This is a genomic window from Roseovarius sp., from assembly GCF_040223625.1.
In the GTDB taxonomy this organism is placed as follows: Bacteria; Pseudomonadota; Alphaproteobacteria; order Rhodobacterales; family Rhodobacteraceae; genus Roseovarius.
The window spans coordinates 55,998-100,034 of record NZ_JAVKFX010000050.1 but is presented as its reverse complement, the minus strand read 5'-3'; the positions used below and the strand labels follow the sequence as shown (position 1 = coordinate 100,034).

Genomic DNA, 44,037 nt, shown 5'->3' with positions numbered 1-44,037 from the left:
GTCCAGCGCCCCAAGCGCGGGATGCTCGAAAAGCTCATGGGAGGCGAAAAGGGCGGGTTGGGTTGTGAAGCTCTGTCTCATGGCCAATCATACCACTTCGACGGAAACAGAAGAATCCTCAAAGTTTCGCTGAGGTCTCTTCGAAGAAAACGAGCCGGAAAATTGCAATTTTCCGGCCCGAAATGTTCCAAAATTCCGATCCCGCCGCGCGCATGACACGCATAAAAAAAGCGCCACCCCTCGGCAGCGCCCTTTCATTCTCTCGACTGGCAGACAGACGGTCTACTCGGCCGCTTCCTTCGAATCCGGGCCCTTGTCGCCGCCGTCACCGCCCCCGTCGGAGGCTTTCGGCTTGGGCGTGCGCGGCTTGCGGGTGCGCTTGGGTTTCTCCTGCGGCGCGTCCTGCTGGCCACCGGTGTCGCCCGACTTGCTTTCCGGCGTTTCCACCAGCCCGCTGTCGGGCTCGTCACCCGTGGTTTCCAGCACGTCCGAGCGGGGCTGCTTCTTCTTGCCCTCGCCCTGCGGCTGATGGTTCTGCTGCGGCTGCTGGTCGTCCTCGACCATGTCGCCACCGTTCATCTCGCGTTCCTGCCGCTTGGCGCGCTCGCGGTCGCGCTCGGCCTGCCGTTCGCGGTTCTGGCGCTCCTGCTCCTCGCGCTTGGCGTCCTGCTCCTTCTGGGCCGAGCCCAGAAGCCGCAGGTAATGCTCGGCATGCTGCTGGAAATTCTCCGCGGCGACGCGGTCGCCGGACAGCTGGGCATCGCGCGCCAGCTGGTTGTACTTGTCGATGACCTGCTGGGGCGTGCCACGCACCTTGCCCTCGGGCCCCGAGCTATCGAAAACCCGGTTGACCACATTGCCCATCGATCTATTGCGGTTCGACTTGTTCCGCGAACGTGACTTGGATGATCTCATTGTTAAGTTGTCAGCCCTATGCTCAAAGCGTCTTTTCGATCCGTCTGGCGCCCCTTGCGCCGAAAATTGACCCGGATCCGACATGTTCTGGCTTGATGTCAAGCGGGACCGCCTGTTTCAGGCATCCACCGGCTAGACCCCTTCAGTAAACATGCCTGACGGCCCGAGACAAGGGGAAAGGCTGAAATTCCGTTCAAATTGCGCGTTTTTTGACATTCACGTGTCGGCAAGTCACGCCGCCGTGAGGGGGCGCGCGGCGCCGACCACCCTGTCGCGCCCGTCGAGATCGGTGAGCAGGCGCAGGTTTTCGAAGCCGCGATCGCGCAGGAGGGCCGAGACATCGGGCCCCTGCCGCCAGCCGATTTCCAGCAGCAGGCGGCCGCCGGGGCGCAGATGATCCATCGCCCCTTGGGCGATGGCGCGATAGGCGGTGAGGCCGTCGCCCTCGTCCGTCAGCGCGCCGCGCGGCTCGTAGCGCAGCTCGGGCTCCAGCGTATCCATCTCCCACGCGGCGATATAGGGCGGGTTCGAGACGATGAGGTCATATTGCCCCTCGACGGCGGTGAACCAGTCGGAGTGGCGCAGCTCGCAGCGGTCGGCCACGCCGAGCGTCTGGGCATTCTCGCGCGCCACCGCCAGCGCCTCGTCGGAGATGTCGGTGCCGGTGCCGCTGGCCCCGGGCCGCGCGGCCAGCAGCGACAGCAGGATGCAGCCCGTGCCGGTGCCGAGGTCGAGCACCCGCTCGAACGGCGCGCCCAGCCCGGCCTCGACCAGCATTTCCGTCTCCGGGCGCGGGTCGAGCACGTGGCGGGTGACGCGGAACTCGTGGCGGTAGAAGGCGCGCAGGCCAAGGATATGCGACAGCGGCTCGCGCGCGCAGCGGCGGGCGGCCATGCCGGTGAGGCGGTCCTCGGCGGCGGGGGGCAGCGGGTCGGTCTGCATCAGGCTGACCCGGTCGGGCGCCACGCCCAAGGCCGCCGCCATGATCCGCCGCGCCTCGCGCGCCGCGCCCTCGATGCCGGCGGCGGCCAGCCGGCCCCGCAGGTCGGAGAGCCCGTCGCCGACGGTCCGGCTCACCCCTCCATCTCCGCCAGCAGGGTGGCCTGGGCATCGGCGGTCAGCGCGTCGGTGATCTCGTCGAGGTCGCCGTTCATGATCTGGTCGAGCTTGTAGAGCGTCAGGCCGATGCGGTGGTCGGTCATCCGGCCCTGCGGGAAGTTGTAGGTGCGGATGCGTTCCGAGCGGTCGCCCGAGCCCACCATCGCCGCCCGGGCGGAGGAGCGTTCGTCATGCGCCTTCTGGCGCTCCATGTCGTAGAGCCGCGTCTTCAGCACCTGCATGGCGATCTCGCGGTTGCGGTGCTGGGATTTCTCGGAGGAGGTCACCACGATGCCGGTCGGCAGGTGGGTGATGCGCACGGCGGAATCGGTGGTGTTGACGTGCTGGCCGCCTGCCCCGCTGGCGCGCATCGTGTCGATGCGCAGGGCGTTGGGGTCGATCTCGATGTCCACATCCTCGGCCTCGGGCAGCACGGCGACGGTGGCGGCGGAGGTGTGGATGCGCCCGCCGCTCTCGGTTTCGGGCACGCGTTGCACCCGGTGTACGCCGCTTTCGAATTTCATCCGGGCAAAGACCCCGTCGCCCTTCACATGCGCCACCAGTTCCTTGATCCCGCCAAGCTCGGTCTGGCTCATCTCGATGATCTCGAACGTCCAGCCCTTCTCCTCGGCGTGGCGCTGGTACATGCGCAAGAGGTCGCCGGCAAAAAGCGCCGCCTCCTCGCCGCCGGTGCCGGGGCGGATCTCGAGGATGACCGAGCGGTTGTCGGCCTCGTCCTTCGGCAGCAGGGCCAGTTGCAGCTTGTCCTCGAGCCCGGGCTTGTGGGCCTCCAGCGTCTCCAGCTCCTCGCGCGCCAGTTCCCGCATCTCGGGGTCGTCGAGCATCGCCTGCGCGCCCTCGAGATCGTCGAGCAACTGCCGGTAGGCGCGGATTTCCTCGACCACCGGGCGCAGCTCGGCATACTCGCGCCCCAGCCGCGCGATATCGCCGCCGCCCTCGGCCATCCGCGCCTCGAGATACTCGAAGCGCTGCGTGATCTCGTTCAGTTTGTCCAAGGGCACCATGGCGCCGGTCTCTCCCATTCCTTTCATTTGGTCAAGCGGGTTGACGGTGCTATAGTTTTCCCCATGAAACGGCTTGCCATCCTCCTCACGATCCTTGCCGCGCCGGCGCTGGCCGACGGGATGTACAATGGCAAGACGGTGGATTGCTACTGCACCGACAAGACGGGCGGTCGGGTCGAGATCGGCGAGATGACCTGCCTGCATGTCGACGGCCGCAGCTTCATGGCGCAGTGCCAGATGTCGCTCAACAACCCGATGTGGCGCGAGGTGAGCGAGGGATGCCTGTCATCCTCCCTTTCGGAACCGGTCGAGCCACCCGTCGACGCGTTTGGCGTTCACCCCAAGATCTGACGAACCGAAGCGCTGGCGGGCATGGATGCGGATTTCGCCGCCCGCCTGCTGAACCGTGGTGTAATCAGGAAAGCCCATGAGCTTCGTTCGGCTGACATAGGTGATCATCCCCTCTTCGACCGAACCGGCCAGCACCGTCGTGCGCGGGCTGCCGGCGATGATCCCGTGCAGCCGGGCCAGATCGCCCTCGCCCGCCGCGATCACCCGCATGGCGCCGCTGCTGAAATCGCGGTCGGCCACGTCATCCGGCATCTTGTGCCAGCGCTTCGGGTCCGAGGGCGCCAGCCGCACATAGGCCGCAAGCCCCAAGGCCAGCACCAGCACCACCAGCACGACGATCACCGCGATACGCATGCCCCGCCTTTCATTGTTCCGAAAATACTCACTCCCGACCTTTCCGATGGCGCCAGCCCCAGAGGCTGATCAGATCGGTCGCCACATGCGCCCCCGCGACGGCCGTCGCCCCCGAGGTATCATAGGGCGGCGACACTTCCACAACGTCGCCGCCGACCATGTTGATCCCGGCCATGTCGCGCAGGATGATCGCCGCCTGCACCGAGGTCAGCCCGCCCCAGACCGGCGTACCGGTGCCCGGCGCGAAGGCCGGGTCGAGCCCGTCGATGTCGAAGGAGACATAGGTCGGGTGATCGCCGACGATCCCCTTGATCTTCTGCGCCGTGGCCGCCGGCCCCGCCTCGTAAACCTCGCGCGCGTCGATGATGTTGACGCCCAGCGGGTCGGAATTCGAGGTGCGGATGCCCACCTGGACCGAGCGCGCCGGCTCGATCAGGCCCAGTTTCACCGCCTTGTAGAACATGGTGCCGTGGTCGATCCGCTCCATGTCGTCATCGGGCCAGGTGTCGGTATGGGCGTCGAACTGCACCAGCGAGAGGGGCCCGTATTTCTCGGCATAGGCCTTTAGGATCGGGAAGGTGATGTAGTGGTCGCCGCCCAGAGCGATGCTGGGGACGCCGGCGGCCAGGATGGTTCGGATGTGGTCGGTCACCGCGTCGGGAAAATCCTGGATCTTCGCATAGTCGAAGGCCACGTCGCCATAGTCGACGATGGCCAGCTCGCTCATCGCGTCGTAGCCCCAGCCATAGGGCGCATCGAAGGCCTGCAGCGTGCTCGCCTCGCGGATGGCGCGGGGGCCGAGGCGGGTGCCGGGGCGGTTGGTGACAGCCTGGTCGAAGGGAATGCCGGTGACCGCCACGTCGACGCCCTGCAGGTTCTTGGTATAGGCCCGCCGCAGGAAGGACAGCGCGCCGCCGAAGGTGTTCTCGTGCGAGAGGCCCTTCAGGTCCTCCTGAATGAGCGCGTTGTCGACTTCCTTCTTCGCATCTTCCAGTGCCATGCCGGTCTTGCCTCCAGATCTGCCGGGATAATTTGATCAAATTGTGCAGCTTCGCGGCCGGGCGTCAAGCCCCGTGGTTCAGGCCGCGGGCTGGGCGCGCTCCACCAGCCGGGCGAAGAAGGAGGCTCCGACCGGCGCCACCGCATCGTTGAAATCGAATTTCGGGTGGTGCAACCCCGCGGCCTCCCCCTGCCCGAGGAAGAGATAGGCGCCGGGGCGCTGGGCCAGCAGGTAGGAGAAATCCTCGGCCCCCATCTCCTTGCGCCGGTCGTCCACCACGGCGCCGCCGGTGGCGACCTCGCGGGCGATGCCGGCGGCAAACCCCGTCTGGTCGGGGTGGTTGATCGTGGCCGGGTAGCCCACGTCGATGCGCAGCGCCGCCGTGACCCCGTAGGAGGCCGCCTGCCCCGCCACGATCTCCTCCAGCCGGCGGTGGACCATGGCCTGCACTTTCGGGTCGAAGCTGCGGATCGTGCCGTTGATATAGGCGGTTTCGGGGACGATGTTCTCGGCGCTGCCGGTGTGGATCTGGGTCACCGAGACGACCAGTTCGTCAAGCGCATAGTGGTTGCGGCTGACGATGGTCTGGATCGCCTGCACCATGCCCGCCGCGGCGACGACCGGGTCGCGCGTCTCGTGCGGCATGGCGCCGTGGCCGCCAAGGCCGGTCACGTCGATATGGAAGGTATCGACCCCCGCCATGATCGGGCCGGGGCAGGTTTCGAAACTGCCCTCGGCCGCGCCCGGCAGGGTGTGGAGCGCATAGACCTCGGAGATGCCGTAGCGCTCGAGGATACCCTCCTCGACCATCACCCGGCCGCCGCCCGGCCCTTCCTCGGCGGGCTGGAATATCAGCGCCACGCGGCCGGCGAAGTTCCGCGTCTCGGCCAGGTAGCGGGCGGCGCCCAGCAGCATCGTGGTGTGCCCGTCATGGCCGCAGGCATGCATCCGGCCGGGCACCGCACTGGCATAGTCGAGCCCCGTCGCCTCCATGATCGGCAGCGCGTCCATGTCGGCGCGCAGCCCGATGGTCGGCCCCTCGCCGCGCCCCTCGATCACCGCGACGACGCCCGAGGTGGCGATGCCGGTCTCGATCTCGGTGATCCCGAACTCCCGCAGCCGGTCGACCACGAAGGCCGCCGTCTCGTGGCAGTCGAAGCCCAGCTCGGGGTGGGTGTGCAGGTGCCGCCGCCATGCCGTCATGTCGTCGGCGAACCCCGCGATGCGGTTTATCACGGCCATGTCTGGACTCCTCGCGCCTCATTGGTCACGCTGCATTCAACTGCAAGATTTGAGGGGGTGCAATGCCTGACGATCCGCTGATTTTCGACCCCTCCGGGGGCATGCCGCGCCTGATCGAGATCATGCGGCGGCTGCGCGACCCCGAGAGCGGCTGTCCGTGGGATATCGAGCAGGATTTCGGCACGATTGCCCCATACACGATCGAGGAGGCCTACGAGGTCGCCGACGCCATCGAGCGCGAGGCGTGGGGCGAATTGAAGGACGAGCTGGGCGATCTGCTGTTGCAGGTGGTGTTCCATGCGCAGATCGCCCGCGACAAGGGCATGTTCGGGTTCGACGAGGTGGCCGATGCCATCGCCGACAAGATGGTCGCCCGGCATCCGCATGTCTTCGGCGACGAGAGCCGCGACAAGTCGGCCGAGCAGCAGACCCGCGACTGGGAGACGGTGAAGGCCGCCGAGCGGGCGGCCAAGGCGCAGACCGGCGTGCTGGACGGCGTGGCGCTGGGGCTGCCGGCGCTTCTGCGGGCGGTGAAGCTGCAGAAACGGGCGGCCCGGGTTGGGTTCGACTGGCCGGATGCGAGCCACGTGCTCGACAAGATCACCGAGGAGGCGGAGGAGCTGCGGGAGGCCGCCGAGAGCCTGCCGCAGGAGAAGGTGGAGGAGGAGTTCGGCGACCTGCTCTTCGTCATGGCCAACCTTGCGCGCCACATGGGGGTGGAACCCGAAGCGGCCCTGCGCGGGGCCAATGCCAAGTTCACCCGGCGGTTCGAGCGGATCGAGGCATGGCTGGCCGAGGACGGGCGGGAGGCGTCGGAGTCGGACCTTCAGGAGATGGACGCGCTGTGGGATCGGGCGAAGGCGGAGGAGCGGGGGTGAGCTGCCTCTTAATTCGGTCGAAGCTTCAGTCAGAAGCTGCAAATGGCTCCAGCGTGTCCAGAATAAAATTCGACAACTCTAAGCGCGAAGCTGTTTCGGTCGTATTTGTTCTACTCGAATAAGTTTCCCAACCAATCGAGCCACTCTCGTTTCCGATTACCATCTTTGCGTGGTAGTTACTCTGTTTTCCGGTTTGAACCCTATCGTATTCATATTGGAGTTTGGCCAACGGAACTCGAAAGCGATTGAGACGATCTCTAACGGGACGCAATGCCTTGCACCTCACACACGCATTGTCATGGCAGTAGCTTTTTGATTGTGTTTGGCCTGCGCAGGGCGTTTCACAGGTTTGCCTAACTATTTCGTAAACCGAAAATAACCACATCTTCGATAGACTGATCTGGGCGAACATTACCCCTCCCTCGATCTTTTTGCCGTAGCAACCTAAAGCCCGCGATTGTTCTTGCTCCAACATACGGAGAACTAGATCGAAATTGGCATCGAGATGCTCAAAAGAATGTCCTAGTTCATCGTGTCTAATGCTCGCAAAAAGTGAACCTAAACGACACCAGCGTTGATACAAATCCGGAAGTCTATTTCGAGCATCGTCCAACATCACCTGAAAGTTGAATGCCGTGGGAAACTCAGGTTCCATTCCTAGGCCCTCTTTAAAACGTGCCGATAAACCAAATCTGGCAAATGGAAAAAACATATTGAGAAATTCTCCTATGCCCGGAATCAAGCCACGCCAAGGGCGTGGCGCCGGGCAGCGCCCGACCGCCCCCCGGGCGGGCGCTTCTGCACGGCCCCATGCAGAACAGTCGTCGGAGGTGGGCCGCACCATAAATCAACCAACTCAATCGTTTGTGCGCCCACCCGCGGTCGGGCGCTGCCCGGCGGACTCAATCTGACGTCCCGCCTCCACCATCTGCCGATAAAGATGCCACGTCCCGTGCCCCAGCAGCGGCAGCACCAGGAACAGCCCCAGGAACCCCGGCAGCATCGCCACGAAGGTCAGCCCCGCCACGACCACCGCCCAGCCCAGCATCGGCCCCGGCGCGCGCAGGACCGACTGGAAGGAGGTGATCATGGCGGTCACGAAATCGACCTCGCGGTCCAGCAGCAGCGGCAACGCGATCACCGTGATCATGTAGAGCAGCAGCGCGAAGGCGGCCCCCACAGCCGTGCCGAAGCCCTGCATCATCAGCCCCTCGCGCGTCAGGTAGATCTCGTAGCTGCTCGACACGTTGGTCATCGCCGACAGGCCGAGGAAGAGGGCAAAGATCATGTGGGCGAGGAAGAACCAGAACAGGAACATGATGACGATCACCGCGCAGATCGAGGGCAGTTGCCGCCGCCTCTGGTGGGCGATCACGCCGAAGATCTCGCGTGCCACCAGTGGCTCGCCTTCGCTCAGCCGGTGGCTGACCTCGTAGAGCCCCACCGCCGCGAAGGGCCCGATCAGCGGAAAGCCCACGGCCGCGAAGATCAGCCAGTAGCTTTGCCCGGTGACCCACGTGACCCACGCCATGACCCAGCCGATGGCCACGTAGACGCCCGCGAAAACGATGGCATAGCCCGGCGCCCGCCCCATGTCGCGCCAACCCCGGCGCAGCGCTTCGCCCAGCATGGCCCACTGCGCCGCGCCCAGCGGCGGCACCCCGAGCGGTTTTTCCTGCATGGCCGTCCTCCCCTCGTCCCCGGCGCAGGTTAGCCAAGGGATCGGCGGGGGCAAAGATGTAACTCGGGTTCAGCTTAGCAGCGGCGGCCGCGCCTCGGGCCAGTCGGTCGCCCGATGATAGGTCTCGGCCACCTCCAGCAGCATCGCGTCCGTGCCCGGCGCGCCGATCAGTTGCAGCCCCATCGGCAGCCCCGCCGCGCCGAACCCCGCCGGCACCGCTACCACGGGCAGGCCCAGCAGGCTGGCGGGGATCACCACCTCCATCCAGCGGTGATAGCTGTCCATCGCCACCCCCGCCACCTCGTTAGGCCAGTCGATATCGGCCGGGAAGGGCCAGGCCTGCGCGGTGGGGAGGGCCAGCACGTCATGGGTCTCGAAAAGCGCCATCGCCTGCCGGTACCAGTCGGACCGGCGCAGGCTGGCCCGGTGCACGTCAAGCGCCGAGAGTGCGCGGCCCTGTTCGACCTCCCACACCGCCTCGGGCTTCAGTTGCCCCGCGGTGGCCGGATCGTCGAGCAGCGGGCCGAGATCGGCGGCATTGCCCCAAGCGCGCAGGGTGACCCAGGATTGCCAGAGCGCATCGCGATCGAAGGGCGCGCCCACGGCATCGACCCGGGCACCGGCGGCATCGAGCACCCCCAGCGCGCTTTCGCACAGCGCGAGGATACCCTCCTCCATTGGCCACGCGCCGCCCCAGTCGCCCAGCCAGGCCACTCGGCGGCCTTCCGCGCGGGGCTGTGGCACCCCACAGGGCGGCGCATCCCGCACCATCGGCTGGCCCGGCACGGCGCCCGCCATCACGTCGAGCTGCAAGGCCAGGTCGGCCGGGCAGCGCGCCATCGGTCCGCGCGTCGACAGCCGGTGCAGGTAAAGCTCCCCGCCGCCGCCCGAGGGCACCGTGCCCCAGCTTGGCCGCATCCCGTAGACATTGCACCACCCCGCCGGGTTGCGCAGGCTGCCCATCATGTCGGACCCGTCGGCCAGCGTCAGCATCCCCGCCGCCAGCGCCACCGCCGCCCCGCCCGACGAGCCCCCACAGCTCCGGTCGAGCGCGTAGGGGTTGCGGGTGACGCCATGCACCGGGTTGTAGGTGTGGCTGCCCAGCCCGAATTCGGGCGTGTTGGTCTTGCCGATGACGATGGCCCCGGCCGCGCGCAGGCGGGCCACGTGCGGGTCGTCAGCCTCGGCCATCTGGCCCGCGAAGGCGGGCGAGCCCATGCTGGTGGGCAGGCCCTTCGCGTTGGCGAGGTCCTTGATCGCGATGGGCAGGCCGTGCAGCGGGCCACCCGGCCCGGCCTTGTCCGCGCCCTGCGCCTCGGCCAGCAACTCGTCGGCGGCGCGCAGCGAGACGATGGCGTTCACCGCCCCGTTCACCGCGCCGATCCGGTCGAGCGTCGCCTCCATCAGCGCCTCGGCCGTCAGCCGGCCTTCGGCGATGGCCGCGGCCTGCGCGGCGGCGGTCTGGGTCAGATCATCTTCCATGCGGCCAATCTGGCGGGCCGCCCGGGGCGGCGCAAGGCCGATTTCGGCGCCGGGTGGCGCGGTCGGGTCCGCGCGCGTGCGCAATGAAATTGCCATCCTCCTGCGCACGGCTTAGGATTCGCTCCATAACCTGAATGTTTTGACACCAGACCCCTTGCGAAGAGGATTTTGACATGAAGCCCCCTTTCCTGACCTCCCTGCTTGCGACCTGCGCCCTGTCCGGGGCCGCCATGGCCGACGAACTGGTCACGGATGACTTGATCGTGTTGGACGACCTGCTCTGCGTCGGCGCGAAATGTTCCGACAACGAACCGGAAATCCCCGACCGGCAGGGTATCAAGATCAAGGACGTCGCCCCTGTTCTCATGTTCGACTCGGAGTTTCCGAAAGGGGACTGGTCGATCCGGACCGGCGAGACCACGTCCAGCGGCGCCGAAGAATTCGCCGTGCATGACGAAGACGCGGGCACAAGGCCGTTTCGCATCCTGGGCGGCGCGGCCGAGAACACCCTCGTGATCAGCGAAGACGGCCAGGTCGGCATCAACACGATGCTGCCCTCCAAGGACCTGCACATCACGGCGCCAAGCGGCGCGGCCATCCTGGGCCTGGATTCGGCCACGGCCTTCTGGGAATTGCGGGCGAACGCGCATTATTTCCAGGTCCGGAACGCCAACGAGCACAGGCCGATCCTGTTTCTGCAAAAGGAAGCGCCGAGCTACAGCGTCTACGTCCAGGCAACCGGCAATGTCGGCATGGGCACGAACACCCCGGACGCGCCACTCGAGCTGTTCGGCGACGACTCGTACAACTTCTTCCGCATCACCGCCGACGCGGCGGCGGTCAACAATTCGGTCGACGTCGTCTTCACCGAAGGCCCGCTCGGCACGGGCGAGCTGCGCTACAACATCGTCGATGGCGACATGTTGCTCGACGGCACGCTCACCACCGGAGGCCCCACCTGCGACAGCGGCTGCGACGCGGTGTTCGATGCCGAGTTCGAGCGGCTGTCGGTGAGCGACCACGCCGCGCTGATGTGGGACAAGGGCCACCTCCCCGCCGTGGGCCCGACCCTGCCGGGCGCCCCGATGAACGTGTCGGAGAAGACGGGCGGCATCCTCAACGAGCTGGAGCACGCGCATATCTATATCGAGGAACTGCACGACCGGCTCGAGGAACAGGAGGCGCTGCGGCAGGAGCAGGCGGCGGTCAACGCCGCCCTCCTTGCCCGGCTCGAGGCGCTGGAAGCGCTGGTCCTGCGCTGAGCGTCCGGGCCGCGCTTGACGCGGCGCGGCGCGCCCTGACCCGACCGGTGCAATGCGCTTGAACGCGCCGACCGGGGCGGGCGCCAACGGCATCCTATGACAACGGCCCCGGCGCGGTTATCCTGCGCCTTATTGCCCGCCCGGATCGCCCGGGCTTTTCTTCATTCCGGAGCCCATCCCATGAAACAAGTCCTTTCCGCCGCCGCCCTTGCCCTCCTGCCCGCCGCTGCCTGGGCGGACGACCTTTTCGTCGACGACGTCATCGTGCAAAGCAACCTGCTTTGCGTCGGGTCCCAATGCAGCGACGGCGAGGCGCTGATCGACGGCTCTCACGGGCTGAAGGTCAAGTATATCAACACCGCCATCCAGTTCGACGACACCACCACCAGCACCGCCTTCCCGACGCATGACTGGCAACTGATGGCCAACGAGACCGCGCAGAACGGTCGCGACGCCTTCATCATCAGCGACCTCACCGCCGGAACCCGTCCGTTCTGGCTTCTGGGCGACGCGCCGGACAATTCGCTCTATGTCGACCATCGCGGCTACCTGGGCCTCGGCACCTCCATGCCGCAGGCCGACCTGCACATCACCAACAAGATACTGGGCCAGGCCTTCATCCGGCTCGAGGAAAGTTTCGGCCCGCCGCACAGCTGGGACGTGATCGCCAGCAGTTCGGGGTTCCTCGTCTCCGATGTCACCGGCGGAACCACCCCCGTCATCGTCATCGCGGGCGCGCCGGACCAGTCGCTCTACATCGCCGCCGACGGCAACGTGGGGCTGGGCACCTCGGCGCCCGACGCCCCGCTGGAAGTCAGCAACGACGGCACGTTCAGCTATTTCCGCATCACCGCGCAGCAGGCGGCCACCAACCAGTCGGTCGATGTCACATTCACCCAAGGCCCCCTCGGCAACGGCGAAATGCGCTACAACATCGTCGACGGCGACGGGCCGGAGATGCGGCTCAACGCCGATGGCGACATGCGCATTGACGGCACGCTGACCACCGGGGGCCCGAGCTGCGACAGCGGCTGCGACGCGGTGTTCGATGCGGCATTCGAGCGTCTTTCGGTGACCGACCACGCCGCCCTGATGTGGGAGAACGGCCACCTTCCGGCGGTCGGTCCAACCCTGCCGGGCGCGCTGATGAACGTCTCGGAAAAGATGGGCGGCATGCTCAACGAGCTGGAGCACGCCCATATCTACATCGAGACGCTGCACCGCGAGAACGCCGCGCAGGAGGCCCGGATCGACGCGCAGGCCGCGCAGATCGCGGCGCTCATCGCCCGGCTCGACGCGCTCGAAAGCGCCGACTGAGCAGCCGACACACAGCGGATGCGCAACAATCTATGCGGAAGGGCGCCGGCGCGCTATCCTCCATGGTATTTCCCCCCGGCCCGCCCGGGTCATTTCCCCATCCGGAGACAGTCACATGCAAAAAGCCCTTTCCGCCGCCGCGGTCCTTGCCCTTTATCCCGCCACCACATTTGCCGACCAGGTCTTCACCGACGACGTTATCGTCTCCGATGATCTGCTCTGCGTCGGCTTGAACTGCGCGGATGGCGAGCCCAACATCAACAACCGATCCGCCCTCAAGCTGAAGGGCATCAACACCGCGATCCTGTTCGACGACCAATCTGAAACCGGCAGCTTTCCGACCCACGACTGGCAGCTCAACGCCAATGAAACCATGCAGTCCGGCCGCAATGCCTTCTTCCTCTCCAACTTGACCGCCGGCACCGACCCGTTCTGGGTCGAGGGCGGCGCCCCGGACAACGCGCTCTATGTCGACGATGACGGGGATGTCGGGCTCGGCACCGCCGCCCCCCTCTCCCCGCTGCACATCGTAAGCGCTTCCGGTCCCACGATCAGGCTCGAGGATGCGAGCGGCACGCCCTACGCCTGGGAGGTCGGCGCAAACGCGGATTTCTGGTACATCCGCGATGTGACGGCGCTCGCCGCGCCCGTGGGCGTGGAGGCCGGCACGCCGGGCAATACCTTCGTCATCCGCAACACTGGCCGGGTCGGCATCGGCACCTCGCTCCCCGAGGCCCCGCTCGAACTCGAAAGCGACGAAACCTTCAACTATTTCCGCATCACCGCCGACGGCGCGGAAGTGAACCAGTCGGTCGATATCACCTTCACCGAGGGCCCCCTTCGTACGGGCGAGCTGCGCTACAACATCGTCGACGGCGACGGGCCCGAGATGCGGCTCAATGCCGATGGCGACTTGCGGATCGACGGCACGCTGACCACCGCCGGCTCCTGCTCGGTCGGCTGCGACGCGGTGTTCGACGCCGGTTATCCCCTGCCCTCGATCTCCGATCACCTCGCCGAAACCCTCGCCCTCGGCCACCTGCCCAATGTCGGGCCCACCCGTGACGGCGAGGCATGGGACGTGACCGACAAGATGGGCCGGATGCTCAACGAGCTCGAGCATGCCCATCTCTATATCGGCCAGCTTCATGCCACCACCACGGCCCAGGAGGCCCGGATCGAGGCGCTCTCGGCACAAGTCGCCGCCCTGACCGCCCGGCTCGACGCGCAACAGGACTGAGGCCGCAACGGGCGGGGGCGTTCGAACTTGACAGGTCCCGCCCCCGCCCTGCTACCGTGCCCCCACCTGCCGGCCGGGGCGGCGGGATTTGAGACCTGTTCATTTGCGCCCGCCCCCCGGCCCGTTCGCAGGCGCCCTCCATCGGGAAAGCCTGTTTCATGTCACATCGTTTCGCCCCGCTCCTCGCCCTGCCGCTTCTCGTCACCGCCCCCGCCCTGCACGCGCAGGAGGCCGCCTTCTTCGAAGGCGTCGACATCTCCGACCTCGACTTCACCCAGGCCGACCTCTTCGTCTCCGGCGACACGGTGCTCGACGACAGCGTCTGCATCGGCAACGCCTGTGTCGAGACCGAGGTCTTTCCCGACGACACGCTGCTGCGCCTGACCAACCCCGATATCCGCGTGGAATTCGTCGACAACAGTTCCGCCGCGGGCAGCTTTCCGAGCAATGACTGGGAAATCCAGATCAACGACACCGCGAATTTCGGGCAGGAGCGCTTTTCCATCGCCGATGCGACCGCCGGCACCGTGCCCTTCACCATCGAGGCGGGCGCGCCGAGCAGCGCGCTCTGGATCGCCCCCGGCGGCGAGGTCGGGATGGGCACTGCGCTCCCCCAGACCGACCTGCATGTCGCCGCCTCGACGTTGCCGACGCTACGGCTGGACCAGGTCGGATTCGGGGCCTTTCCGCCCTTTTACTGGACCCTCGCGGGCAATCACAACGTGTTCTACATTGGCAATTCAAACGGCACCGGCTTTCCGTTCAGCATCAATGACGAAGCCCCGAATGCCAGCCTGGCGCTTGCCGCGAACGGCAATGTCGGCCTCGGCACCGACAGCCCCGACGCCCCGCTCGAGGTGAGCGACGACGACACGTTCAGCTTCTTCCGCATCACCGCCACGGAAGCCCCCACCAACCAGTCGGTCGACGTGGTCTTCACCCAGGGCCCCCTCGGGACGGGCGAGTTCCGCTACAACATCGTCGATGGCGACGGGCCCGAGATGCGGCTGAATGCCGATGGCGACATGGTGATCGACGGCACGCTGACCACCGGCGGGCCGACCTGCGACAGCGGCTGCGACGCGGTGTTCGATGCCGATTTCAAACGCCTCTCCGTCACCGAGCACGCGGCGCTCATGTGGGAAAACGGCCACCTTCCGGCGGTCGGCCCGACGCTGCCCGGCCAGCCCATGAATGTCAGCGAGAAGATGGGCGCCATGCTCAACGAGCTGGAACACGCCCATATCTATATCGAGTAGCTGAACGAGCGTCTCGCCGCACAGGAGGCGCTGAACGCCCGGCTCATCGCCCGGCTCGACGCGCTGGAAGCGGCCGACTGACGCCGCCCGGCTTCTTCTGGCCGAAATATCCTGGGGGGCCGTTGAATTTCCTTCGGAAATTCAACGCTGGGCGCAACGCCCCCTGCCCCGCCCTACTCCTCGCCCTGCGCCTCCGCCCGGCTCTTGCCCGAGACGTTCATCGCCAGCGTCGCTGCCATGAACTGATCCAGATCGCCGTCCAGCACGCCCTTGGTATCCGAGGTCTCGACGCTCGTGCGCAGGTCCTTCACCATCTGGTAGGGCTGCAGCACGTATGACCGGATCTGGTTGCCCCAGCCCGCGTCGCCCTTGGCCTCGTGCGCCTCGGCAATCGCCTCGTTCCGCTTGTCCAGCTCCATCTGGTACAGCCGCGATTTCAGCGCCTTCATGGCGATCTCGCGGTTCTGGTGCTGCGACTTTTCGGAAGATGTCACCACGATCCCCGTCGGAATATGCGTCATCCGCACGGCCGAGTCGGTCTTGTTGACGTGCTGCCCGCCCGCGCCGGACGAGCGGAACGTATCCACCCGCACGTCGGAGGGGTTCACCTCGATCTCGATATTGTCGTCGACCACCGGGTAGACCCAGACCGAGCTGAACGAGGTGTGCCGCTTGGCCGCTGAATCGAAGGGCGAGATCCGCACCAGCCGGTGCACGCCCGATTCCGATTTCAGCCAGCCATAGGCGTTGTGCCCGGAAATCTTGTAGGCGGCCGACTTGATCCCCGCCTCCTCGCCCGGGCTTTCCGACTGCAGCTCGACCGTGTAGCCCCGCTTCTCGGCCCAGCGGACATACATCCGCGCCAGCATGTTGGCCCAGTCGCAGCTTTCCGTGCCGCCCGCGCCCGCGTTGATCTCGAGGAAGGTGTCGTTGCCATCCGCCTCGCCGTCCAGCAGCGCCTCCAGCTCCTTGGCGGCTGCCTTCTGCTGCAGCGCCTTGATGGCGCTCTCGGCCTCGCCCACGACCTCGGCATCGTCCTCCATCTCGCCCAGTTCAATCAGCTCGATATTGTCCGAGAGGTCCTGCTTGATCGTGTCGTGCGTCTCGATCGCGTCGACCAGCGCCTGCCGGTCGCGCATCAGCTTCTGCGCCTTGGCGGGATCGTCCCACAGGGTCGGGTCCTCGACGCGGGCGTTGAATTCCTCCAGCCGGTGCTTGGCGGTCTCCCACCCCATCCGCTGGCGCAGAAGCTCCAGCGAATTCTCGATCTCGGAGACGGCGGTTTCAATCTCGGCACGCATGCGGCAGGGTCCTCGCTTGGCTCAGATGCGGGTGATACCAAGGGCCAAGGGGTTGGACAAGACGGGTCGAAAGGGCCACCGCGCGGAATCAAGGCGCGCCAAAGGCGCGCCGCCGCGATGCTACGAAACCGCCAGCTCCGCGTAAGACACCATCACGTGCTCGCGATACGCCTCCCGCGCCTGCAGCCTTTCGTAATACCCTGCCAGGTTCGGAAACTCCGCCCGCTCGATCCCGATCTCGTAATACCGATACAGCACGTGCCCGAACTGCACATCCGCCAGCGTGAAATCCTCCCCCGCCAGGTACGGAACCTGCGCCAGCCGCGCCTCCGCGATCGCCAGCTTTCCCTCCAGCGCCACTACCGCTTCCCGGATCGCCGGCCAGTCGCGTTTCGCCTCGGGCGTGCGCACAACGCGCCAGAAGATCGGCACGGTAAAGGCCCCGCCCACGTTGATCTTCGCCCATTCCGCCCACTTGTCCACCTGCGCCCGCGCCGACACGTCCTCCGGCCAGAACGGGTCAGCCCCGTAGCGATTGGCGAGGTACCGCAGGATCGCCGCCGATTCCCACAAGGGCGCGTCGTCGCCATCCCGCAGCACCGGCACCGTCCGGTTGGGGTTCATCGCAATGAAGTCTTCCGTATCCGTGCCGCCATACCTGTGGCCCACGTCATGCCGCGTACAGTCCAGCCCAAGCTCGGCAATGCCCCACATCACCGCCTGCACGTTCGACGAGGTCTTCCGCCCCCAGACCGTCAGCATCAGCCCCTCCCGGCCCGCGTCAGTAAAGCCCGCCCGAACTCAGGCTGCCAAAGCTCGCCTTGTCGCCCACGCTGCCGGTGTCGCCGTCCGAGGTGGTCACCTCGCGCACCTCTTCCGAGCGGTTCTGCTCGTAGATATCGAGGTCGTTGCCCATGGCGAACCCGCCGTCATAGACATAGCCGAAGAGCGGCTCCTCCCCGTCGCGGAAATATTCTGCCACCACATGCGCCCCGCTCGCCTCGTCGGGCAGGCGCTCGCCGGTATAGCGGTCGATCTTGATGAAATGCCCGCCCTCGGGCACCTTGAACTTGCCGCCGCCGTATTTCTTGACCGCCTGCGTCATGAACTCCTGGAAGACCGGGCCGCACATCGACGAGCCATAGGCGCTCCGGCCAAGGCCGCGCGGCTGGTCGAAACCGATGTAACAGCCCGCCACGATGTTCGAGGTGAAGCCCACGAACCACACGTCCCGCGCGTCGTTGGTCGTCCCCGTCTTGCCGGCCACCGGCACCGACAGGTTGATCGCGCCCGAGGCCGTGCCGCGCTGCACCACGCCCTGCATCATCGAGGTCAGCTGGTAGGCGGTCACCGGGTCGATCACCCGGTCACGGTTCGACACGATGCGCGGGCCCCGCTCTCGCGGGATCGACGGGTCGTCGCATTCCACGCAATCACGCGGATCGTGGTTGTAGACCGTCTCGCCGTACCGGTTCTGCACCCGGTCGACCAGCGTCGGCTGCACCCGCTCGCCGCCATTGGCGAACATCGCGTAGGCCGAGACCATGCGGTAGAGCGTCGTCTCCTCCGACCCCAGCGCGTTGGCCAGGTAGGTGCTCATCCGGTCATAGACCCCGAACCGCTCGGCATAGGCGGCGACGGTGTCCATCCCCACCTCCTGCGCCAGCCGCACGGTCATCAGGTTCCGCGACATCTCGATGCCGGTCCGCAGCGGCGTCGGCCCGTAGAACTGGTGTGACGAGTTGCGCGGCCGCCAGATACCCCCGGCGGTGTCGATCTCGATCGGCGCGTCGATCACGATGGTCGCGGGCGAATAGCCACTGTCGAGCGCCGCGGCATAGACGAAGGGCTTGAAGGACGAGCCCGGCTGCCGGTCGGCCTGCGTCGCACGGTTGAACACCGAATCCTGGTAGGAAAACCCGCCCTGCATCGCCAGAACCCGGCCGTTATGCACGTCCATCGCCACGAAGCCGCCCTGCACCTCCGGCACCTGCCGCAGGGTCCAGCGGATCAGGCTGCCATCGTCGTCCGAGGTCATCCGGCGCACATGCACCACGTCGCCGCGCTTGAAGGTCTCCTTGAAGTCGCCGGGCAGCCACGCGATGTCCTTGCGCGGCACGCTCTGCACCTCGGCAATCGCCTCGATGCCCACGGTCATCTCCTGGTCGCCCCGCTCCAGCACCACGGCCGGGTACCACTTGCCGTCAAGCTCGATATCGCGCGCCACATCCGTCGCCGCCAGCGCCTCGCGCCAAGCCTTCTCGTCGTCCAGCACCTCTTCGGGCAGGCTCTGCCCGGTGCCCCGCCATTTCCCGGCGTTGCGGTCATACTGTTCCAGCTGCCGCTGCAGCGCCTGCGCGCCGACGGTCTGCATTTCCGGGTCGATCGTCGCCCGCACGGTCAGCCCGCCGGTAAAGAACTCGCCCTCGCCGAAATCCTGCGACAGCTGCCGGCGGATCTCGTCGGTGAAGTAATCCCGCGGCGGCAGCGTCTCGCGCCATTCCGGGAAATCCCCGTTCTGGACCGATCGCAGCTCGGCGGTGATCTCCTCCTCCTTCACCGCCTCGGTGATATAGCCGTTCTCGTGCATCTCGGTCAGCACGTAGTTCCGGCGATCAAGCAGCCGATCCTTGTTGTGCACCGGGTGCGTCCGCCCCGGCGCCTGCGGCATCGAGGCCAGGAACGCCGCCTCGTGCGGCTCCAGCTCGCTCAGCGTCTTGTTGAAATAGGTCTGCGCGGCGGCGGTCACGCCATAGGAATTCTGCCCGAGGAATATCTCGTTGAGATAGAGCTCGAGGATGTCCTCCTTGCTCAGCGTCTCCTCGATCCGCGTGGCCAGGATGATCTCCTTGATCTTGCGCTCGATCCGCCGGTCGCCGGACAGAAGGAAGTTCTTCATCACCTGCTGGGTGATGGTCGAGGCGCCGCGCACCGTCTCGCCCCGGGTCTTCACCGCCTCGACGATGGCCGCGGCGATGCCGCGCGCGTCATAGCCGGCGTGGTTGTAGAAATTCTTGTCCTCGGCCGAGATGAACGCCTGCTTCACCAGCTCGGGGATTTCCTCGGCCGGGGTGAACAGCCGCCGCTCGCGGGCGAACTCGTCGATGATCTTCCCCTCGCCCGAATAGATCCGGCTGATCGTCGGCGGCGTGTAATTGGCCAGCGATTCGTGGCTGGGCAGGTCCTTGCCATAGATATGGAACACCGCGCCGATCGACAGCGCGACCATGACCACGACCAGCGTCGCAAGGCTGAAGATCGTTCCGAACAGGCTGAGGATAGGTCTGAGCACGCGCGGCCCCCGTTTCAAGTTAGGCATTCCTATAAGCGGCGGGCGAAAGCCCGTCAAAACACAATCGGGTCAGGCCCGGCACCCCTCCGCCTACTGGCGGACAAGCTTGGCGGCGGCAGCATCGGCGATCCGCCACGCCTCCAGCGCGTCGCGGATGCCCGCGGCCATCGCCGCGCGCCACACCGGGTCGCGCAGATGTTCCAGGTCGCTGCGGCTCGACAGGAAGCCCAGCTCGATCAGGATCGACGGTATGTCCGGTGATTTCAGCACCGAGAACCCGGCCGAGCGCAGCGGCCGCGAGTTCAGCTCGATCCCCTGTTCCCGGATGCCCAGCCGCACCGCGCGGGCCAGCTGGTCGGCGCGCGGCTGCGTCTCCATCCGCGCCAGGTCCATCAGCACGTCCGCCACCACGTCGTCGCTCTCGGTCAGGTCCACGCCCGCCAGGATATTGGCCCGGTTGTGCCGCTCGGCCAGCGCGGCGCTGGCCTTGTCGCTGGCACTGTCGGACAGGGTATAGACCGTGGCGCCCGTCGCCCGCCCCTCGCTCAGCGCGTCGGCGTGAAGCGAGATGAACACGTCCGCCTCCAGCTTGTGCGCGATCGCCACCCGCCGCTCGAGCGAGACGAACTTGTCCTCCTCCCGCGTCAGCGCCACGTCGAAGCCGCCCGCGCGCAACAGCTCGTCACGCAGCTCCTTGGCAAAGCGCAGCATCAGCTCCTTCTCGTTGTCGCCGTCATTCTCGGCGCCGGGGTCGATCCCGCCATGGCCGGGATCCAGCACCACCAGCAGCTTCTCCTCGCCGGTCTGCCGCGCCTGCTTCACCGCCGGCAGGCCCGGCCGGTCGACATCCCATCCCGGCAGCGGCGCGGCCCCCGCCGCGCTGGCGAAATCCGCCTCCGACACCTCGCGCAGGACCACCTCGATCTGCACGGTGCCGCTGGCCTTGTCGGTCTTCGCCTCCGTGGTCTCCACCGCGAAGGGGCCGGCCATGTCCACCACCATCCGCGACCATCCGGGCCGGAACGTGCCCATGCGCACGGCCTTCGCCCCGTCGGCCCAGTCGATCAACGTGGGGTCAACCCCGCGCCAGTCCACATCGCGGAAATCCAGCACCAGCCGCGCCGGCTCGTCCAGCGTGAACACCCGGAACGGCACGCCCTGGCTCAGCCCCAGCCGCACCCGCAGCCCGCCGCCGATATCGTCGATGCGCGTCTGCGCCATCTCGACCCGCGCCAGCGCGGTCAGCTCCCGCCCCTGCGCATGCGCGCCAAGGCCCATCGCGCATATCACCAGCGCCAGACAAATCCTGATCATCCTGCTCTTCCGCCGTTACCGGTCTTGGTTGCCCGTCAGCATACACCAAGCGGCGCCCCTTGCCCACAGTTCAGGCACATCCCGCGCCCCGAAAACCCATTTGCCGCACCCCGCCGCCCGGCCGAACTTTCACTGTTCCAGAAATACTCATTTCCCCAACGGCGCGCCCCAAACGACACGCCCGCAATCCACGCACCACCCCCCGCTTCTTCTTGGCAAAAATACTCAAATCCCGGCGCCCGCCCCAAAACGCAGGCGCCGGCAATTTCAGCGCCCCATGAACGCCTTCAACCGCCTCAGCCCCTCGGCGATATCCGCCGTGCTCCGCGCATAGGAGAACCGCAGCGTCCCGCCGCCCCGCGCGGGATCGAAATCCAGCCCCGGCGTCACCGCCACGCCCGCCTTCTCGAGGATTTCCTGCGCGAAGGCCCGGCTATCCTCCGTCAGGTGGCTCACATCCGCATAGACATAGAAGGCGCCATCGGGCGGCGCGATCCGGTCGAACCCCGCCGCCGGCAGCCCGTCGAGCATCAACTGCCGGTTGGCGCGGTAGACATCCATGTTCGCCTCCAGCTCCTCGCGGCAATCCATCGCCGCCAGCGCCGCCACCTGGCTGGCATGGGGCGGGCAGATGAACAGGTTCTGCGCCAGCCGCTCCACGACCCGCACGTGGTCCTCCGGCACCACCATCCAGCCCACGCGCCAGCCGGTCATCGAGAAATACTTGGAAAACGAGTTGATCACGTAACATTCGTCACTGATCTCCAGCGCGGTAACGGCCTTCGACTCGTACTCGATCCCATGATAGATCTCGTCGCTGATAAAGCTCGCCCCCTGCGCCGCCGCCGCCTCCATCAGCGCGGCCATGTCCTCGCGCCCCAGCATGGTGCCGGTCGGGTTCGCCGGGCTCGCGACCATCAGCCCCGACAGGTCCAGCCCCTCCACGTCCGCCGCCACCGGCTGCAGCCGGTTGGCGTCGCGCGTCTCGATATCCACCGGTACGAGGTCCAGCGCACGCAGGATCTGCCGGTAGCTGGGATAGCCCGGCGCCCCGATCCCCACCCGCTGCCCGGTGTCGAACAACGCCGTGAACGCCAGGATGAACGCCCCCGACGAGCCGGAGGTCACGATCACCCGGTTCGGGTCGAGGTCCACCCCGTACCACTCGCCGTAAAGCCGCGCGATCCGCGCCCGCAGCGCCGGCAGCCCCAGCGCCACGGTATAGCCCATCGCGTCCTCGCCCATCGCCGTGGCCAGCGCCGCCCGCGCGCCCTCGGGCGCGGGCGTGCCCGGCTGGCCCACCTCCATGTGGATGATGTGCCGCCCGGCCTCTTCGGCCTTGCGGGCGGCTTCCATCACGTCCATCACGATAAAGGGATCGACGCCCGACCGGCTTGAGTTCCGCATGGATTTATCCCTAGACTGCGCCACGTATTCGAGCCTTGGGTTGCACCGGAAAGAGACGCGTCGTCAATGCATCATCTCCGATTTCCGGCCGGGGCCCTGCCGCCACCGGCCGCACCTACAAGAGCGAAATGACCAACCACCGATTGACCAGTAAGACGGAGACCCGCTTCATGACACGCCCCCTTCTGCCCGCGCTGGCCGCCATGGCCACGCTCGCCCTGCCCGCGCAGGCCTTCGACCTCGAGAACATGACCGATGCCGAGCGCGAGGCGTTCCGCACCGAGATCCGCGCCTACTTGCTGGAAAACCCGCAGGTGATCATGGAGGCCGTCGCCGTGCTGGAACAGCGCGAGACCGCGGCCCAGGCCGAATCCGACGTGCAGATGATCGAAGACCACGCCGAGGCGATCTTCAACGACGATCATTCCTGGGTCGGCGGCAACCCCGAGGGCGACCTGACGCTGGTCGAATTCATGGATTACCGCTGCGGCTACTGCCGCCGGGCGGCTCCGGAAGTCGACGACCTCGTCGAGTTCGACGGCAATATCCGCTTCGTTATCAAGGAGTTCCCCATCCTGGGCGAGCAATCCATGATGTCCTCGCGCTTCGCCATCGCCACCAAGCAGATCGCGGGCGACGAGGCCTACAAGGCCGCCCATGACGCGCTGATCAGCTTCTCGGGCGATATCGACGAGACCTCCCTCACCCGCATGGGCGAGACGCTGGGCCTCGACACCGAGGCCATCCTCGCCCACATGGACAGCCCCGACGTGACCGAGGTGATCGCCGAGAACCACCAGCTTGCCAAGTCGCTCGGCCTCTCCGGCACGCCCTCCTTCGTGATGGGCGACCAGATGCTGCGCGGCTACGTCCCGCGCGAGCAGATGGAAGAGATCGCCGCCGAGATCCGCGCCGACTCGTGAAGGTTATTGCGGGGGCACTCTTTCACCACGTCAGATCGAGTGCCACCCGCCCGGAACAAGGCCGAAGGCCGCCGGGCGAGCGGTCGTTCATTGAGGCGCCATTGGTTCAAGCCCAATGGACGACGCCGTCCCCACGGGCTGGCGCTTTTGCAGGCGTCGTGCCAGCCTTCGAGGGAAGACGTACTAGGCGGGCATAAAGCACGCCATTTCACAGGTCGCAGCGCCACCCCACGGGCAGCCGCCCGCCCGGCTCAGCGCTATTCCGCCGCCTGAGGCTCAGCCTCGCCCGCCTCGATCTCCGCCGCGCGCTTCTCGACCTCCTCGACGATATGGTCGATCATCTGGTCGTTCGACATCTTGTGGCTCGCCTTCCCCGCCAGGTACACCATCCCCGACCCGGCCCCGCCGCCGGTGAAGCCCACATCGGTCATCAGCGCCTCGCCCGGCCCGTTCACCACGCAGCCGATGATCGACAGGCTCATCGGCGTCTTGATATGCTCCAACCGCTCTTCCAGAACCTCGACCGTCTTGATCACGTCGAACCCCTGTCGCGCGCAGGACGGGCAGGAGATGATGTTCACCCCCCGATGCCGCAGCCCCAGAGATTTCAGGATTTCATACCCGACCTTCACCTCCTGCACCGGGTCGGCCGAGAGGCTGACGCGGATCGTGTCGCCGATCCCCATCCACAGCAGGTTGCCAAGACCGATGGCCGACTTGATCGTGCCGGACATCAGCCCCCCCGCCTCGGTGATCCCGAGATGGATCGGCGCATCCGTCTGGTCGGCCAGCATCTGGTAGGCGGTCGCGGCCATGAACACGTCCGACGCCTTGCAGCTGATCTTGAACTCGTGAAAATCGTTGTCCTGCAACACCTTGATATGGTCGAGACCCGACTCCACCATCGCGTCCGGCGTGGGCTCGCCATATTTCTCCAGCAAATGCCGCTCCAATGACCCGGCATTCACCCCGATCCGCATCGAACAGCCATGATCGCGCGCGGCCCTGATCACCTCGCGCACCCGGTCCTGCGACCCGATATTGCCCGGGTTGATCCGCAGACAGGCCGCGCCCGCCTCGGCGCTCTCGATCCCGCGCTTGTAGTGGAAATGGATGTCCGCCACGATCGGCACCGGGCTTTCCCGCACGATCTCCTTCAGCGCCTTCGAACTCTTCTCGTCCGGCACCGAGACCCGCACGATATCCGCGCCCGCCTCGGCCGCGGCCTGCACCTGCGCCACCGTGGCCTTCACGTCCCACGTGTCGGTATTGGTCATGGTCTGCACGCTGATCGGCGCGCCGCCCCCCACCGGCACGTTGCCCACCATGATCTGCCGGCTCTGCCGGCGGTGGATATTGCGCCACGGGCGGATTTCATTGAGCGACATCAGGTCGGCCCCGCTTGTTCGGATATTTCGTCAGGTGGAATCATAAGTACCCGAAAGCACGGTCGCAATGCGGGGTGGCCGGATTATTCCTGCGGCGTGACGTCCGACTGTTCGAGCTGGGCCACGTAGCGCGACAGGTCGCGATCCTGGCTCAGGTCGGCCACGTCATAGCGCTCGGTCAGCCCCTCGGCCGCCAGCGCAAGGTCCGACGTGACCGAGCCGTTCGGGCCAACCGGCCCGTAATGCTTGCCCGCCACCTCGAAATACACCGCACCGGACTCGCCCACCCGCAGGGTCGGCGGCTCTTCCGTCACCGGCACGCTGTAGGTGTCGCCGCCGTTCAGGATGCCCTCGTAGACCACGCTGCCATCGGCGGCGCGCACCCGCACCCATGCCGGCCGCACGGCCACCAGCCGCACGCCGGGCGGCGGGTCGGCCACGACCTTGGGCGTGTTGGCGCCGGGCGTGCTGGACCCGGGCGTGTTGGCCCCCGCCACGGGCACGGCGTCGCCAACGCCTTCCACGGCGCTGGCGATGGCGTTCTCGATGGCGTTGCGGTCCACCGGGTCCGACTGGCGGTCGGCCTCGGGCAGTTCCGCCATGAAGGTGCCCACGTCGGCCGGATCGAGCGTCGAGATCGGCGCATCGCGCGCCACCATCACCGGCACGTCAAGCGCCTCGGGGCGATAGGGCCGGTCCAGCCCCTCCTCGGCCACCGGCGGCAGGACCCCCGCGCTGCGCGTCGGGTCCTCGCTCTGGGCCGGGCTCTTCACCGCGGCGTCGAGCGGGTCGAGATCGGTCAGCACGTCGGGCGTGTTCTCGACCGGGGCGAACTGCACCCGCTGGATCTCGTTCAGGACGGCCCAGCCGCCATAGCCGATCCCGGCAATCAGCGCGACCAGCACCAGCGCCGAGCCGATGGCGCCCGGCTCGATCTGGCTGAACATGGTCTCGCGCGCCGGCAGGAACGGCGTCGACGGCGCGATCAGCGGGTCTTTCGGGGTGGCGTTGCGGCGCGGCTTCTCGTCCGCCTTGCGGATGCTCGAGGCACCGGCCGACATGCCATGCGCCACGGAAAACCCGCATTCGGCACAGAAATCGGCAAAGGCCGCATCCGGGTCCATGCCGAGATAGCGCGCATAGGAGCGCACGTATCCGGGAATGAATCCGGGGGTGTCGAAGGCATCGGGATCGGCATTCTCGATCGCGGCAATGTAAGAGGCGCGGATGCGGATCTCCCGCTCCACGTCCAGCAGCGATTTGCCCAGCGTCGCCCGTTCGCCGCGCATCTTGTCCCCGAGACGCACGTCGTAGGCGTCGAAACCCCTTGGTTTCTCCGCATTTACAAGAGGATCAGCCGTTTTGCTCCGGCGTATGGCCATGCAACCTGCCCCTTACAACCCATTGCCTGTTACCCGAACCGACGATTCGGAACCCGCTCTTTTTGTTTATAATAGGTTACCACAACGCAATATATATTGCACGTACCGCATCATCTTTCAGGGGGTGGATGCGGTATTACGCCGACAGTTCCGCCCGGTTGAGGGCACAATGGCTCCACAGCTCGTCCATCGCGCGGACGAGGTGGTCCATCTCGTCCGGCCCGTGCACCGGAGACGGCGTGAAGCGCAGACGCTCCGTGCCGCGCGGCACGGTGGGGAAGTTGATCGGCTGCACGTAGATGCCGTAGCCGTCCAGCAGCATGTCCGACAGCTTCTTCGTGTGCACCGGGTCGCCCACCATCACCGGCACGATATGGCTGCCGTGGTCGATCAGCGGCAGGCCCATGCCCTTCAGCCGCGTCTTCAGGATCTTCGCCCGCTCCTGGTGCAGGTCGCGCAGCGCCTGGTCCCGCTTGAGATGCGCGACCGAGGCCGCGGCGCCCGCCGCCACCGCCGGCGGCAGCGAGGTGGTAAAGATGAAGCCCGGCGCATAAGACCTGATGGCGTCACACATTTTCGCGCTGGCCGCGATATAGCCGCCCATCACGCCGAACGCCTTGGCCAGCGTCCCGTTGATGATGTCCAGCCGGTGCATCAGCCGGTCCCGCTCGGCCACGCCGGCGCCGCGGGGGCCGTACATGCCGACCGCGTGAACCTCGTCGATATAGGTCAGCGCGCCGAACTCGTCGGCGATGTCGCAGATCGCCTCGATCGGGCCGAAATCCCCGTCCATCGAATAGATGCTCTCGAAGGCGATCAGCTTCGGCGCGTCCGGATCGTCCGCCGCCAACAGCTCGCGCAGATGCTCGACATCATTGTGCCGGAAGATCCGCTTCGCCCCGCCATTGCGCCGCACCCCCTCGATCATCGAGGCATGGTTCAGCTCGTCGGAATAGATGATCAGCCCGGGAAACAGCTTCGGCAGGGTCGAAAGCGTGGCGTCGTTGGCGATATAGGCGCTGGTGAAGAGCAGCGCAGCTTCCTTGCCGTGCAGGTCGGCCAGCTCCGCCTCCAGCCGCTTGTGATAGATCGTGGTGCCGGAAATGTTGCGCGTGCCGCCGCTGCCGGCGCCGGTGGCGTCCACCGCCTCGTGCATCGCCTCGAGGACAACCGGATGCTGGCCCATGCCAAGGTAATCGTTGCCGCACCAGACGGTGATCGGCATCTCCGACCCGTCCGGCCGCCGCCACGTGGCATGCGGGAACTGGCCCTTCTTGCGCTCGATATCGATGAAGGTCCGATACCGGCCTTCCTCATGCAGGCGCCCGATCGCCTCGTCCAGCTTGGCCGTATAATCCACGTCGGATCCCCTCCTTGGCAGTCATCGTCCCCATCTGAATCCGGTCCGGGGCCGAGGTCGCGCGCCGCACGACATATTCAATATTCTGTATGCATGTCTTTAAGATGCATATAAGATGGCGCTTTACAGGACAACAGGTAACAAATCGTCACGCCCTCCCGCCTTGACCTATGTCAACCTGCTGGACAGCGCCCCGCGTCCTGTTACGGTCCCGCCGATATAGCAGATGATCCGGAGACTTCCATGCCGATTGACGCCGTTCTGACGCGCATTGACGACGAGATGCCCGCCGCCCTCGACCGCCTGATGGCGCTCCTGCGCATCCCCTCGATCTCGACCGACCCGGCCTACAAGGCTGACTGCCAGAGCGCGGCCGACTGGCTCGTCGCCGACCTGCAAAGCATTGGCATCGCGGCGGAAAAACGCGAAACCCCCGGCCACCCGATGGTGGTGGGCCACGTGGGCGACAGCGGCCCGCACCTGCTCTTCTACGGCCATTACGACGTGCAGCCCGTCGACCCGCTGGAGCTGTGGAAGACCGACCCCTTCGCGCCGGAAATCCAGGACACCGACAAGGGCCGCGTGATCCGCGGCCGCGGCGCCTCCGACGACAAGGGCCAGCTCATGACCTTCGTCGAGGCCTGCCGCGCCTGGCAGGCGGTCAACGGCACCCTGCCCTGCCGCATCACCTTCTTCTTCGAAGGCGAGGAGGAATCGGGCTCCCCCTCCCTCGTCCCCTTCCTCAAGGACAACGCCGAAGAGCTCTCCGCCGACATCGCCCTCGTCTGCGACACCTCCATGGTCTCGCCCGGCGTGCCCTCCATCGCCTCGCAGCTCCGCGGTATGCTGAAGGACGAGTTCACCCTCCACGGGCCCAGGATCGACCTGCACTCCGGCCATTACGGCGGCCCCGGCCTCAACCCGCTGAGGGAAATCGCCCGCATCATCGCCTCGTTCCACGACGACACCGGCCGCGTCGCCGTCAAGGGCTTCTACGACGGTGTCGAGGAGGTGCCCGACGAGCTCCTCCGCCAATGGGAAAACTGCGGCTTCGACGAGAAGACCTACCTCTCCTCCGTCGGCTACAGCCAGCCGCACGGCGAACAGGGCTATTCCACCCTCGTCCAGCAATGGGCCCGCCCGACGCTCGAGATCAACGGCCTCTGGGGCGGCTACCAGGGCGCGGGCTCGAAAACCGTCATCCCGGCCGAGGCGCATTGCAAGCTTACCTGCCGCCTCGTCGGCGACATGGACCCCGACCATGTCCGCCGCGCCTTGCGCAAGCATGTCGAAGACCGCCTGCCGGTCGATGCCACCGTCACCTGGGACAACGATCTCGACGGCTCCCCCGCCTCGGTCATGAACATCGACCGCCCCGAGTTCGAACAGGCCCGCCAGGCCCTGTCCGAGGAATGGAACCGCGGGGCCGTCTTCTCCGGCATGGGCGGCTCGATCCCGGTGACGCGCTTCTTCAAGGACATCCTCGGGCTTGATTCCATGCTCATCGGCTTCGCCCAGGACGACGACGCCATCCACTCGCCCAACGAGAAATACACCGTCGAGAGCTTCCACAAGGGCATCCGAAGCTGGGCCCGGGTGCTCGACAAGCTGGCGGGGTCGTAGGCGCGCACCAAGGTGGGTTTCACCCCACCCTACGCACGCCGTAGGGTGGGTGCCAACCCACCGCCCTGTAGGGTGGGTGAAACCCACCACCCCAAAGGCCCACCCCATGACCATCCCCGGCTTCACCGACCGCACCACCACCCTGGGCGGCACGCAGATCACCTGGTCCGAAGCCGGCGACGGCCCGCCGCTTCTCCTCCTCCATGGCTTCCCGCAGACCCGCGCGCTCTGGGCCCGTATTGCCCCGGAGCTGGCCCGAACCCACCGCGTCATCTGCCCCGACCTGCGCGGCTACGGCCAAAGCGGCAAACCCGCCGACGTGGCCCAATACAGCTTCCGCGAAATGGCTCGCGACCAGACCGACCTCATGCACCACCTCGGCCACGAAACCTTCGCCTTGGCCGGCCACGACCGCGGCGGCCGCGTGGCCCACCGTCTCGCCCTCGACGCCCCCCAAGCCGTCACCCGCCTCTGCGTGATGGACATCGTCCCCACCCACACCTTGCTCGAGCCTCTCAAACACGAGGTCGCACAAGCCTATTACCACTGGTTCTTCCTCGCCCAGCCCGAGCCCTTCCCGGAAACCCTGATCGGCCACGACCCCGACGCCTTCTACCACGCCTGCCTCCTCGGCTGGGGCGGCGCGCAACTCTCCGATTTCGACGCGGATCAACTGGCAGCCTACCGTGCCGCCTGGCGCGACCCCGACACCATCCGCGGCATGTGCAACGACTACCGCACCGCCCTATCGCATGATGTCCACGACGATGCGAAAGACCTCGACGCCCGCGTCACCTGCCCCACGCTGGTGCTCTACGGCGCGCAAGGGGCCATGGCCAAAGCCTTCGACGTACCGGCCACGTGGGAAGACAAATGCACCGACCTGCAGGCCCGGGCCATCCCCGGCGTCCATTTCTTCCCCGACACCAACCCGGCCGAGACCACAACCGCCCTCGCAACCTTCTTCAACGAAGGCGAGGCAGCCCGAAAGGGCTGACGAGCACAAGAATATCAAGGGAAGGAAAGTGGCGCGGTTGACGGGGCTCGAACCCGCGACCTCCGGCGTGACAGGCCGGCACTCTAACCAACTGAGCTACAACCGCCCGCTGCCCGTCCGGGGCGTGCCCCTGACGTGATGCGCTTCTTAAGCCCGTGGCCCGGCCCCGTCAAGCACCCGAAACACCGAATTCGCGGCTTTTCTTCCCCGCCGCGCCCCCGCTCACTCTCCGCGGCCCAGGGCCCGCATGATCTGGCCCAGCCGCCGCCGCTGCTCGGGGTCCTCGCAGGCGGTGTACCAATCCTCCAGCATGGCCAGCTCCTCCGGCCGCAGCGCCCCGTCCGGCTTGTCTTCAAGGCTTTCCCGGATGGCCGCCAGCGTTTCCGCCCATGACCCGCCAACCGGCGTCAGTCTCTTCCGCATCAAGTCTCCTCAATGTCGCAGCGACCCTCCCGGTAAACCGCCGGCCGCCTTCAAACTATCAATCGCGTGCAATGCCTCGCTCGACCCCCGGACCGTCCCGGAGATCCCCAATGGATGGCAGCATATACGAACGCAGTCTCGTTTGACCAGCGGGCCGTGCCTCCCCGCGCGATCGGTGCCCGGACCGGGGCGTTAACCCTCCGGTGATCTTAACCTGCGATAGGGCGAACGGGTTCCGCGCGAAACGCGGCGAAAAAGCAGAAAGAAAGGGGGAAATGGTGGGTCGTGAGAGACTCGAACTCCCGACATCTTCGGTGTAAACGAAGCGCTCTACCAACTGAGCTAACGACCCCGTGACGCGCCTCATACAAAGACCGGCGCGGGCGCGCAAGTGGCAAGGTGGCGATTGACAGCCGCGCCGCCGCACGCCTTCATGGCGGCCATGAGCTTCGACCCCGCAGCACACTGGACACACACGCCCCGCCCCTTCGCCGCGTTCCGCGTGGGCGAGGTCTTCCGCGCCCCCTCCCGCACCATGACCGAGGGCGTCTTCGCCGCGTTCCAGGCGGCCTCCGGCGACAACCACCCGATCCATTACGACCGCGCCTACCTCGCGCGCCGCGACCACCCCGAACTCTACGCCCACGGCTACCAGACGCTCATCCAGGCCGCCATCGGCGCCTCCCCCCTCGCCCACGAGATGGGCGACGCCCTCATCGGTTTCCTCGAGCAATCCAGCCGCTTCCTCGCCCCCGTCTATTGCGGCGACACGCTCTACCCGACCTTCGAGATCACCTCCCTCACTCCCGGCAAGACCACCGGCGTGATGGAGCTCGCCATCACCATCCCCAACCAGGACGGCACGCTCGTGGTCGAGGGGATGCAGAAATACCTGCTCACGCTCTGAGGCCCACGGCCCTACGGCGCCTCAAGCACAGTTTCTTCCCCGTTTTCAAGCAGATACACGCAACCCTGAAGGTTGCTCAGCCGGTCCATGCCCTGCACGTCCAGCCCACAGGCCTGCCCCCGCAGCACCTTGCCCAGAAGCCCGTGCGACACCACCACGCTGGGGCCCTCCAGATCGGCCAGGAAGGACGCCACCCGCGCCTGAAGCGCCTCCAGCCCCTCGCCGCCCGGCGCCCCGGCATAAAGGAAGAGGTCACCCTCGCCCGTCGCCACCTCGGCCCGCAGCCGGCCTTCCCAGTCGCCCGTGGCAATCTCCGAAAGCCGCGGATCGGTCACGAAATCCCGCCCCGCCAGCGCGATCCGCGCCGTCTCCTGCGCGCGGCCCAGCGGCGAGGCGTAACACCCGCCCGCCCCCTCGGCCACCTGCTCCAATATATCCGGCAATATCCGCGCCTGCCGCGCCGCTTGGCTCCGGCCAAGCGCCGTCAGGGCCGAATCCTTGTGCCCCTGAAGCCGCCCTTCAAGGTTCCATTCGGTCTGGCCATGGCGCAGAAACCAGATCGGGGGAAGCTCCGCCATCGTGCAACCCGCTGCAAATCAAGGGAAAATGGTGGGTGATAAGAGATTCGAACTCCTGACATCTTCGATGTGAACGAAGCGCTCTACCACTGAGCTAATCACCCGCCGCCGCGTCTCTTAGCGCTACTCCACGGTCTCTGCAACCGTCTCGTTCGAATTATCGTCATCCGCGCGGTCTTCCGGGTCAAGCGCCGGCCCCGCGCTCTTGCTCTGGCGGATGCGGGCCACGGTGATGCGAGCGTTGGCGGTGTCCTTGGTGCGCTGCTGCTTGATCTTGCCGAAGGGCTGCAGGTTGACCTCGCGGCCCTCGGCGATCGCCTCGCCCAGCACGTCGATCATCGCCTCGATCACCGGCTTGGCGAATTTCTTGCGCACGCCCGAGCGCCTGACCACCTCGTCGATCAGCTCACGCTTCTTCAGCTCGGCGCCGCCGCTATCGGCCACGCTTTCGGCCGCGCTCTCGCCCGCCACCTCCGCCCTGGCCGCCGCCGCGGCCGCCGCCGAGGCGCTGCCCGGCGCCAGCTTGGTCGCCGCCCGTGCCGGCTTGGTCGAGGTGGATTTTTTCGTCGTGGAAGCCCTGGTGGAAGACCCGGACTTGCCCGATCCGGCCGTTCTCGCTGCCATGGTGTGCCTCTTTTGCTTCAATTATGCGGGAAGCCTACCGATTCTCCTGTCTTTTGACTACCTGCAAGTTGACGTGTGGTAGGTTCGCTTTTTTAATCGGTCTAGATGTAGTATTGGGGGAATACCGTGAAAAAGACTTTGGCCGCCGCCGCAATTGCGTCCCTGCTGGTCGCAGGAACCGCCCACGCGGGCTCGCTTTCCGATCCTGTCGTCACACCCGACGTGGTCATGGTCGACGCCGTCGACAACTCCTCGAATGTCGAGGGCCTGATCGCGGCCGTGGCGGTGATCGCCATCATCCTCGGCCCGTCTCTCTGACACTGGCCTTCTGACGCGGGGCGCTCTGACCCCGGCCATCTGACCCCGGCCCTCTGACACGGGAGGCCGCCCTTCGCGGGCGGCCCGACACGCTTGGGCCCGCGCACCCTGCCCCCCGCCGCCCGGGAAGCAGACCACCGTCGCTCGCCCGGCGCCACGGCCCCCCCAAAACAATCCCGTCCCGGCCCCCGAGCCGGGACCGCGCGCCTCCAGAGGCCCCGGGCCAGGCCCGGGGCGGGCAACCGTGCCCCGTAGGGTGGGTGCCAACCCACCACTCCACCCCCACCAAAGAAAAAGGGCGCCCCGAAGGACGCCCTTTCCCATCTCATAACACCGAAGGATCAGTGCGCCACCGCGCCCGACCCCTCGCCGGATTTCCGCGCGGCCTCGGCCGCGGCGGCCTCCTCGGCGGCCTCGTCCCAGTCGACGGGCTCCGGCGTCTCCACAAGCGCCAGCTTCAGCACGTCGCGCACGTGATCGACGGGCACGATCTTGAGCCCCTCCTTCACGTTGTCGGGGATCTCGGTCAGGTCCTTCTCGTTCTCCCGCGGGATCAGCACGGTCTTGATACCGCCCCTGAGCGCCGCCAGAAGCTTCTCCTTCAGCCCGCCAATCGGCAGCGCGTTGCCGCGCAGCGTCACCTCGCCGGTCATCGCGATATCCTTGCGCACCGGGATGCCCGACAGCACCGAAACGATCGAGGTCACCATGGCAAGCCCCGCGCTCGGCCCGTCCTTGGGCGTCGCACCTTCGGGCACGTGCACGTGGATATCCCACTTCTCGAACTGCGGCGGCTTCACGCCAATCTCCGGCGCGATCGACCGCACATAGGAACTGGCCGCGTCGATCGACTCCTTCATCACGTCGCCCAGCGTCCCGGTGGTCTTCATCCGGCCCTTGCCCGGCAGGCGCAGCGCCTCGATGTTCAGAAGCTCGCCCCCGACCGACGTATAGGCCAGCCCGGTCACGACACCGACCTGGTCACGCTCCTCGGCCAGGCCGAACTTGTACTTCTTCACGCCCAGGAAGTCGCCCAGGTTCTCGCGCGTCACCGTGATCGTCTCGTCCTTCTTCCGGATGATCCGGGTCACGGCCTTCCGCGCCACCTTGGCGATCTCACGCTCGAGGTTCCGCACACCGGCCTCCCGCGTATAGAGGCGGATGATGTCGGTCAGCGCCTCGTCGGTCAGCTCGAACTCCTTCTTCTTCAGACCGTGGTTCTTGATCTGCTTCGGAACGAGGTGCTGCTTGGCGATCTCGCGCTTTTCGTCCTCGGTGTAGCCCGCCAGCGGGATGATCTCCATCCGGTCCTTCAGCGGCTCGGGCATGTTGTAGCTGTTGGCCGTGGTCAGGAACATGACGTTCGACAGGTCGTATTCCACTTCAAGGTAGTGGTCCACGAAGGTGCCGTTCTGTTCCGGGTCCAGAACCTCCAGCATCGCACTGGCCGGGTCGCCGCGGAAATCCTGTCCCATCTTGTCGATCTCGTCGAGCAGGATGAGCGGGTTGGTCGACTTGGCCTTCTTCAGCGCCTGGATGATCTTGCCCGGCATCGAGCCGATATAGGTCCGGCGGTGGCCGCGGATCTCGCTTTCATCGCGCACGCCGCCAAGGCTGATGCGGATGAACTCGCGCCCCGTGGCCCGCGCTACCGACTGACCCAGCGACGTCTTGCCCACGCCCGGAGGGCCGACAAGGCACATGATCGGGCCCTTCAGCTTCTTCGAACGCTGCTGCACCGCCAGGTACTCGACGATCCGTTCCTTCACCTTCTCAAGCCCGTGGTGATCGGCGTCGAGGATCTCCTCGGCGCGTCCCAGGTCCTTCTTGACCCGGCTCTTCTTGTTCCACGGAATGCTCAGCATCCAGTCGAGGTAGTTGCGCACAACCGTCGCCTCGGCGCTCATCGGGCTCATGTTCTTGAGCTTCTTCAGCTCGCCCTCGGCCTTCTCGCGCGCCTCCTTCGACAGCTTGGTCTCGGCGATCTTGTCTTCCAGCTCGGCAATCTCGCCCTCGCCGTCCTCGCCGTCGCCCAGCTCTTTCTGAATGGCCTTCATCTGCTCGTTCAGATAGTACTCGCGCTGGGTGCGCTCCATCTGGCTCTTGACGCGGGTCTTGATCTTCTTCTCGACCTGCAGAACGCTCATCTCGCCCTGCATCAGGCCATAGACCTTCTCCAGCCGCTCGCTCACGCTCAGCGTCTCCAGAAGCTCCTGCTTCTGCGCCACCTCGATGCCAAGGTGACCGGCCACGAGATCGGCCAGCTTCGCGGGCTCCTCGCTCTCGGCCACGGCCGACAGGGCCTCCTCGGGGATGTTCTTCTTGACCTTGGCGTAGCGCGCGAACTCGTCCGTCACCGTGCGCAGCAGCGCGGCGATGGTGGCGGCGTCGCCCGGCATCTCGTTGAGATATTCGGCCTTCGCCTCGAAGAAATCCTCGTTCTCGAGGTAATCGGTGATGCGCACGCGCGCCACCCCTTCGACCAGCACTTTCACGGTGCCATCGGGCAGCTTCAGAAGCTGCAGCACGTTGGCCAGCACGCCGGCGCGGTAGATACCGTCGGCCGACGGGTCGTCCTCGCTCGGGTCGACCTGGCTCGACAGCAGGATCTGCTTGTCGTCCTGCATGACCTCTTCCAGCGCCCGGACCGATTTCTCGCGTCCGACGAAGAGCGGCACGATCATGTGGGGAAAGACCACGATGTCACGCAGCGGCAGCACCGGGTAAGAGTTATTGAGGGGTTCTTGCATGCTCTTGTCCTGTTCTTGGCAAGACGGCTCCGGCCCCGTTTATCGGCAGCCCCGTCCGTCTCCGTTTCCAGAAGGTTAATCTGGGGCGGTCCCCCCCGTCTTTCAACCTTCGTTGCGACAACCATGCCCCGCTGTGACACCGGGGGCAAGCGGCAAATCCCCAGCTTTTTCAGGGCCCCGGGCCGGCCCGTGCAACTTGGTCACAGCTCCGTGCGCGCGTGCGCGCACGGCCCGAACGACGTCTTCGCCCCACGCCCCCTCAGACCGGCTCGATATCCCCCTCGGCCCGGCCCGCATGGAACGCCGCCTCCCATTCCGCGAACCGGCCCGCCGCGATGGCGCCGCGCATCTGGCCCATGATCTGCTGGTAATAATGCAGGTTGTGCCAGGTCAGCAGCATCGAGCTGATGATCTCCTGGCTGCGGAAGACGTGGTGCAGGTAGGCCCGGGAATAACTCCGGCAGGCCGGACAGGTGCAGTCCTCGTCCAGCGGGCGCGGGTCGTCCATGTGCCGCGCGTTCTTGATGTTGACCTGCCCCCGCCGCGTCCACGCCTGCCCCGTCCGGCCAGAGCGCGAGGGCAGCACGCAATCCATCATGTCGATCCCGCGCTTCACGGCGCCCACGATGTCATCCGGCTTGCCCACCCCCATAAGGTAGCGCGGCCGGTCCTCGGGCAGCATCCCCGGCGCGTAATCCAGCACGCCGAACATCGCTTCCTGCCCCTCGCCCACGGCCAGCCCGCCGACCGCGTAGCCGTCGAACCCGATCTCCACCAGCTTCTCGGCGCTCTCGGCCCGCAGCTCCTGCGTCACGCCCCCCTGCTGGATGCCGAAGAGCGCATGACCGGGCCGGTCGCCGAACGCCTCCTTCGACCGGGCCGCCCACCGCATCGACAACCGCATGCTCTCGGCCACCGCCTCCTCGGCCGCGGGCAGCGCCGGGCACTCGTCGAAACACATCACGACATCCGAGCCCAGCAGCCGCTGGATCTCCATCGACCGCTCCGGCGTCAGCTCGTGTTTCGAGCCGTCGATATGGCTCTTGAAAGTCACGCCCTTCTCGGTCAGCTTGCGCAACCCCGCAAGGCTCATCACCTGGAACCCGCCACTGTCGGTCAGAATGGGCCTGTCCCAGTTCATGAACCCGTGCAGCCCGCCCAACCTTGCCACCCGCTCCGCCCCGGGCCGCAGCATGAGGTGATAGGTGTTGCCCAGCAGGATATCCGCCCCGGTCTCGCGCACGCTTCCGGGCATCATCGCCTTGACCGTGCCGGCGGTGCCCACCGGCATGAAGGCCGGCGTCCGTATTTCGCCCCGCGGCGTGGAGATCACCCCGGTCCGGGCCGGACCGTCGGTGGCGTTCAGGGAAAAGGAAAATCGCGTCATGGCGGCCCCAATGCACCGGATTTTCCGATTTGCCAAGACGTCCTTGTGTCATATCTCCATCCATGCTGGAATCAGGCCGGCAGAGCCCAAGGCGCGTCAAGACGCCCGCAACAACGACATGAGGGAGAGGTTCATGACCCAATCCGAAACGCCGGAAACACTGCAGTTCGGATGGGAAGAATGGATATCGCTCCCCGATCTCGGGGTCCCCGCCCTGCGCGCCAAGGTCGATACCGGCGCCCGCACCTCGGCGCTGCACGCATTCGATATCGAGACCTTCGGCACTCAGGCCCGCCCCAAGGTGCGCTTCACCGTCCACCCCATCCCGGGGCGCGACGACCTCGTGATCCCCTGCTCCGCCAACATCGTCGACCGGCGCGAAGTCGCCTCGTCGAACGGCGAGAAGGAGATGCGCTACGTCATCGAAAGCACCCTGCTGGTCAACGGTCAGAAATGGCCCATCGAGATCACGCTCACCAACCGCTCGTCCATGACCTCGCGGATGCTGCTCGGCCGGCAGGCGATGAAGGATCACATCTCGATCGCCGCCACCGACCGCTTCCTGCAACCCGAACTCAGCTACGACGTCTACCACACCTCCCGCATGCGCGAAGTGGCGCCGAAACGCGCGCTGCGCATCTGCGTGCTCAGCCGGGAAGACAACTACTCCACCCGCCGCCTCGTCGAGGAGGGCGAGAAGCGCGGCCACGCGGTCGAGGTCATCAACACCACCCGCTGCTACATGGCCATCAACGCGCTGGCCCCCGAAGTCCACTACGACGGCAAGCGCCTGCCCCGCTTCGACGCGGTGATCCCCCGCATCGGCGCCTCGATCACCCCCTACGGCGCCGCCATCATCCGCCAGTTCGAGACCATCGGCACCTATTGCGTCAACGGCGCCGCCGGCATCTCCGCCAGCCGCGACAAGCTCTACGCCCACCAGATCATGGCCCGCGCCCGCATCGGCATGCCCAACACCGCCTTCGCCAGCTCGCCCCGCGACACCGCCAACATCATCAGCCTCGTCGGCACCACGCCCCTCATCGTCAAGCTGCTGGAATCGACGCAAGGCAAGGGCGTCGTGCTGGCCGAAACCAAGAAAGCCGCCGAATCCGTCATCGACGCCTTCCGCGGCCTCAAGGCCAACTTCCTCGTGCAAAGCTTCGTCAAGGAGGCGGCGGGCGAGGATATCCGCTGCCTCGTCATCGGCGGCAAGGTCGTGGCCTCGATGAAACGCACCGGCGCCGAGGGCGATTTCCGCTCCAACCTCCACCGCGGCGGTACCGCCAAATCCGTCCGCATCACCAAGGAGGAACGCGAAACCGCCGTCCGCGCCGCCCGCGCCTTCGACCTCAACATGGCCGGCGTCGACCTGCTGCGCTCGGAAAGCGGGCCCAAGGTGCTCGAGGTCAACTCCTCCCCCGGTTTCGAGGGCATCGAGAATTCCACGGGCAAGAACATCGTCGGCAAACTCTACGAACAGATCGAGGCCCGCGTCCGCCCCGTGCCCATCCGCCGCCGCAAGTCCACGCCGGGCAGCACGGCGAAGGACGGCTGACGCCCCGCCCCCTCTGGACGCCGCCGCCGATAAATCCTATATGTTCCCTCAGGATAGGAAACTCAGGAACGCCCGATGACTCAGAGCCCGGAACCGCTCGAGGGGACCCCTCTCATCGCACCGTCCAGCACGGAACACCCGCTCTACGAACCGGTGGTCGAAGCTTGCCGTTCCGTCTACGACCCTGAAATTCCTGTGAATATCTACGATCTCGGGCTGGTCTACACGATCGACATCGACAAGGAAAACGCCGTCCGCGTGATCATGACGCTGACCGCGCCGGGCTGCCCGGTGGCCGGCGAAATGCCCGGCTGGGTCGCCGACGCGATCGAACCGCTGGAAGGCGTCAAGCATGTCGACGTCGAACTCACGTGGGAGCCGCCCTGGGGCATGGACATGATGTCGGACGAGGCAAGGCTCGAACTGGGCTTCATGTAAAGGCAAGCCTTTTGGCTTGCATCGGCGCCAAGCAAGCCTTTTCACTTGCATTATCCAAAAGCAACCCTTATACCTTGCATTTACCAAATGCAAAGGGTTACCCAGTCATGCCCCGCGTGCAGGCTGTCTTCACCGGCGATCTGATCGGCTCCCGCGGCGTCTCCGCCGCGGCGGTCGACGCGGCCATGGACAGCCTGAAGAACGCCGCGCAATCGCTTGAAACCACTCATGGTTTCACAGCTCGCTTCACCCGGAACCGCGGCGATGGCTGGCAGGTTCTCCTGCCCGATCCGCACCTTGCCCTCCACGCGTATCTCGCCATCGCCGCCACCCTGCGCGCGGCCGATACCGGGCTCGCCACCCGCATCGCCATCGGCCTCGGCCCGGTCGACTCCCCCGGCACCGCCGACCTCTCCGATGCCGCCGGCGCGGCCTTCGTCACTTCCGGCGACCTGCTCGAAACCCTCGATACCGAAACCGCCGCCATCGCCGGCCACGGCGTCACCGACTGGCAGCGCGGCGTCATCGCGCTCGCCGACTGGATCACCAGCGGCTGGACCGCCCAACAGGCCGAGGCGGTCGCCCTCACCCTGCTCGAGCCCAGCCACACCACCAACTCTGACCGCGCCCGCACTCTCGGCATCAGCCGCCAGGCCTTCGAAGCCCGCCTCAAGGGCTCCGGCCTCTCCGCCTTCAGCCCTGCACGCCGGGCCTTCCAGACCCACGATTTCGAGCCCCCCGCATGATCGAGACCTTCACCGCCCTCCTCTTCGCCCATGCGCTGGCCGATTTCCTGTTCCAGACCAACTGGATCAACGCGAACAAGCATCGGCCCCACGTGATGCTCCTGCACGGCGCCATCGTGCTGGTCACCGCCCAGGCCGCCATCGGCCGCCCCGACGCGCCCGAACTCCTCGCGCTGGCCGCCGCCCACCTCGTCATCGACGGCCTCAAGACATGGGGCAGATTCACCTCCCTCACCGCCTTCCTCGCCGACCAGGCCGCCCATGTCGCCACTATCGCCGCCGTGGCGGTCTATGCCCCCGGCCTCTGGGCCTCCGGTCCCTGGGCCGCCTATCCACCCCTCCTGCCGCTCATGGCGCTGGGCACGGGGCTGATCCTCACCCTGATCGCCGGGCAATACGCCGTGGGCCTTCTCATGCGCCCGCATGGCCCCCGCATCCGCAGCGCCGGCCTCCGCCTCGGCGGGCAGCAGATCGGCCTGCTCGAACGCGGGCTCATCTTCCTCTTCCTCCTCACCAATCACCCGATCGGCGTCGGCTTCCTGATCGGCGCCAAGTCGCTCCTCCGCTTCGGCACCGCCACCAAGGACCAGCGCACCGCCGAATACGTCATCATCGGCACGCTCGCCTCCTTCGGCTGGGCCATCGCCGTCACGCTCGCCACGCAAGGCTTTCTGTCGATGCTCCCGGCCCTTGAGATCGGCGCGCTCCGGCCTTAAGTTCAGGGGCAGGCAGAAGGATCATTCCATGTTCGGCATTCCCGGAAAACAGGCGGTCACCATGACCCCGACAGCCGCGTCCCAGATCGCGAAGCTGATGAACAAGGGCGACACCAAGGGCCTGCGCATCGGCGTCAAGAAGGGCGGCTGCGCGGGCATGGAGTACACCATGGATTACGTCACCGAGGTCGACCCCAACGACGAGGTCGTCGAACAGGACGGGGCCCGCGTGATGATCGCGCCGATGGCCCAGATGTTCCTCTTCGGCACCGAGATCGACTACCAGACCTCGCTCCTGGAATCCGGCTTCGTCTTCAACAACCCCAACGTGACCGAGGCCTGCGGCTGCGGCGAATCGATCAAGTTCGAGGGCATGTGAGGATTGCACCCCAACCCCTCCCGATCTAAGAAAAAAGAAAAGGAGAGGGCACTGGGATGATGCGCAAGCTGGCCGCCGGCAACTGGAAGATGAACGGAACCCGCGCGGCCCTGGCCGAGCTGGAAAAGATCGCCGCCGCCCATCCCGAGGCGGCTGTAGACATCCTCGTCTGCCCGCCCTTCCAGCTCCTGGCCCAGGCCGCGGACATCGCCGTCGGCAGCCCGGTCGCCATCGGCGGTCAGGACTGCCATAACGAGACCTCGGGCGCCCACACCGGCGACATCTCGGCCGCCATGCTTGTCGATGCCGGCGCGACGGCGGTGATCCTCGGCCATTCCGAACGCCGCGAAGACCATAACGAGACCAGCGCGCTTGTCCGCGAAAAGGCCCGCACGGCCATCGAGGCCGGCCTCACCGGCATCATCTGCCTCGGCGAATCCGAGGCACAGCGCGACGCCGCCAACACGCTCGACATCATCGCCGGCCAGCTCGCCACCTCCGTGCCCGACATAGCCACCGGCGCCAACACCGTCATCGCCTACGAACCGGTCTGGGCCATCGGCACCGGCAAGACCCCCACGACCGAGCAGATCGACGAGGTGCACGATTTCATCCGCGCCCGCCTTATCCGCCGTTTCGGCGAGACCGAGGGCCGCGCCATTCGCCTGCTCTACGGCGGGTCGGTCAAACCGGGCAACGCGGCCGAGATCTTCGCCACCGACAATGTCGACGGCGCGCTGGTCGGCGGCGCCAGCCTCAAGGCCGAGGATTTCTCGCCCATCATCAAGGCACTGGAAGCCACGGCTTAAGTGCTGGTAAGTGCTGGGCAGTGAATCGCACCGACGTAATACCGACAAAATACCGACGTTATACCGACGTCTGAATTACAGCGGCAGCATGGTGGTCGACTTGATCTCTTCCATCGACAGAAGCGCGGTCACGTTATGCACCTTCACCTCCGAAATCAGCGCCTGGTAGAACGTGTCATAGGCCCGCGCATTGGCCACCACGACCTTTAGAATATAGTCGATATCACCGGCCAGCCTGTGCGCCTCCTGCACCTCCGGGCGGTCCTTTAACGCCTTGAGAAATCTTGCCTGCCACTCCGCGTCATGTTCCGCCGTGCGGATCAGCACGAAGAAACACGCCTCGAACCCCAGGGCTTCAGCATCCAGCAGGAAAGTCTGCTGCCGGATCACCCCGCCCTCGCGCATCTTGCGAATCCGGTTCCACACGGGCGTCTTGGAACTGCCCACCGCCTTGGCGATGTCGTCCAGCGACTGCCCGCCGTCGCGCTGCAATTCCACAAGGATTTTCCGGTCGAGCTCGTCGAGGCGAACAGCCATTCCTGATTTGTCCTTCCGCTGGAACATTCCGTCCGGCTTGCCGCCAAACTGGAACATATGTCCTTATTTCCATTCGCGTATGGCGAATAACCGGGAATATTTTCTATATAGAGGAGGAAGTCAATCGCAACGCGGAGACGGCACAGATGAAACATTTCCCGATCTTCATGGCGCTGGAAGGCCGCCGCGTCGCCCTCTCGGGCGGCGGAGAGGCGGCGCTGGCCAAGCTGCGCCTGCTGTTGAAGACTGAGGCAGAGCTGGCCGTCTTCACCCCCGCCCCCGCGCCCGAGATCGAGGCCTGGGCCGCCGAGGGCCGCCTGACCCTCACCCGCCGCGCCCTTCAGCCCGGCGACACCGCCGGCGCCGTCATGTTCTACGCTGCCGACGAGGACGCAACCGAAGACGCCCGCACCGCCGCCATCGCCACCGCCGACGGCGCGCTGGTGAATATCGTCGACAACCTCGAAGACAGCCAGTTCATCACCCCCGCCATCGTCGACCGCGACCCGGTGACCGTGGCCATCGGCACAGAGGGCGCCGCCCCCGTGCTGGCCCGCGCCATCAAGGCCGATCTCGAGGCGCGCCTGCCCGCCACGCTGGGCACGCTCGCCCGCATCGGCAAGGGGTTCCGCAAAGCGGTCGAGGTGCTGCCCTTCGGCCGCCGCCGCCGCGATTTCTGGGCCGACTACTACTTCAACGCCGGCCCCCGCGCCATGGATGCCGGCGGCGAAGGCGAAGTGAAGAGCGCCTTGCAAGACCTTCTGGTGAAACACGAAAACGCCACCACTCCCGAGGGGCATGTCGCCTTTGTCGGCGCCGGCCCCGGCGATCCGGAACTGTTGACCCTGAAGGCCCGCAAGGCGCTCGACACCGCCGACGTGGTCATCCATGACCGGCTGGTCACGCCCGAGATCCTCGAACTGGCCCGCCGCGAAGCGGTGCTGATCGACGCCGGCAAGGAAGGCTTCGGCCCCTCCATGAGCCAGGAGGAAATCAGCCGCCTGATCGTCGAGCACGGGTCAAATGGCGCCCAGGTCGTCCGCCTCAAGGGCGGCGACCCCACCATCTTTGGCCGCCTCGACGAAGAGATCGACGCCGTCGACGCCGCCGGCCTGAGCTGGCACGTGGTCCCCGGCATCACCGCCGCCTCGGCCTCGGTCGCCGCCATCGGCCAGAGCCTCACCAAGCGCACGCGCAACTCCTCCGTCCGTTACCTCACCGGCCATGACATGAAGGGGTTCGCCGACCACGACTGGAAGGCACTCGCCCGCCCGGGCGAGGTCGCGGCAATCTACATGGGCAAGAAATCCGCCCGCTTCATTCAAGGCCGCCTCATCATGCACGGCGCCGACCGCGCCACGCCCGTCACCGTGATCGAGAACGCCTCGCGCCCCGATCAGCGGGTGCTCTCCACCACGCTCGACCGGCTGCCGCAGGATCTTTCTGACGCCGGTCTCACCGGCCCCGCGCTCACCTTCTACGGCCTCCCCCCCCGCGCGGCACAGGCCGAGATTTCCCAAGCCGAACAGGAGCTTGCCTGACATGGCCAAACCATTCACCCCCAAGGTCGTCACGGCCAACGCCCTGATCGAGGGCGACGTGGTCTACCTCGCCGCCGACGATAGCTGGACCCGCGAGCTGGCCCAGGCCGAGCTGCTCGAAGACGAGGCCGTCGCCGACGAACGCCTGCTCTTCGCCTCGGCCCAGACCGAGACGGTCGTGGGCGTCTACCTCGCCGACGCGACGCCGGGCGAAAACGGCCCCGAACCCACCCAT

43 protein-coding genes and 3 tRNA genes (1 of these 46 cut by a window edge) are annotated in these 44,037 nt (G+C 66.4%); 20 read left to right on the top strand and 26 right to left on the bottom strand.

Features of this window, described 5'->3' with window-relative positions:
* Positions 1 to 216: hypothetical protein (locus RLN94_RS16100; RefSeq protein WP_350080162.1), on the top strand; the 216-nt coding region annotated here is incomplete at its 5' end.
* Positions 217 to 282: 66 nt separating this feature from the next.
* On the opposite strand, the gene RLN94_RS16095 is transcribed toward RLN94_RS16100, so the two are convergent.
* From RLN94_RS16095 to prfA, 3 genes are all read right to left on the bottom strand, one after another.
* Positions 283 to 915, bottom strand: a complete 633-nt coding sequence (locus RLN94_RS16095) for a DUF4167 domain-containing protein (protein ID WP_350080160.1) — start codon at positions 913 to 915, stop codon at positions 283 to 285.
* Between the two features lie 231 nt (positions 916 to 1,146).
* Positions 1,147 to 1,992, bottom strand: a complete 846-nt coding sequence (prmC, locus tag RLN94_RS16090; protein WP_350080157.1) for a peptide chain release factor N(5)-glutamine methyltransferase — start codon at positions 1,990 to 1,992, stop codon at positions 1,147 to 1,149.
* The gene (gene prfA / locus RLN94_RS16085; protein WP_350080168.1) at positions 1,989 to 3,038 is read right to left on the bottom strand and encodes a peptide chain release factor 1; all 1,050 of its coding nucleotides are present in this window, start codon (positions 3,036 to 3,038) and stop codon (positions 1,989 to 1,991) included. The genes prmC and prfA overlap by 4 nt, the downstream gene beginning before the upstream one ends.
* A 63-nt stretch (positions 3,039 to 3,101) precedes the next feature.
* Here prfA and RLN94_RS16080 point away from each other — a divergent pair, with 63 nt between their 5' ends.
* Positions 3,102 to 3,389, top strand: a complete 288-nt coding sequence (locus RLN94_RS16080) for a hypothetical protein (RefSeq protein ID WP_350080155.1) — start codon at positions 3,102 to 3,104, stop codon at positions 3,387 to 3,389.
* Here the strand turns inward: RLN94_RS16080 and RLN94_RS16075 are convergent.
* The 3 genes from RLN94_RS16075 to RLN94_RS16065 form a co-directional block, all read right to left on the bottom strand.
* Positions 3,324 to 3,743, bottom strand: coding sequence for a DUF1499 domain-containing protein (locus tag RLN94_RS16075; RefSeq protein WP_350080153.1), 420 nt, complete (start codon positions 3,741 to 3,743; stop codon positions 3,324 to 3,326). The two genes, RLN94_RS16080 and RLN94_RS16075, sit on opposite strands and share 66 nt — an antisense overlap.
* Before the next feature lie 28 nt (positions 3,744 to 3,771).
* Complete coding sequence (speB, locus tag RLN94_RS16070; RefSeq protein WP_350080151.1) at positions 3,772 to 4,743, bottom strand: agmatinase; 972 nt, start codon at positions 4,741 to 4,743, stop codon at positions 3,772 to 3,774.
* A 78-nt stretch (positions 4,744 to 4,821) separates the two neighbouring features.
* Positions 4,822 to 5,985, bottom strand: a complete 1,164-nt coding sequence (locus RLN94_RS16065) for a M20 aminoacylase family protein (protein WP_350080149.1) — start codon at positions 5,983 to 5,985, stop codon at positions 4,822 to 4,824.
* 62 nt (positions 5,986 to 6,047) lie between these two features.
* Between RLN94_RS16065 and mazG the strand changes: the two genes are divergently transcribed.
* Positions 6,048 to 6,863, top strand: a complete 816-nt coding sequence (mazG, locus tag RLN94_RS16060; RefSeq protein ID WP_350080147.1) for a nucleoside triphosphate pyrophosphohydrolase — start codon at positions 6,048 to 6,050, stop codon at positions 6,861 to 6,863.
* A gap of 25 nt (positions 6,864 to 6,888) precedes the next feature.
* Here the strand turns inward: mazG and RLN94_RS16055 are convergent, their stop codons facing one another.
* The 3 genes from RLN94_RS16055 to RLN94_RS16045 all read right to left on the bottom strand — a co-directional run bounded on the left by RLN94_RS16055 (position 6,889) and on the right by RLN94_RS16045 (position 10,026).
* A complete protein-coding gene (locus RLN94_RS16055; protein WP_350130321.1) occupies positions 6,889 to 7,707 on the bottom strand; it encodes a hypothetical protein in 819 nt (272 codons plus the stop codon).
* 12 nt (positions 7,708 to 7,719) lie between these two features.
* Entirely contained in the window at positions 7,720 to 8,544 is an 825-nt protein-coding gene (locus RLN94_RS16050) for a DUF2189 domain-containing protein (RefSeq protein WP_350080143.1), read from the bottom strand.
* A 69-nt stretch (positions 8,545 to 8,613) separates the two neighbouring features.
* Entirely contained in the window at positions 8,614 to 10,026 is a 1,413-nt protein-coding gene (locus tag RLN94_RS16045) for an amidase (RefSeq protein WP_350080141.1), read from the bottom strand.
* A gap of 173 nt (positions 10,027 to 10,199) precedes the next feature.
* Between RLN94_RS16045 and RLN94_RS16040 the strand changes: the two genes are divergently transcribed.
* The 4 genes from RLN94_RS16040 to RLN94_RS16025 all read left to right on the top strand — a co-directional run bounded on the left by RLN94_RS16040 (position 10,200) and on the right by RLN94_RS16025 (position 15,104).
* Positions 10,200 to 11,288 carry a hypothetical protein gene (locus RLN94_RS16040; protein WP_350080139.1) on the top strand — a complete coding sequence of 363 codons (1,089 nt, stop codon included), beginning with the start codon at positions 10,200 to 10,202 and terminating at the stop codon, positions 11,286 to 11,288.
* Between the two features lie 180 nt (positions 11,289 to 11,468).
* Complete coding sequence (locus RLN94_RS16035) at positions 11,469 to 12,605, top strand: hypothetical protein (RefSeq protein ID WP_350080137.1); 1,137 nt, start codon at positions 11,469 to 11,471, stop codon at positions 12,603 to 12,605.
* Between the two features lie 115 nt (positions 12,606 to 12,720).
* On the top strand, positions 12,721 to 13,845 hold the full coding sequence (locus RLN94_RS16030; protein WP_350080135.1) for a hypothetical protein: 1,125 nt from the start codon (positions 12,721 to 12,723) through the stop codon (positions 13,843 to 13,845).
* Positions 13,846 to 14,003: 158 nt separating this feature from the next.
* Positions 14,004 to 15,104, top strand: coding sequence for a hypothetical protein (locus tag RLN94_RS16025; protein ID WP_350080133.1), 1,101 nt, complete (start codon positions 14,004 to 14,006; stop codon positions 15,102 to 15,104).
* Positions 15,105 to 15,277: 173 nt separating this feature from the next.
* Here RLN94_RS16025 and prfB read toward each other — a convergent pair whose 3' ends face one another.
* The 5 genes from prfB to RLN94_RS16000 form a co-directional block, all read right to left on the bottom strand.
* A complete protein-coding gene (gene prfB, locus RLN94_RS16020; protein WP_350080131.1) occupies positions 15,278 to 16,405 on the bottom strand; it encodes a peptide chain release factor 2 in 1,128 nt (375 codons plus the stop codon).
* A 120-nt stretch (positions 16,406 to 16,525) separates the two neighbouring features.
* Positions 16,526 to 17,167, bottom strand: coding sequence for a glutathione S-transferase family protein (locus tag RLN94_RS16015; RefSeq protein ID WP_350080129.1), 642 nt, complete (start codon positions 17,165 to 17,167; stop codon positions 16,526 to 16,528).
* A gap of 19 nt (positions 17,168 to 17,186) precedes the next feature.
* The gene (locus tag RLN94_RS16010; RefSeq protein WP_350080127.1) at positions 17,187 to 19,697 is read right to left on the bottom strand and encodes a penicillin-binding protein 1A; all 2,511 of its coding nucleotides are present in this window, start codon (positions 19,695 to 19,697) and stop codon (positions 17,187 to 17,189) included.
* Positions 19,698 to 19,787: 90 nt separating this feature from the next.
* Positions 19,788 to 21,011 carry an N-acetylmuramoyl-L-alanine amidase gene (locus tag RLN94_RS16005; RefSeq protein WP_350080125.1) on the bottom strand — a complete coding sequence of 408 codons (1,224 nt, stop codon included), beginning with the start codon at positions 21,009 to 21,011 and terminating at the stop codon, positions 19,788 to 19,790.
* Positions 21,012 to 21,278: 267 nt separating this feature from the next.
* Positions 21,279 to 22,418 carry a pyridoxal phosphate-dependent aminotransferase gene (locus RLN94_RS16000; RefSeq protein ID WP_350080123.1) on the bottom strand — a complete coding sequence of 380 codons (1,140 nt, stop codon included), beginning with the start codon at positions 22,416 to 22,418 and terminating at the stop codon, positions 21,279 to 21,281.
* 170 nt (positions 22,419 to 22,588) lie between these two features.
* Between RLN94_RS16000 and RLN94_RS15995 the strand changes: the two genes are divergently transcribed.
* Positions 22,589 to 23,341: a DsbA family protein gene (locus RLN94_RS15995; protein WP_350080121.1), complete on the top strand. Its 753-nt coding sequence runs from the start codon at positions 22,589 to 22,591 to the stop codon at positions 23,339 to 23,341.
* A 257-nt stretch (positions 23,342 to 23,598) separates the two neighbouring features.
* Here RLN94_RS15995 and ispG read toward each other — a convergent pair whose 3' ends face one another.
* From ispG to hemA, 3 genes are all read right to left on the bottom strand, one after another.
* On the bottom strand, positions 23,599 to 24,729 hold the full coding sequence (gene ispG, locus RLN94_RS15990) for a flavodoxin-dependent (E)-4-hydroxy-3-methylbut-2-enyl-diphosphate synthase (RefSeq protein ID WP_350080119.1): 1,131 nt from the start codon (positions 24,727 to 24,729) through the stop codon (positions 23,599 to 23,601).
* Positions 24,730 to 24,812: 83 nt separating this feature from the next.
* A complete protein-coding gene (locus tag RLN94_RS15985; protein ID WP_350080117.1) occupies positions 24,813 to 26,018 on the bottom strand; it encodes a RodZ domain-containing protein in 1,206 nt (401 codons plus the stop codon).
* A gap of 229 nt (positions 26,019 to 26,247) precedes the next feature.
* Positions 26,248 to 27,471, bottom strand: coding sequence for a 5-aminolevulinate synthase (gene hemA / locus RLN94_RS15980; protein WP_350080115.1), 1,224 nt, complete (start codon positions 27,469 to 27,471; stop codon positions 26,248 to 26,250).
* A gap of 243 nt (positions 27,472 to 27,714) precedes the next feature.
* Between hemA and RLN94_RS15975 the strand changes: the two genes are divergently transcribed.
* A complete protein-coding gene (locus RLN94_RS15975; protein ID WP_350169248.1) occupies positions 27,715 to 29,094 on the top strand; it encodes a dipeptidase in 1,380 nt (459 codons plus the stop codon).
* A 106-nt stretch (positions 29,095 to 29,200) separates the two neighbouring features.
* Positions 29,201 to 30,091, top strand: a complete 891-nt coding sequence (locus RLN94_RS15970) for an alpha/beta fold hydrolase (protein WP_350080111.1) — start codon at positions 29,201 to 29,203, stop codon at positions 30,089 to 30,091.
* Positions 30,092 to 30,120: 29 nt separating this feature from the next.
* Here RLN94_RS15970 and RLN94_RS15965 read toward each other — a convergent pair.
* From RLN94_RS15965 to RLN94_RS15955, 3 genes are all read right to left on the bottom strand, one after another.
* Positions 30,121 to 30,197: transfer RNA gene (locus RLN94_RS15965), tRNA-Asp, on the bottom strand.
* A 116-nt stretch (positions 30,198 to 30,313) separates the two neighbouring features.
* The gene (locus tag RLN94_RS15960) at positions 30,314 to 30,514 is read right to left on the bottom strand and encodes a hypothetical protein (RefSeq protein ID WP_350080109.1); all 201 of its coding nucleotides are present in this window, start codon (positions 30,512 to 30,514) and stop codon (positions 30,314 to 30,316) included.
* Between the two features lie 276 nt (positions 30,515 to 30,790).
* Positions 30,791 to 30,866: transfer RNA gene (locus RLN94_RS15955), tRNA-Val, on the bottom strand.
* A 54-nt stretch (positions 30,867 to 30,920) separates the two neighbouring features.
* On the opposite strand from RLN94_RS15955, the gene RLN94_RS15950 reads away from it, so the two are divergent.
* Positions 30,921 to 31,421 carry a MaoC family dehydratase gene (locus RLN94_RS15950; protein ID WP_350080107.1) on the top strand — a complete coding sequence of 167 codons (501 nt, stop codon included), beginning with the start codon at positions 30,921 to 30,923 and terminating at the stop codon, positions 31,419 to 31,421.
* Positions 31,422 to 31,432: 11 nt separating this feature from the next.
* On the opposite strand, the gene RLN94_RS15945 is transcribed toward RLN94_RS15950, so the two are convergent.
* The 3 genes from RLN94_RS15945 to RLN94_RS15935 form a co-directional block, all read right to left on the bottom strand.
* Positions 31,433 to 31,999: a histidine phosphatase family protein gene (locus RLN94_RS15945; RefSeq protein ID WP_350080105.1), complete on the bottom strand. Its 567-nt coding sequence runs from the start codon at positions 31,997 to 31,999 to the stop codon at positions 31,433 to 31,435.
* Positions 32,000 to 32,028: 29 nt separating this feature from the next.
* Positions 32,029 to 32,103, bottom strand: a tRNA-Val gene (locus tag RLN94_RS15940).
* Positions 32,104 to 32,122: 19 nt separating this feature from the next.
* Positions 32,123 to 32,623, bottom strand: a complete 501-nt coding sequence (locus RLN94_RS15935) for an HU family DNA-binding protein (RefSeq protein WP_350080103.1) — start codon at positions 32,621 to 32,623, stop codon at positions 32,123 to 32,125.
* A gap of 126 nt (positions 32,624 to 32,749) precedes the next feature.
* On the opposite strand from RLN94_RS15935, the gene RLN94_RS15930 reads away from it, so the two are divergent.
* A complete protein-coding gene (locus RLN94_RS15930; RefSeq protein WP_350080101.1) occupies positions 32,750 to 32,941 on the top strand; it encodes a hypothetical protein in 192 nt (63 codons plus the stop codon).
* 341 nt (positions 32,942 to 33,282) lie between these two features.
* Here RLN94_RS15930 and lon read toward each other — a convergent pair whose 3' ends face one another.
* On the bottom strand, positions 33,283 to 35,691 hold the full coding sequence (gene lon / locus RLN94_RS15925) for an endopeptidase La (RefSeq protein ID WP_350169245.1): 2,409 nt from the start codon (positions 35,689 to 35,691) through the stop codon (positions 33,283 to 33,285).
* A 259-nt stretch (positions 35,692 to 35,950) separates the two neighbouring features.
* Positions 35,951 to 37,078: a tRNA guanosine(34) transglycosylase Tgt gene (tgt, locus tag RLN94_RS15920; RefSeq protein WP_350080099.1), complete on the bottom strand. Its 1,128-nt coding sequence runs from the start codon at positions 37,076 to 37,078 to the stop codon at positions 35,951 to 35,953.
* Positions 37,079 to 37,211: 133 nt separating this feature from the next.
* On the opposite strand from tgt, the gene rimK reads away from it, so the two are divergent.
* The 6 genes from rimK to tpiA all read left to right on the top strand — a co-directional run bounded on the left by rimK (position 37,212) and on the right by tpiA (position 41,724).
* A complete protein-coding gene (rimK, locus tag RLN94_RS15915) occupies positions 37,212 to 38,636 on the top strand; it encodes a 30S ribosomal protein S6--L-glutamate ligase (protein ID WP_350130855.1) in 1,425 nt (474 codons plus the stop codon).
* Between the two features lie 75 nt (positions 38,637 to 38,711).
* Positions 38,712 to 39,074 carry an SUF system Fe-S cluster assembly protein gene (locus RLN94_RS15910; protein ID WP_300894126.1) on the top strand — a complete coding sequence of 121 codons (363 nt, stop codon included), beginning with the start codon at positions 38,712 to 38,714 and terminating at the stop codon, positions 39,072 to 39,074.
* Between the two features lie 107 nt (positions 39,075 to 39,181).
* Positions 39,182 to 39,820, top strand: a complete 639-nt coding sequence (locus RLN94_RS15905) for a hypothetical protein (RefSeq protein ID WP_350080097.1) — start codon at positions 39,182 to 39,184, stop codon at positions 39,818 to 39,820.
* The gene (locus tag RLN94_RS15900; RefSeq protein ID WP_350080095.1) at positions 39,817 to 40,536 is read left to right on the top strand and encodes a DUF3307 domain-containing protein; all 720 of its coding nucleotides are present in this window, start codon (positions 39,817 to 39,819) and stop codon (positions 40,534 to 40,536) included. The genes RLN94_RS15905 and RLN94_RS15900 overlap by 4 nt, the downstream gene beginning before the upstream one ends.
* A 28-nt stretch (positions 40,537 to 40,564) precedes the next feature.
* The gene (locus RLN94_RS15895) at positions 40,565 to 40,915 is read left to right on the top strand and encodes a HesB/IscA family protein (RefSeq protein WP_350080092.1); all 351 of its coding nucleotides are present in this window, start codon (positions 40,565 to 40,567) and stop codon (positions 40,913 to 40,915) included.
* Positions 40,916 to 40,971: 56 nt separating this feature from the next.
* Positions 40,972 to 41,724, top strand: coding sequence for a triose-phosphate isomerase (gene tpiA, locus RLN94_RS15890; protein WP_350080090.1), 753 nt, complete (start codon positions 40,972 to 40,974; stop codon positions 41,722 to 41,724).
* A gap of 75 nt (positions 41,725 to 41,799) precedes the next feature.
* On the opposite strand, the gene RLN94_RS15885 is transcribed toward tpiA, so the two are convergent.
* Positions 41,800 to 42,261, bottom strand: a complete 462-nt coding sequence (locus RLN94_RS15885) for an Lrp/AsnC family transcriptional regulator (protein ID WP_350130854.1) — start codon at positions 42,259 to 42,261, stop codon at positions 41,800 to 41,802.
* Between the two features lie 146 nt (positions 42,262 to 42,407).
* On the opposite strand from RLN94_RS15885, the gene cysG reads away from it, so the two are divergent.
* Positions 42,408 to 43,802: a siroheme synthase CysG gene (gene cysG, locus RLN94_RS15880; RefSeq protein ID WP_350080086.1), complete on the top strand. Its 1,395-nt coding sequence runs from the start codon at positions 42,408 to 42,410 to the stop codon at positions 43,800 to 43,802.
* 1 nt (position 43,803) lies between these two features.
* Positions 43,804 to 44,037 carry the 5' portion of a DUF2849 domain-containing protein gene (locus RLN94_RS15875; RefSeq protein WP_350080084.1) on the top strand. 111 nt of this gene lie beyond the right edge of the window, so only the first 234 of its 345 coding nucleotides appear in the window; it begins with the start codon at positions 43,804 to 43,806; the stop codon falls past the right edge of the window.

Excerpts from the sequence above, each read along its gene's own strand:
- RLN94_RS15910 (WP_300894126.1), top strand. The coding sequence starts at position 38,712 with ATGACTCAGAGCCCGGAACCGCTCGAGGGGACCCCTCTCATCGCACCG.
- RLN94_RS15900 (WP_350080095.1), top strand. The coding sequence starts at position 39,817 with ATGATCGAGACCTTCACCGCCCTCCTCTTCGCCCATGCGCTGGCCGAT.
- RLN94_RS16035 (WP_350080137.1), top strand. The coding sequence starts at position 11,469 with ATGAAACAAGTCCTTTCCGCCGCCGCCCTTGCCCTCCTGCCCGCCGCT.
- lon (WP_350169245.1), bottom strand. The coding sequence starts at position 35,691 with ATGCAAGAACCCCTCAATAACTCTTACCCGGTGCTGCCGCTGCGTGAC.
- cysG (WP_350080086.1), top strand. The coding sequence starts at position 42,408 with ATGAAACATTTCCCGATCTTCATGGCGCTGGAAGGCCGCCGCGTCGCC.
- RLN94_RS15895 (WP_350080092.1), top strand. The coding sequence starts at position 40,565 with ATGTTCGGCATTCCCGGAAAACAGGCGGTCACCATGACCCCGACAGCC.
- RLN94_RS15945 (WP_350080105.1), bottom strand. The coding sequence starts at position 31,999 with ATGGCGGAGCTTCCCCCGATCTGGTTTCTGCGCCATGGCCAGACCGAA.
- RLN94_RS16050 (WP_350080143.1), bottom strand. The coding sequence starts at position 8,544 with ATGCAGGAAAAACCGCTCGGGGTGCCGCCGCTGGGCGCGGCGCAGTGG.
- RLN94_RS16040 (WP_350080139.1), top strand. The coding sequence starts at position 10,200 with ATGAAGCCCCCTTTCCTGACCTCCCTGCTTGCGACCTGCGCCCTGTCC.
- tpiA (WP_350080090.1), top strand. The coding sequence starts at position 40,972 with ATGATGCGCAAGCTGGCCGCCGGCAACTGGAAGATGAACGGAACCCGC.
- rimK (WP_350130855.1), top strand. The coding sequence starts at position 37,212 with ATGACCCAATCCGAAACGCCGGAAACACTGCAGTTCGGATGGGAAGAA.
- RLN94_RS15885 (WP_350130854.1), bottom strand. The coding sequence starts at position 42,261 with ATGGCTGTTCGCCTCGACGAGCTCGACCGGAAAATCCTTGTGGAATTG.
- RLN94_RS15970 (WP_350080111.1), top strand. The coding sequence starts at position 29,201 with ATGACCATCCCCGGCTTCACCGACCGCACCACCACCCTGGGCGGCACG.
- RLN94_RS16080 (WP_350080155.1), top strand. The coding sequence starts at position 3,102 with ATGAAACGGCTTGCCATCCTCCTCACGATCCTTGCCGCGCCGGCGCTG.
- RLN94_RS16065 (WP_350080149.1), bottom strand. The coding sequence starts at position 5,985 with ATGGCCGTGATAAACCGCATCGCGGGGTTCGCCGACGACATGACGGCA.
- RLN94_RS15975 (WP_350169248.1), top strand. The coding sequence starts at position 27,715 with ATGCCGATTGACGCCGTTCTGACGCGCATTGACGACGAGATGCCCGCC.
- RLN94_RS16075 (WP_350080153.1), bottom strand. The coding sequence starts at position 3,743 with ATGCGTATCGCGGTGATCGTCGTGCTGGTGGTGCTGGTGCTGGCCTTG.
- RLN94_RS16045 (WP_350080141.1), bottom strand. The coding sequence starts at position 10,026 with ATGGAAGATGATCTGACCCAGACCGCCGCCGCGCAGGCCGCGGCCATC.
- tgt (WP_350080099.1), bottom strand. The coding sequence starts at position 37,078 with ATGACGCGATTTTCCTTTTCCCTGAACGCCACCGACGGTCCGGCCCGG.
- RLN94_RS15905 (WP_350080097.1), top strand. The coding sequence starts at position 39,182 with ATGCCCCGCGTGCAGGCTGTCTTCACCGGCGATCTGATCGGCTCCCGC.
- ispG (WP_350080119.1), bottom strand. The coding sequence starts at position 24,729 with ATGTCGCTCAATGAAATCCGCCCGTGGCGCAATATCCACCGCCGGCAG.
- prfB (WP_350080131.1), bottom strand. The coding sequence starts at position 16,405 with ATGCGTGCCGAGATTGAAACCGCCGTCTCCGAGATCGAGAATTCGCTG.
- RLN94_RS16055 (WP_350130321.1), bottom strand. The coding sequence starts at position 7,707 with ATGGTGCGGCCCACCTCCGACGACTGTTCTGCATGGGGCCGTGCAGAA.
- RLN94_RS15995 (WP_350080121.1), top strand. The coding sequence starts at position 22,589 with ATGACACGCCCCCTTCTGCCCGCGCTGGCCGCCATGGCCACGCTCGCC.
- RLN94_RS16005 (WP_350080125.1), bottom strand. The coding sequence starts at position 21,011 with ATGATCAGGATTTGTCTGGCGCTGGTGATATGCGCGATGGGCCTTGGC.
- RLN94_RS15985 (WP_350080117.1), bottom strand. The coding sequence starts at position 26,018 with ATGCGCGGCGAACGGGCGACGCTGGGCAAATCGCTGCTGGACGTGGAG.
- RLN94_RS15935 (WP_350080103.1), bottom strand. The coding sequence starts at position 32,623 with ATGGCAGCGAGAACGGCCGGATCGGGCAAGTCCGGGTCTTCCACCAGG.
- mazG (WP_350080147.1), top strand. The coding sequence starts at position 6,048 with ATGCCTGACGATCCGCTGATTTTCGACCCCTCCGGGGGCATGCCGCGC.
- RLN94_RS16025 (WP_350080133.1), top strand. The coding sequence starts at position 14,004 with ATGTCACATCGTTTCGCCCCGCTCCTCGCCCTGCCGCTTCTCGTCACC.
- RLN94_RS16015 (WP_350080129.1), bottom strand. The coding sequence starts at position 17,167 with ATGCTGACGGTCTGGGGGCGGAAGACCTCGTCGAACGTGCAGGCGGTG.
- prfA (WP_350080168.1), bottom strand. The coding sequence starts at position 3,038 with ATGGTGCCCTTGGACAAACTGAACGAGATCACGCAGCGCTTCGAGTAT.
- RLN94_RS16030 (WP_350080135.1), top strand. The coding sequence starts at position 12,721 with ATGCAAAAAGCCCTTTCCGCCGCCGCGGTCCTTGCCCTTTATCCCGCC.
- speB (WP_350080151.1), bottom strand. The coding sequence starts at position 4,743 with ATGGCACTGGAAGATGCGAAGAAGGAAGTCGACAACGCGCTCATTCAG.
- RLN94_RS15960 (WP_350080109.1), bottom strand. The coding sequence starts at position 30,514 with ATGCGGAAGAGACTGACGCCGGTTGGCGGGTCATGGGCGGAAACGCTG.
- RLN94_RS16000 (WP_350080123.1), bottom strand. The coding sequence starts at position 22,418 with ATGCGGAACTCAAGCCGGTCGGGCGTCGATCCCTTTATCGTGATGGAC.
- RLN94_RS16095 (WP_350080160.1), bottom strand. The coding sequence starts at position 915 with ATGAGATCATCCAAGTCACGTTCGCGGAACAAGTCGAACCGCAATAGA.